This is a genomic window from uncultured Agrococcus sp. (assembly GCF_945915485.1).
In the GTDB taxonomy this organism is placed as follows: domain Bacteria; phylum Actinomycetota; class Actinomycetes; order Actinomycetales; family Microbacteriaceae; genus Agrococcus.
The window spans coordinates 1-56742 of sequence record NZ_CAMEFJ010000003.1; the positions used below are offsets into that span (position 1 = coordinate 1).

The 56742-nt window shown below is 63.2% G+C and carries 53 protein-coding genes and 2 pseudogenes (1 of these 55 only partly in view); 26 read left to right on the forward strand and 29 right to left on the reverse strand.

Annotated features, from left to right (window positions below):
• Positions 1-56: 56 nt before the first annotated feature.
• Positions 57-788, forward strand: a pseudogene (locus tag Q0O95_RS01000) (IS3 family transposase); the annotation flags it as partial.
• Here Q0O95_RS01000 and Q0O95_RS14055 read toward each other — a convergent pair.
• The 3 genes from Q0O95_RS14055 to Q0O95_RS01010 form a co-directional block, all read right to left on the reverse strand.
• The gene (locus Q0O95_RS14055) at positions 695-1273 is read right to left on the reverse strand and encodes a transposase (protein ID WP_366516420.1); all 579 of its coding nucleotides are present in this window, start codon (positions 1271-1273) and stop codon (positions 695-697) included. The pseudogene Q0O95_RS01000 and the gene Q0O95_RS14055 sit on opposite strands and share 94 nt — an antisense overlap.
• Positions 1203-1592 carry an IS5 family transposase gene (locus tag Q0O95_RS01005; protein WP_293694460.1) on the reverse strand — a complete coding sequence of 130 codons (390 nt, stop codon included), beginning with the start codon at positions 1590-1592 and terminating at the stop codon, positions 1203-1205. The genes Q0O95_RS14055 and Q0O95_RS01005 overlap by 71 nt, the downstream gene beginning before the upstream one ends.
• Positions 1593-2086: 494 nt before the next feature.
• Entirely contained in the window at positions 2087-2704 is a 618-nt protein-coding gene (locus Q0O95_RS01010) for a hypothetical protein (RefSeq protein ID WP_293694462.1), read from the reverse strand.
• A 295-nt stretch (positions 2705-2999) separates the two neighbouring features.
• Between Q0O95_RS01010 and Q0O95_RS01015 the strand changes: the two genes are divergently transcribed.
• From Q0O95_RS01015 to Q0O95_RS01050, 8 genes are all read left to right on the forward strand, one after another.
• On the forward strand, positions 3000-3677 hold the full coding sequence (locus Q0O95_RS01015; protein ID WP_293694463.1) for a hypothetical protein: 678 nt from the start codon (positions 3000-3002) through the stop codon (positions 3675-3677).
• A gap of 1139 nt (positions 3678-4816) precedes the next feature.
• The gene (locus Q0O95_RS01020; protein WP_293694465.1) at positions 4817-5908 is read left to right on the forward strand and encodes a hypothetical protein; all 1092 of its coding nucleotides are present in this window, start codon (positions 4817-4819) and stop codon (positions 5906-5908) included.
• A complete protein-coding gene (locus tag Q0O95_RS01025) occupies positions 5908-8385 on the forward strand; it encodes a glycoside hydrolase domain-containing protein (RefSeq protein ID WP_293694467.1) in 2478 nt (825 codons plus the stop codon). The genes Q0O95_RS01020 and Q0O95_RS01025 overlap by 1 nt, the downstream gene beginning before the upstream one ends.
• Complete coding sequence (locus Q0O95_RS01030) at positions 8367-8975, forward strand: hypothetical protein (RefSeq protein WP_293694469.1); 609 nt, start codon at positions 8367-8369, stop codon at positions 8973-8975. Before Q0O95_RS01025 ends, Q0O95_RS01030 begins: the two co-directional genes overlap by 19 nt.
• A 423-nt stretch (positions 8976-9398) precedes the next feature.
• Positions 9399-9716, forward strand: coding sequence for a helix-turn-helix domain-containing protein (locus Q0O95_RS01035; RefSeq protein ID WP_158035051.1), 318 nt, complete (start codon positions 9399-9401; stop codon positions 9714-9716).
• Positions 9713-10165 carry an IS3 family transposase gene (locus Q0O95_RS01040; protein WP_293694473.1) on the forward strand — a complete coding sequence of 151 codons (453 nt, stop codon included), beginning with the start codon at positions 9713-9715 and terminating at the stop codon, positions 10163-10165. Before Q0O95_RS01035 ends, Q0O95_RS01040 begins: the two co-directional genes overlap by 4 nt.
• 87 nt (positions 10166-10252) lie before the next feature.
• Positions 10253-10663 carry an integrase core domain-containing protein gene (locus tag Q0O95_RS01045; protein WP_293694475.1) on the forward strand — a complete coding sequence of 137 codons (411 nt, stop codon included), beginning with the start codon at positions 10253-10255 and terminating at the stop codon, positions 10661-10663.
• A gap of 452 nt (positions 10664-11115) precedes the next feature.
• On the forward strand, positions 11116-11712 hold the full coding sequence (locus Q0O95_RS01050; protein WP_293694477.1) for a hypothetical protein: 597 nt from the start codon (positions 11116-11118) through the stop codon (positions 11710-11712).
• 144 nt (positions 11713-11856) lie between these two features.
• Here the strand turns inward: Q0O95_RS01050 and Q0O95_RS01055 are convergent, their stop codons facing one another.
• Together Q0O95_RS01055 and Q0O95_RS01060 are read right to left on the reverse strand one after the other, a co-directional pair.
• The gene (locus Q0O95_RS01055) at positions 11857-13047 is read right to left on the reverse strand and encodes a macrolide family glycosyltransferase (protein ID WP_293694479.1); all 1191 of its coding nucleotides are present in this window, start codon (positions 13045-13047) and stop codon (positions 11857-11859) included.
• A 52-nt stretch (positions 13048-13099) separates the two neighbouring features.
• The gene (locus Q0O95_RS01060; protein ID WP_293694481.1) at positions 13100-14158 is read right to left on the reverse strand and encodes an Rv2578c family radical SAM protein; all 1059 of its coding nucleotides are present in this window, start codon (positions 14156-14158) and stop codon (positions 13100-13102) included.
• A 138-nt stretch (positions 14159-14296) separates the two neighbouring features.
• On the opposite strand from Q0O95_RS01060, the gene Q0O95_RS01065 reads away from it, so the two are divergent.
• The 3 genes from Q0O95_RS01065 (at position 14297) to Q0O95_RS01075 (ending at position 17362) form a co-directional block, all read left to right on the forward strand.
• The gene (locus tag Q0O95_RS01065; RefSeq protein WP_293694482.1) at positions 14297-14974 is read left to right on the forward strand and encodes a VTT domain-containing protein; all 678 of its coding nucleotides are present in this window, start codon (positions 14297-14299) and stop codon (positions 14972-14974) included.
• A 77-nt stretch (positions 14975-15051) separates the two neighbouring features.
• Entirely contained in the window at positions 15052-15402 is a 351-nt protein-coding gene (locus Q0O95_RS01070; protein WP_293694484.1) for a TetR/AcrR family transcriptional regulator, read from the forward strand.
• Positions 15395-17362, forward strand: a complete 1968-nt coding sequence (locus Q0O95_RS01075) for an FAD-dependent oxidoreductase (RefSeq protein ID WP_293694486.1) — start codon at positions 15395-15397, stop codon at positions 17360-17362. The genes Q0O95_RS01070 and Q0O95_RS01075 overlap by 8 nt, the downstream gene beginning before the upstream one ends.
• 102 nt (positions 17363-17464) lie before the next feature.
• Here Q0O95_RS01075 and Q0O95_RS01080 read toward each other — a convergent pair whose 3' ends face one another.
• The gene (locus tag Q0O95_RS01080; protein ID WP_293694488.1) at positions 17465-18628 is read right to left on the reverse strand and encodes a heparan-alpha-glucosaminide N-acetyltransferase domain-containing protein; all 1164 of its coding nucleotides are present in this window, start codon (positions 18626-18628) and stop codon (positions 17465-17467) included.
• A gap of 32 nt (positions 18629-18660) precedes the next feature.
• Positions 18661-20610, reverse strand: coding sequence for a sensor histidine kinase (locus Q0O95_RS01085; protein ID WP_293694490.1), 1950 nt, complete (start codon positions 20608-20610; stop codon positions 18661-18663).
• A 202-nt stretch (positions 20611-20812) separates the two neighbouring features.
• Here Q0O95_RS01085 and Q0O95_RS01090 point away from each other — a divergent pair, with 202 nt between their 5' ends.
• Together Q0O95_RS01090 and Q0O95_RS01095 are read left to right on the forward strand one after the other, a co-directional pair.
• Positions 20813-21496 (forward strand): response regulator transcription factor, encoded by a 684-nt coding sequence (locus tag Q0O95_RS01090; RefSeq protein WP_293694492.1) that lies wholly within the window; start codon positions 20813-20815, stop codon positions 21494-21496.
• A 175-nt stretch (positions 21497-21671) separates the two neighbouring features.
• The gene (locus Q0O95_RS01095) at positions 21672-23009 is read left to right on the forward strand and encodes an acyltransferase (protein WP_293694494.1); all 1338 of its coding nucleotides are present in this window, start codon (positions 21672-21674) and stop codon (positions 23007-23009) included.
• Here the strand turns inward: Q0O95_RS01095 and Q0O95_RS01100 are convergent.
• The 3 genes from Q0O95_RS01100 to Q0O95_RS01110 all read right to left on the reverse strand — a co-directional run bounded on the left by Q0O95_RS01100 (position 23006) and on the right by Q0O95_RS01110 (position 26168).
• The gene (locus Q0O95_RS01100) at positions 23006-24238 is read right to left on the reverse strand and encodes a multidrug effflux MFS transporter (RefSeq protein ID WP_293694496.1); all 1233 of its coding nucleotides are present in this window, start codon (positions 24236-24238) and stop codon (positions 23006-23008) included. The genes Q0O95_RS01095 and Q0O95_RS01100 overlap by 4 nt on opposite strands.
• Complete coding sequence (locus Q0O95_RS01105; protein ID WP_293694629.1) at positions 24231-25457, reverse strand: amidohydrolase; 1227 nt, start codon at positions 25455-25457, stop codon at positions 24231-24233. Before Q0O95_RS01105 ends, Q0O95_RS01100 begins: the two co-directional genes overlap by 8 nt.
• A 261-nt stretch (positions 25458-25718) precedes the next feature.
• The gene (locus Q0O95_RS01110) at positions 25719-26168 is read right to left on the reverse strand and encodes an SRPBCC domain-containing protein (protein ID WP_293694498.1); all 450 of its coding nucleotides are present in this window, start codon (positions 26166-26168) and stop codon (positions 25719-25721) included.
• Between the two features lie 140 nt (positions 26169-26308).
• Here Q0O95_RS01110 and Q0O95_RS01115 point away from each other — a divergent pair, with 140 nt between their 5' ends.
• Both Q0O95_RS01115 and Q0O95_RS01120 read left to right on the forward strand, forming a co-directional pair.
• Complete coding sequence (locus Q0O95_RS01115) at positions 26309-27673, forward strand: MFS transporter (protein WP_293694500.1); 1365 nt, start codon at positions 26309-26311, stop codon at positions 27671-27673.
• Positions 27674-27686: 13 nt separating this feature from the next.
• A complete protein-coding gene (locus tag Q0O95_RS01120; protein ID WP_293694502.1) occupies positions 27687-28052 on the forward strand; it encodes an MGMT family protein in 366 nt (121 codons plus the stop codon).
• A gap of 108 nt (positions 28053-28160) precedes the next feature.
• On the opposite strand, the gene Q0O95_RS01125 is transcribed toward Q0O95_RS01120, so the two are convergent.
• Positions 28161-29066, reverse strand: a complete 906-nt coding sequence (locus tag Q0O95_RS01125) for an alpha/beta hydrolase (protein WP_293694504.1) — start codon at positions 29064-29066, stop codon at positions 28161-28163.
• A gap of 69 nt (positions 29067-29135) precedes the next feature.
• On the opposite strand from Q0O95_RS01125, the gene Q0O95_RS01130 reads away from it, so the two are divergent.
• Positions 29136-29789, forward strand: a complete 654-nt coding sequence (locus Q0O95_RS01130) for a TetR/AcrR family transcriptional regulator (protein WP_293694506.1) — start codon at positions 29136-29138, stop codon at positions 29787-29789.
• A gap of 108 nt (positions 29790-29897) precedes the next feature.
• On the opposite strand, the gene Q0O95_RS01135 is transcribed toward Q0O95_RS01130, so the two are convergent.
• From Q0O95_RS01135 to Q0O95_RS01150, 4 genes are all read right to left on the reverse strand, one after another.
• A complete protein-coding gene (locus tag Q0O95_RS01135) occupies positions 29898-30992 on the reverse strand; it encodes a sugar-binding protein (protein WP_293694508.1) in 1095 nt (364 codons plus the stop codon).
• Between the two features lie 33 nt (positions 30993-31025).
• Complete coding sequence (mmsB, locus tag Q0O95_RS01140) at positions 31026-32336, reverse strand: multiple monosaccharide ABC transporter permease (protein ID WP_293694510.1); 1311 nt, start codon at positions 32334-32336, stop codon at positions 31026-31028.
• Positions 32333-33850, reverse strand: a complete 1518-nt coding sequence (gene mmsA / locus Q0O95_RS01145; protein ID WP_293694631.1) for a multiple monosaccharide ABC transporter ATP-binding protein — start codon at positions 33848-33850, stop codon at positions 32333-32335. Before mmsA ends, mmsB begins: the two co-directional genes overlap by 4 nt.
• A 62-nt stretch (positions 33851-33912) precedes the next feature.
• Complete coding sequence (locus Q0O95_RS01150; RefSeq protein WP_293694511.1) at positions 33913-35100, reverse strand: ROK family transcriptional regulator; 1188 nt, start codon at positions 35098-35100, stop codon at positions 33913-33915.
• A 127-nt stretch (positions 35101-35227) separates the two neighbouring features.
• Here Q0O95_RS01150 and Q0O95_RS01155 point away from each other — a divergent pair, with 127 nt between their 5' ends.
• Positions 35228-36193 carry an ROK family protein gene (locus Q0O95_RS01155; protein WP_293694513.1) on the forward strand — a complete coding sequence of 322 codons (966 nt, stop codon included), beginning with the start codon at positions 35228-35230 and terminating at the stop codon, positions 36191-36193.
• Here the strand turns inward: Q0O95_RS01155 and Q0O95_RS01160 are convergent.
• From Q0O95_RS01160 to Q0O95_RS01175, 4 genes are all read right to left on the reverse strand, one after another.
• Positions 36147-36839: an NAD(P)-binding domain-containing protein gene (locus Q0O95_RS01160; RefSeq protein WP_293694515.1), complete on the reverse strand. Its 693-nt coding sequence runs from the start codon at positions 36837-36839 to the stop codon at positions 36147-36149. The genes Q0O95_RS01155 and Q0O95_RS01160 overlap by 47 nt on opposite strands.
• Before the next feature lie 125 nt (positions 36840-36964).
• Positions 36965-37810: an alpha/beta hydrolase gene (locus tag Q0O95_RS01165; RefSeq protein ID WP_293694517.1), complete on the reverse strand. Its 846-nt coding sequence runs from the start codon at positions 37808-37810 to the stop codon at positions 36965-36967.
• Positions 37811-38253: 443 nt separating this feature from the next.
• Positions 38254-40101 (reverse strand): ABC transporter ATP-binding protein, encoded by a 1848-nt coding sequence (locus Q0O95_RS01170; RefSeq protein ID WP_293694633.1) that lies wholly within the window; start codon positions 40099-40101, stop codon positions 38254-38256.
• Between the two features lie 166 nt (positions 40102-40267).
• Positions 40268-41398 (reverse strand): citrate/2-methylcitrate synthase, encoded by a 1131-nt coding sequence (locus tag Q0O95_RS01175; protein WP_293694519.1) that lies wholly within the window; start codon positions 41396-41398, stop codon positions 40268-40270.
• 52 nt (positions 41399-41450) lie between these two features.
• On the opposite strand from Q0O95_RS01175, the gene Q0O95_RS01180 reads away from it, so the two are divergent.
• The gene (locus Q0O95_RS01180; RefSeq protein ID WP_293694521.1) at positions 41451-42668 is read left to right on the forward strand and encodes a citrate/2-methylcitrate synthase; all 1218 of its coding nucleotides are present in this window, start codon (positions 41451-41453) and stop codon (positions 42666-42668) included.
• A 7-nt stretch (positions 42669-42675) separates the two neighbouring features.
• Here the strand turns inward: Q0O95_RS01180 and Q0O95_RS01185 are convergent, their stop codons facing one another.
• The gene (locus Q0O95_RS01185; RefSeq protein WP_293694523.1) at positions 42676-43368 is read right to left on the reverse strand and encodes an MBL fold metallo-hydrolase; all 693 of its coding nucleotides are present in this window, start codon (positions 43366-43368) and stop codon (positions 42676-42678) included.
• 59 nt (positions 43369-43427) lie between these two features.
• Here Q0O95_RS01185 and Q0O95_RS01190 point away from each other — a divergent pair, with 59 nt between their 5' ends.
• A complete protein-coding gene (locus Q0O95_RS01190; RefSeq protein ID WP_293694525.1) occupies positions 43428-43859 on the forward strand; it encodes a hypothetical protein in 432 nt (143 codons plus the stop codon).
• Between the two features lie 217 nt (positions 43860-44076).
• Here Q0O95_RS01190 and Q0O95_RS01195 read toward each other — a convergent pair whose 3' ends face one another.
• The 3 genes and pseudogenes from Q0O95_RS01195 to Q0O95_RS01205 form a co-directional block, all read right to left on the reverse strand.
• Positions 44077-44661 (reverse strand): GNAT family protein, encoded by a 585-nt coding sequence (locus tag Q0O95_RS01195; protein ID WP_293694527.1) that lies wholly within the window; start codon positions 44659-44661, stop codon positions 44077-44079.
• A gap of 48 nt (positions 44662-44709) precedes the next feature.
• Positions 44710-45144: pseudogene (locus tag Q0O95_RS01200) on the reverse strand (DUF664 domain-containing protein).
• Between the two features lie 50 nt (positions 45145-45194).
• On the reverse strand, positions 45195-45401 hold the full coding sequence (locus Q0O95_RS01205; protein WP_293694529.1) for a hypothetical protein: 207 nt from the start codon (positions 45399-45401) through the stop codon (positions 45195-45197).
• Between the two features lie 150 nt (positions 45402-45551).
• On the opposite strand from Q0O95_RS01205, the gene Q0O95_RS01210 reads away from it, so the two are divergent.
• The gene (locus Q0O95_RS01210; protein ID WP_293694531.1) at positions 45552-45986 is read left to right on the forward strand and encodes a hypothetical protein; all 435 of its coding nucleotides are present in this window, start codon (positions 45552-45554) and stop codon (positions 45984-45986) included.
• Between the two features lie 137 nt (positions 45987-46123).
• Positions 46124-47287 carry a hypothetical protein gene (locus Q0O95_RS01215; protein WP_293694533.1) on the forward strand — a complete coding sequence of 388 codons (1164 nt, stop codon included), beginning with the start codon at positions 46124-46126 and terminating at the stop codon, positions 47285-47287.
• A gap of 370 nt (positions 47288-47657) precedes the next feature.
• Here Q0O95_RS01215 and rplL read toward each other — a convergent pair whose 3' ends face one another.
• The 4 genes from rplL to Q0O95_RS01235 form a co-directional block, all read right to left on the reverse strand.
• Positions 47658-48050, reverse strand: coding sequence for a 50S ribosomal protein L7/L12 (gene rplL / locus Q0O95_RS01220; protein WP_293694535.1), 393 nt, complete (start codon positions 48048-48050; stop codon positions 47658-47660).
• Positions 48051-48087: 37 nt separating this feature from the next.
• Positions 48088-48606 (reverse strand): 50S ribosomal protein L10, encoded by a 519-nt coding sequence (gene rplJ / locus Q0O95_RS01225; protein ID WP_293694537.1) that lies wholly within the window; start codon positions 48604-48606, stop codon positions 48088-48090.
• Between the two features lie 397 nt (positions 48607-49003).
• Positions 49004-50482 (reverse strand): HAMP domain-containing sensor histidine kinase, encoded by a 1479-nt coding sequence (locus tag Q0O95_RS01230; RefSeq protein ID WP_293694539.1) that lies wholly within the window; start codon positions 50480-50482, stop codon positions 49004-49006.
• Entirely contained in the window at positions 50479-51222 is a 744-nt protein-coding gene (locus Q0O95_RS01235; protein WP_293694541.1) for a response regulator transcription factor, read from the reverse strand. Before Q0O95_RS01235 ends, Q0O95_RS01230 begins: the two co-directional genes overlap by 4 nt.
• A gap of 192 nt (positions 51223-51414) precedes the next feature.
• On the opposite strand from Q0O95_RS01235, the gene Q0O95_RS01240 reads away from it, so the two are divergent.
• Together Q0O95_RS01240 and Q0O95_RS01245 are read left to right on the forward strand one after the other, a co-directional pair.
• The gene (locus tag Q0O95_RS01240) at positions 51415-52020 is read left to right on the forward strand and encodes a YqaJ viral recombinase family protein (protein ID WP_293694543.1); all 606 of its coding nucleotides are present in this window, start codon (positions 51415-51417) and stop codon (positions 52018-52020) included.
• Positions 52017-52751: an alpha/beta hydrolase gene (locus tag Q0O95_RS01245; protein WP_293694545.1), complete on the forward strand. Its 735-nt coding sequence runs from the start codon at positions 52017-52019 to the stop codon at positions 52749-52751. Before Q0O95_RS01240 ends, Q0O95_RS01245 begins: the two co-directional genes overlap by 4 nt.
• A 367-nt stretch (positions 52752-53118) precedes the next feature.
• On the opposite strand, the gene Q0O95_RS01250 is transcribed toward Q0O95_RS01245, so the two are convergent.
• A complete protein-coding gene (locus tag Q0O95_RS01250) occupies positions 53119-53781 on the reverse strand; it encodes a DUF998 domain-containing protein (RefSeq protein ID WP_293694547.1) in 663 nt (220 codons plus the stop codon).
• 129 nt (positions 53782-53910) lie between these two features.
• Here Q0O95_RS01250 and Q0O95_RS01255 point away from each other — a divergent pair, with 129 nt between their 5' ends.
• Together Q0O95_RS01255 and Q0O95_RS01260 are read left to right on the forward strand one after the other, a co-directional pair.
• Entirely contained in the window at positions 53911-54861 is a 951-nt protein-coding gene (locus Q0O95_RS01255) for an NADP-dependent oxidoreductase (protein ID WP_293694549.1), read from the forward strand.
• Positions 54862-54888: 27 nt separating this feature from the next.
• A complete protein-coding gene (locus tag Q0O95_RS01260) occupies positions 54889-56535 on the forward strand; it encodes an ABC transporter ATP-binding protein (RefSeq protein ID WP_293694551.1) in 1647 nt (548 codons plus the stop codon).
• A gap of 98 nt (positions 56536-56633) precedes the next feature.
• On the opposite strand, the gene Q0O95_RS01265 is transcribed toward Q0O95_RS01260, so the two are convergent.
• Positions 56634-56742: the 3' portion of an ABC transporter permease gene (locus Q0O95_RS01265; protein WP_293694635.1), read on the reverse strand. 809 nt of this gene lie beyond the right edge of the window; the window shows 109 of its 918 coding nt (coding positions 810-918); the start codon falls outside the window, past its right edge; the stop codon is at positions 56634-56636.

The window sequence follows — 56742 nt, forward strand, 5'->3', positions numbered from 1 at the left end:
AGGCCAGCACTCTCAACTAGCCACATTTGATGTCACCTCTTCCTGCACCAGACCCCAACGCGGCCCGTGACGTGTGGGATGAGGACCGCTGTCAGGGATACCGACTCATCACGGACGATCTACTCGACGACGGGTGGCAGCTGTCGGAACGCCGGGTCTGGCGGGTGTGCTCGCAGGAGGGCATGCTCTCGGCCGCGCATCGCCGCAAGGGCAAGCGGAAGCATCGCAGGCCGGGGCCAGCCGTCCACGACGACCGCGTGAGACGCAACTTCACTGCGTCCGCGCCGAACCGGTTGTGGCTCACCGACATCACCGAGCACCGGACCGGGGAGGGCAAGTTGTATCTGTGCGCGGTGAAAGACGTGTTCAGCAACCGGATCGTGGGCTACTCGATCAGCGACCGGATGAAGGCTCGACTGGCCGTCGATGCGCTGACGGACGCGTTCAACCGGCGCGGCGGACCCGTCGGAGTGACGGTGCATTCCGATAGGGGCAGCCAGTTTCGAAGCCGCCGATTCCGGCGGGCGCTTCGCCGCTTCGGGCTGAAAGGATCGATGGGCAGAGTCGGTGCGTGTGCGGACAACGCCGCGATGGAGAACTGGTTCAGCCTGGTGCAGAAGAACGTCCTCAACCAGCAGTCCTGGACCACACGCAAGCAGCTGCGACTCGCGATCGTGCACTGGATCGAAGCCCGCTACCATCGACGGCGACGACAACGACGACTCGGGAAGTTGACGCCCATCGAATACGAAGCAATCATGAAGACCACCGTCGAGCTGGCGGCATAAGGAAACGAGTCAACCAAACCTTCAGCATTCCCGTTGAAGCAGCGTTCGACAACGTTGCGACCCTTGTAGCGCTTCTTCTGCTGGGCACCGAAGTCGATCGGGCGGCCGGGCTGGTTCTGGCGATGGGCGATCTGATCGTTCCGCTCGGGGATGGTCGCGGCGATCCCTCGTGCTCGTAGCCATGCCCTGTTCGCTTTCGACGGGTAGCCCTTGTCTGCCAGCACCCGATCCGGCCGGGTCCGCGGGCGTCCTGACCCGCTGCGCGGCACGCAGATGTCATCGAGCGTGGCCGCCAGCATCGTGGTGTCGGCCGTGTTGCCGCCGGTGAGGACCATCCCCAACGGTCTACCGTGCCCGTCGGCGACCAGATGCACCTTGGTCGTCAGCCCGCCGCGGGAGCGGCCGATTGCGTGATCAGGCGGCTCGAACCACGGATTCTTGTGATTCGACAGAGCCCCCTGTGTCCCGGGCGAGGGTCGCACCATGCTGGTGCACGCGCGCAATCGTGGAGTCGATCGAGACGACCCAGTCGGTCTTCCCGGCCTCGTCCGCCTGCTTCTGCACCTCGGCGAGCAGCTTCTCCCATGTGCCGTCCTCGGCCCACCGGTTGAACCGCTTGTAGATCGAGTTCCACTTCCCGAACCGCTCCGGCACGTCCCGCCATGACGCCCCGGTGTGATACTTCCACGCCACCCCCTCGACAGCGAGGCGATGATCCGCCCACGGCCGCGACCTTCCCGTCGGCACCGGCATCAGCGGCTCCAGCACCGCCCACATTTCGTCAGAGATCTCGTGTCGTGTCACCCTTCAAGGCTCACCCACCGGAACCCGAAACCACTTGATCAACACGCCCTAGACTGGGACTGGACCGAGACTCAGCTGTAATTGACCGTGAAACCACATCTTGGTTGGATATCCGGCAGGGAGGTTACTGAACCGAGCGGAGATTGCATACCTGCCAGCTGCCAGCACCCCAAAAGTCTTCGTGGAACGGTCTCCCGGACCGAATGAGAGCGTCTTGGTGTGTACACCGTTGCGACGTAGGAATATCTGTAGACCCCCGCTGACATTCGCGCCATTCTGAGTTTTGCTAATCTTGGTTAGCTTGAACCTCACCTGACCGCCGTTGTGTTGGCGAGTTGTCGTGAAGTGTTCGTAAAACTGTGTAGTGCCGCCGGTGTTCGGCTTATCGTTGGTCATTTGGCCGCGGACATTGTGGTTTGCCATGTGTTCCTTCTTTCCGAGTGTACGAAAGGTCCCTCGATCGCTACGAACCCTTCTCATGTTACGGGGATGAGCTACTGAACGTCTCCCGCGTTGGTTGCGATGGCGTGGTTTTCATCGCGTTCGAGAAATGGCTCGATTTCCCACTGCAGCATCGGGGCGAAATTGCCTCCGCGTGCCGGACGGATCGCGTGGTCAATAATCGAAGCGTCGGTTCCAGGGGAATCCGGCTCCAAATGTATACTCCGAACGGGCGAGACATGCCCCGATTCGAGAGCGTCCAAGAGCTGATTGGCTGTGTCTTCATCGCCACGCTCATAGGCAGCCCAGGCTGCCGTGGCTGTAGCCCCCGACCAGAATGAGAATGCGTCAGCGGCACCGTAGCCGCCTTCGTATCGGTCGTTTTCGCCCCAGAGAATAGGATCGGCTGGAAACGCGTAACCATCAGGGAGGGGAAACGGGAAGGTTGCAGCGGCACGCCAATATTCGTCCCTGATTCCATCTTGGGTGACAGAGTCACTGCGACTGCCGAATTCAGCCACATACTCATCTTCAGACAGAGGATTCGTATGCACTACTGCGACGTCACCAATGGTTGTTGGCGCTTCGGGCTCGTGCGCCAGCGACGATGCGCAACCAGAGAGCGCAAACGTGACTGCTGCGACAACTGCGATGCCTGGATGCCTTTTCATGACTTGATCTAAGCATCAACCACCGACTACCGCCAGTACAACCAGTTTTTCTGTTGCTGCGACTGCTAAGGGATCAGATGACTCTTGAGCTGTGGCAAGTGTGCCGTTGCTGGAAGGGGCGATTGTCCTGAGTAAGAGACTCCGCGAGCTGCTATTCACCATGATTTTTCCCTTTGCAGGATCCAATCATCTTGATGACGTTCATCGCTCCTCCTGTGCGTCAAGCTCAAACTGATCCACCACTTTTCGGACGGTTCACGTATGGTGAAGAAAATAATTCAGCGAATGGAATGCCATGGAATCTCAGACTCCGCGCCCAGGCGCCTCGGAAACCGCGATCGACAGACGAACGTTTTTGCGCGCTGGCGCATTGTCAGTTCCGATGCTTGCAGTGGCCATCGCTGCACCCTCGGTGATAGCTCCGCCTCCTGCGACCGCGGCCGGTGTGAACGGGATTCGTGATCTCTCCGTCGAAGGCGATATAGACACTTTTGATGTAGGCGTGAGCAGTGATAGTAATCGATATTTCGAGCAGGGGAGAATGAGCTCGGGTCGGCTCTTCACTGTCGGCGAAGACCCCACGCCGAGCGGTTCCGTACTGAGGGTCGAATGGGATCCTCGTTGCAATGATGGTGGCGCAGAACTGTTCATCAAGGACTCTCCCGTCCAGGCTTCCGGGACAGGAACGGCAGGTAGCCACGGGGCTTATGCCACGTTCACTATCGATGAACCAGTCCCCGTTGGCATTCCACAAGGGGAGACCGGGCTTAGTTGGAGCATCAGCTTGGGTGAAGCCAATGAAAACTTCTACCCGGAAAATGAAGACCTCCACCCATACACGGTGCTTTTCACACCGCCTACCGGCTATGAGGATCCGGATATGGCGAACAATGGCTGGTCATCGCACGTCAGCTACGGCGGTACCGGAGGCGTAACGGACACCAATGCTCCCTGGCGCACCGTTGAGGTGTAGCGTTCTAGCGAATTCCCCTCTGATGTGAGCCATCTGAATCGTCGAGGCGACAACGACTACGAACCAGGGAGCAAGTGTCGCTTCGCCAAAATAACGTTGTTGCGTGTTTGGCTACCGCGTGATGAATGAGCTCGTCGAGGCGCCGGTTGACTTCCCATATAGACTGTCATGTCGGGCACCTTCATTAGTAGGATCTCCGACCGCAGCGTCGCACAACGAAGTGCGTTCTATTCCGCCTGAAACCTCCTGCCCCAGGGCTGCATCCGCGGTCTGTGTGGATCAGGTGGACTTTGCTGGAGAGTGAAGAGGCGGATGAGACTGTACTCAATCACCGAATGTTGACTTCAGCGGGGGAGTTCACTGTCGGTGAGCTGGTAGAAGGTTGCAGCACCTCTGCTTGGTTCCGAGGCCGTCACCGCCACTGACTGTCCTCGCTCGGCATGGCGCGTTGAGGAGTCCGTGCAGGAAACACGGAAATCGAATGCGCACAGTGAGCAGCTGTCGGCGATTGAACGGAACCTGCAAAGCACATAATACACGCCTCGTGGCAAAATTCTCTCTTGTCAGAGCGGGGCGTTATCTATCGCGGATTGAACTCCATAGACAGGATTAAAGCTGCCGCGGTCACGAGTTTTTAGGAGGGGGCCGCAAAAGCACAGCAAGGAGCGGAACTCTTCTCCTGCTTTGTTCTTGGCACCGATTACCGACGAAAGCTAGATTCTCAAGCCCTCTCTCACTGAACCGATAACCGGTCGGAGGCTTGCTGAGCGATGGCATAGTATCGACGCTCGGAGGGTTGGTAACCCTAAAGGGATGCGGCTTTTTTGCTGCGAAGGCCTTGCAGCTGAAGGCTCTTCTAGGCCATATTTAGCAGTGTGAGCGGTATTCGGTTCTCAGGGGTTTCCACTTCGCTGAAGTAGGTAGCGACTCGGCTGTGAGTCGAGGTGTTCTAATCCAAGCTAAGCGTGTGCCCAATAATGGCGTTGGAGAGAGTCGTTCGCCTGTATGGGAGGAACAAGGATGGGATGGTTTAGAAAAACGGCAGGGAATGCAGGCTGCATCGCGTTTTCTGCTGAGTATTCTCATTCGGTGTTTTCTCGCAGATAAGTAGATATCCGTCCTGGGAGGGGCTGCGTAGCATGGGTCAGCAGAGAAGCGTGGTCACAATTGGGGCCCTTTCCCGGCGTGCGATGGTGATGGGTGGGGCGGCGGGTGTTGCGGCTTTCATTTTGGGGCAGAGTAATCCGAGCGCAAGTCATGCCAATGCGAGTGGTGCTTTTGCTAGTCGGCTTCTTACCACGGTAGCCGCGAAGCTCAGTGATGAACGAGCCACTTTGGTGTTCTACGATTCTTCACTGAATCGGCAGTTTCAGTGGAGGGTCGCACAAGCTGTCGATGTGGAGTGTGAGGGTGTTCGGCTGCTGAGCATTCGATTGTCGTTTGATTCGCGAACGATGCGGTTGCGGGATCGACTTGTGCTCATTCAGGGGAGCGTATTCCACTCTGCTGCTCCTGCCGAACAACACGAGTCGGGCCATCAGTTAGAGGCAGCTTTCGAATTTGCCTTGTCTCCTGCGTCGGCGTCAGATGTTCGTATTATTCTCCCTTTTGATATGTCGTCGCTGTTTCCCGCGGATGCGTTGGATGGGGTGTATGAGCCACGGGCGGTCATCGAGACAGAAACCGCAGACGGGCACCAGGAGCGCTGGGAAGACACTCTTGTGTCTGCTGAGGTTGTGGATGCTGCGGCGCCGTACGCGCTCACGCTCAATGCTGGCTGGGACGCCGTGAGTGCTAACGCAGACGATTCGCTGTACTACCGTGCTCCGGTGTTTTTACGTGTGGAAAACGAGGGTCCGCATGCTTCAGCGTCCGGGCATGAACTGGTTCTTCGTTCGGATGTTCGTCATTCGTCGGAGCCAATTCTTTACGAAGGCCCCGATGCCGAAGGTGCTCCGCTGGATGCTCTAACACACACCGTTCACGGTAACGAGCGATTGACGCAGATAAGTTTGTCTTCGATCGAGGCGGGTGCATCACTGGTGTTCGTTGCCGAGTGGCCGGCGCACCGGCTGTCTTCGAGCACAGAGGGAGTCATCGCCGCCTTGGCGGAAGTGACGAGTGGGGATCGTTTTCCGCTTAATCGCACGGACTCGGTGTGGATGTCGAGTTATGACACGCATACGCCTTCGCTACCTGGCGCGGATGTGGTGCAGCTGGAGGAGGTCTGATGGACGACTGGATTCTGCTGATGCAGTCGTGGCTCGATCAGGAGTATGGAGGTAGGTCGGGTTACACGCCGACCCCCGGTGATGGCCGCACTGGCTGGCGCACCATGTACTCCATGACCAGGGCACTGCAGATCGAGCTCGGGATTGGTGCTCCGTCGGATGCGTTCGGGCCGACTACGAGAAGCCAGTTCAACACGCAAATTGGCACGATCGGTAGCGCCACTGGGCAATCGCATCAGAAAGTCATTGGCATCCTGCGTATGGCGCTGTGGTGCAAAGGCTACTTCTCCGGGTACATCGAGCCGAACCATCCGCACTTCTTCCAATACACCGATGGGCTGGAGAACGCGATTCGGGAGATCCGCACGAACCTTGGCTTGCCTGCATTCGGGGGAACAACCGTCAAGATTATGGCGAGCCTGCTCACGATGGATGCCTACACCTTGCTATCCGGAGGGAGCGCCGCGGTTCGTGGCGTGCAGCAGTTCCTCAACGGCCGTTACGTAACCCGTGCAGACTTTCCGCTCATCCCGTGTGATGGCGTGTTCACGCGGCAAGTGCAGGTCGGTCTGATGTTCGCCGTGCAGTACGAGATTGGTATGGCCGATGGGGTCGCGAACGGCAATTTTGGTCCAGGAACGCAGCAAGGCCTCAGGACGCACGGAGGAGTTGGTCTCGGGAGCAGCGACGGAGCACGCCGGCTCGTCTCGATATTCCAAGCGGCACTGATCCTCAACGGGCACACATCCACCCCGCTTTCGGGCACCTTCGACTCTTCCACCCAGTCCCAGATGCAGGCATTCCAACAGTTTGTTGCCCTACCGACTTCTGCAGGAGCGAATTATGCAACGTGGGCGTCGCTGCTCGTTAGCACCGGTGACCCCGACCGACCAGTTACCGGTGCCGATACCGCAACACAGATCAACGACGCACGTGCCGTAACGCTCTACAACCACGGACATCGTGTAGTGGGACGCTACATCAACGGCACGACGAAACGACTCACGCACAATGAGCCGGCCATCCTGCAAAACCGCAGCCTGCGATGGTTCCCGATCTACCAGGAATGGAACAACAGCGCATCATGGTTCTCCCCGGCTCTTGGTAGGTGGCAGGGGATACGCATCGCGGCGCGTGCTCGGGCGCTTGGTGTGCCAGGGAACACCATTGTTTTTCTTGCAGTCGATTACGATCCGATCGATGATGAGATATCCGCACTCATAATTCCGCACTTCCATGCGGCGAAAGCAGCGATTCAGGCTTCAAGTACGCACAATGTGCGCTTAGGAGTGTATGGCACTCGAAACGTGTGTGCTCGACTAGCCGCCGCTGGAATTACTGACGGATCCTTCGTTGCAGATATGTCGACAGGGTGGAGCGGAAATCTCGGGTTTAGGCTTCCACAGGATTGGATGTACGACCAGATCAAAACCACCACCATCGGCAGCGGCGCTGGCCTGATCGAAATCGATCGTGTGGCGGTCTCACAAAGTGCAACATCGCTCAACAACAGCGAGCTGATACGAACACCTCGAAAGTACAACGGAAGTAGCGTCGCTGGCTACGACGAAGAAATCTGGTGGAAATTCGCCGAACTCGGCTATTTGGCAGAGCGAACCGCTACTTCCGTACCCATGGCTGCTGATTTCGTGCTGTATGAAATTCATCGAAAGCTATATGGTCTTGGGCACGGCAATGGTCTGCAAGATAATGCATGGGAGTTTTTCTTCGCTCCACCACCCTTCCAGTTCCATCCCGATGCTCGACTCGAACAGTTCCAGTCGGACGTGGAGGCCTTTTACGGAGGGGTTCCCTCCGGGGGACCATTTGGGTTCACCACGGGAACGCAGATTTATGCAGTGGGTGATTTGCCGCATTGTGCGGCGGTTGCTCGTGCTCATCTGCAACTTGGTATTCCCGGTTCCAATGTTGGCCTCGCTGATGTTGACTTTGCTAGCTGGGCTGGCGATCTGCGTACCGCGTGGGCAGATTACGAAGTGCAGCGGCTCCAAGGAGGAATCACCGATGCGTACACCTTCCTCAGGGCTGCTATTGGTGGGCGAGGATCGGCGGCTGGGCAGTTCGGTGAAGCCGATCTTCGTGCAGACGCATTGGGGTACATCATCGCCCAAGAGCTTTTCCAAGGTCCGCCCATCGCCCTCGACCGTATTATCCGAGAGATATTACTTAACACAGCGGATGATCCTGCCTGGATAATCAAGCAATTCTCTCAACGTAGGTTTGGAAACTCGAGAGCCAACCTAGAGAATGCCGGCCGCTTAGCATGTACTGGGAACATACCCGTTGTTGAGCAGGCGCTAGCAACGTTGTACGGTGGCCAGCGGCGACCGGGTCAGACTAGGTCCGCGTCGACCGATCCACCTGCGAGTGTGATTGCAACCGAAATCGACGCTGTAGGAAGAGCATTTGCCGATGCAGTGTTTGATGCACAGTCTTCGTGGTCTCAGCGTTCATGAAATCTGAGCCGGTTCTGCAGTTCGGTGATGGTCGTGAGCTGGGCCGTCTTCCGGTCGTTCTGTTGTTCGCGGTCGTTATCGTGACCGCGGTAGCAACCTTCATTCCGAGCGATGACGATTATGTCATCTGGCAGCCAGAGACAATAGGCAGCGATGCACTGTATTTCTGGTTGCCGGCGAAAGTCTTCGTGCACACGGTGGGGCTTGCACTGCTGGTTGCTCTGCATTTGAGCGTGCGTGAGACGGTGTGGCGTCAGCGCGAGGCGTGGGTCAGACTGGCGGTGGCAGCGGTGCCGTTGGCCGTGTTCGGCTTTCTCTTTCGGTATGTCGTGGTGGGCTTAGGCATTTCTCTCTACATGAATGGGTTTCGCAACGATTTCGATCGAGAATGCACCGGTGGGATCATGTGCAACCCCGGTCTTGCTTCGTTCTGGGCGACTCCTTTGATCGCGCTTGCGCTAGATGCGCTCACCACGGTGATCGTCCAGAGGTGGAAGCCTCGGTTCTGGAGTGTGTACTGGACGGTCGCGTCGATCATCTTCCAGGCGGTGGCGGCGAGTCTTCTGCTGACTCGAATGGCGAGCAGCTAGGAAGTACTTTCCCGGCATCCAACGACATTCCCGTGCAAGGAGGAAAAGTAGTTGAATCTGAAGCCTAATGGGGATGCCCGATGCTATAACAGATTAGCTTCAGCAGCTGCGGACATGTTTGGAGATCCAGCTGGGGGAGTCTTCGGATTTACCACTATCGGGGATAGTGCCATGGGTGATGTGCCTCATGGGTCTGTAGTCGCGCGTGCCTACATGTATTTCGGCGCGTTGTCGGAAGGCTCCGGATATCTTCATGTGGATTATGCTGCTTGGGCGGGAGATCTTATTACCGCTTGGGCAGATTATGAACGGCAGAGGTTAGCGGGAAATGCAAGCGATGCCTACACCTACATGTTGCGCGTCAGACTATGTGGCAGGGGTAGTTAGTTGCGGAAGCAGCGCCCCTATCGAAAGGTCTGAGTCATGAGTCGTCCCCCGACGATCCCGGCGGAGAAGAAGCTCCGCATTGTGTTGTCCGTGCTGCAGGGTGAGATCTCGATCGCCGAGGCGGCCCGTCGTGAGAAGGTGTCCGAGCAGGCGATCGGGAATTGGAAGCGCCAGTTCCTCGAGGGCGGGAAGGCCGGCATCGAGGCGGGCAAGTCCAAGCCCTCGACGCGGGAGCAGCAGCTCGAGGACGAGGTCGCCGAGCTGACCCAGGCCCTCGGTGAGGCGGCGGTCGAGATCCGTGTGTGGAAGAAGAGCGCCGAGGGCCGCCTGGGCCCTTCGAGGACCTCGAGGTGATCCGCACCGATGCGGGCATGTCGACTTCGAGGTTCTGCCAGCTGATCGACATGCCCGAGCGCACCTGGCGGCGCTGGCAGGCCAAGGCGAGGGCCGAGCGACCGGTGAAGGGCCCGTGGCCGCAGCCGGCGCGGGACGCGGCCCGGCCGCTGGTCACCGCGCATGCGTTGAAGAAGCCGGAGTGGGGTCATCGGAAGATCTGGGCGATGACCCGCCACGACGGGCATAAGGTGTCGCAGGCGACCGTGCCGCGGCTGCTGCGCGATGACGGGCTGATCCTGCCGTCGGAATATCAGCAGCAGCGCCGGGAGCTGGCGAAGGACCGCAAGGCCGCGTTCGCGAGGAACCCGACGGGACCGAACCGGGTGTGGCAACTGGACTTCAGCGAGTTCGAGACCACCACCGGCGGGACGTGGCGGATCGCGGGGTGCCGGGACTGGTTCTCCTAGGTCGAGCATCCGTTTCACACGTCGCCGACAGCGAATCAGCAAGACGCGATCGCAGCGATCGAACTCGCCCTGACCGACTATGAGGTCATGTTCGGGCGCCCGCTCGTCGACCAGTGCGAGGTCGACGAGGAGACGGGCGAGCTGCTGCCGGTCGTGACGATCGTCACGGACAACGGCGGCCCGTTCGGGTCGCTGAACTTCGAGCTGTTCATCATGCGTCACCCCGAGCTCCGGCACGTGCGCACCCGAGTGAAATCGCCCGGGCAGAACGGGTCACGCGAACGCGGGTTCAGGACGCTGAAGTACGAGCGGCTGTTCCTCGACGACATTCCCGACGCGCTCACGCTCGTCGAGCGGGCCGAGGACTACCGCATCGAGTACAACGAGATCCGTCCTCACGAGGCCATCGCCTGGAACCGGCCGATGGAGGTGCACCTGGGCCTCGCCGACCCGGCCATCCCCAACTTCGAAAGAGAAGAAATCCTGCCAACTACTTGACGCGGGACATACATGAGAGCTCGGATTGGAGCTAGCGGTTCGCTGGCTGAGTCATTCGGGATAGCCGATCTTCGTGCGGATTGCCTTGGCTACGTCTTAGCCAGGCGCGTTCGCAATCATGGAGGGCGTCCCTTTCACTATCTCGTAGGGGAACTGCTAAAGAACATCAATGACGACCCGGGGTGGCTGGCGAAAGAATTTTTAAACACGCGGTTTGGGAGTCGCCAGAACGCAGTCGCTGCGGCGGAAGCAGCGCTGCAAAACAATCCTTTCAACGATACGGTCCTCCAGAATCTTTATTCAGGTTTTCGTAGACCAGGACATACTTACGATGACGGCAGGCCAAATCCTTCACAGTCGGTGCGAGGTACTGAATTGAATGCTTGCGCGAGAGCTTTTACCGATGTACTTGTAGACGCGCAAAGCAGCTGGACTCTAAGGTCTTAGTCAGCGTGAGTGAGACGAAGGCGAGAAGCGGCTCACGTTTGTTTGGGCTTCTGCTCGGAGTGCTGTTGACCATAGTGCTCTCCTGGATAGCGACGTTCTATTTCAACCCACGTGGCACGTACACGCTGTGGTCGGACAATTGGCCCCTAGGTCGTGCAACATTCAATGGCTTGTATTGGCGAATGGGCTTGCAGGTCGCGATTATTCTCGTCCTATCGGTGGTGCTCCATCAGAGTCTTCGAAGTCGAAGAACCGTGAGAAGGATAGTGTTGGCAGTCAACCTCATTCTCGCGGGTCTCATCGCTTCCTTGAGTTCGTTCTACTGGTGGTTCTTCACCGGTCTTGCTATCGAGGTCCGAGAACAAGGGTTCAAAGGCGATGGAGGTGTCGATCCGCCCTGCGACGCTGGCATTTTTTGCAATCCGCTGACCGGTCTGTTCTGGGCGCTGCCGGCAATCGCTTTGTTTCTGGATGCTGTGACCACGGGGATCTTATGGTGGCGCCGTAAGCAGCACTGGAGTATCTACTGGAGCATCGCATCCCTCATCATCATGATTCTGGTAACGATCGTGTTACTGCAGCGTTCGTCCGCGTCGTTCTAAGCCGGCGTAGCGGATCGATACTCACGCGAGGTGCGGAACGCCCTTGGGCTGAGGCTGCTTTCGTGTAATTGAACGAGTCGAGTCATTGGCGATAGCGGTTGGTCAGCGGCTGGCCTCTCGGTCAGCCTGGACGCCCGCCCTTCGCTACACGGCCGCCTCGATCACGTCTGCCGCTGCTGGCGCACCGCCGGACTGCTGGATTTCGGCTTGCATCCACTCGCTGCGTGCTGCGAACTTCGCTCGGTGCCCGACGGAGTCGACAATATGCCAGAAAGCATCGGCATCGAGATTGCCGGGGTCGAGCGCCAACCCGAGATCCAGTTCCTCAATTCTGTCGGCGTTCGCCCGCTGCTCGGCCATCTGCGGCACCGCGACCATCGGAACACCCGCGTTGAGCGCCTCGACCGTGCCGCCCATCCCGGCGTGGGTTACGAAGACCGACGCGTGCTCGAGAACGGCAAGCTGGGGCACGAAGGGCATGATCTCCACGTTCGACGGCACCGGTTCGAGCACAGCGGGGTCAACGCGGTCGCCGATCGACATCACGACATGCCAGTCGCGCCCGGCGGTCGAACTCGTCACCATGCGGAAGAAGTCGGGGCGGTCGTGGTAAGCGGTTCCGAGGGACACGAGCAGAATCGGTCGGCCCGCTGCTTCTGCGGGCGGCTTCCAACTTCCCTGGTGTGCTCGATCGGTCAGCACGGGGCCGACGAAGCTGAAACCCTCGCCGAACGTTCGACCGGAGGGCTGGAAGGCTCGGGGAACCGTCACGACCCGATCGGCCGCCGATGCTCCCTGCATGAACCCGGCAACACCCGAAACGCCCCGAGATCGCAGGAACCGTCTGAGTCGCCACAGGAACCTGAGAAACACCGGGTCGATCGGATTCACCTTGATGTATTTCTGCATGTTCCAGTGCCGGTTGCTCACGAAGTTCGGCCAGGTCTCGACCGTCGGCACCTCCCAGTCGTGCCCCAGCCCCCTCCCCCACCACGCGACCGGACCGTCGTGGACGATGACATCGGGACGCTGAAGCCGTCCGTCTGCTCGCAGGGCGTCGAGCTGTTCGGTCATGTGCTTCGTCTCTACGAGCGCCAGCTCAGAAGCCTTGGCGAAGGCCTGCCCGTGGAACTGCGGTCCGGCTTCTTCTCCCATTTCCGACCATTTCGACCGCAGAGGCACGTACTTCGCCCCAGTTCCGGAGATAGCCGATTCGAACGGCTCGGGTGCCGCGTACACGACGTCGTGTCCTCGCTCGACAAGCTCGTTCGCGATGCCGAGCGTTGGATTGATGTGACCGTGGCCGAGAGGGCCGGTGAACAGGATGCGGGCCATTGAGCGATCCTAACCTGCGCAGCTAGGCGGCTCCTCCGCGCTCCACGAACATTCAGAACAGTGTCGGCTGCGGAGTCAGGTCGAAGGATGCCGGCAGGACTTCCGCTCGTGCCACAGCGAGGCGACGGTGCTCGGGTTGATCCGCATCCTCTCGGGATGAAAGCCCGTGGCGTCGCAGCATCGGCTGCACGCGACGCGCGAGTTCACGACGGTACCCGCTGGGTGCGTACGAAGAGCGCCCGTAGAAGCGACGGTACCCGTCGGCCAGGCTCGGGTGCTCTCGATCGATCCACTCCAGGAACCACTCCCTCGCGCCCGGCCTCAGATGCAGTGCACCGTACACGACGCGCTTGGCACCGGCGTCGGCGATGGCGCCAAGAGCAGCATCGAGTTGCTCGTTGGTGTCGGTCAGCCACGGCATGATCGGCATGAGGAATACCGAAACCCTGAAGCCCGCATCCGCGGCCGCGCGCACAGTAGCCAAGCGGGCAGCGGTGGTCGGCGTTCCCGGTTCGACGGCATGCTGCAGATCATCGTCGAACACCGCAATCGACATGGAGAGGTCGACGGGAACCGCTGCGCTCGCCTCCTGCAGCAGCGGCAGGTCGCGTCGTAGCAATGTGCCCTTCGTCAGGATCGACATCGGTGTTCCGCTTTCAGCAAGAGCAGCGATGATGTCGGGCATGAGCCGGTAGCGCCCCTCGGCCCGCTGATACGGGTCGGTGTTGGTGCCCAACGCGACGAGCTCGCGCGACCACGTCGGTTTCGCCAATTCCGCGCGCAGCACCTCCGCGATGTTCACTTTCACGACGACCTGCTGGTCGAAGTCGTCGCCGGCATCGAAATCCAGGTAGCGATGCGTGTTTCTCGCATAGCAGCAGACGCACGCGTGGGAGCAGCCTCGGTAGGGATTGATGCTCCAGTCGAACGGCATCGAACTCGCGGCCGGAACGCGATTGAGCGCCGACTTCGCAGCGACTTCATGGAAGGTCACGCCCTGGAATTCGGGGGTCTGCACCGATCTCACGAGCCCAGCTACGCCGAAGAGTGCGCTGTCTCGACGGCCGGCCCGACTCGGCTCGCTATCGATCGTTTGTTCTATCCAGCGCACCCCATAAGTCGAACACGTTTACTAGTCACTGTCAAGCAGTGGATACCTGCTCGCGGCTCCGGCTCACCCTTTGGTATTGGGCACGGATCATCCTCCAGCGTGATGTGCGATGCTCGAAGGCCGCATACGATCACCAGAATGGAAGCCTGGACCGACTTTATCCCGATGCTCACGAGCTCTCCCTGGCTGCTCGCCGTCATCATCGCCGTGTGCATCATCGATGGCTTCTTCCCGCCCGTGCCGAGCGAATCGACGGTCGTCGCCGCGCTCGCCGCCGTCATCGCAACGGGCGGTACACCGTTCTGGATCGCTGCAATTGTGGTCGTGGCCGCCGTCGGTGCAATTGTCGGTGATTCCATCGCCTACGCGCTCGGACGGCGCGTGGGCGTCGACCGATTCGCTTGGATGCGCGGGCCAAAAGTGCGCCGAACGATCGAGTGGATCACGGGTCGCATGCACTCCACACCCGCCGTGCTCCTACTCGTCGGTCGTTACATCCCCGTGGGGCGCGTAGCCGTGAATTCGGTCGCAGGTGTGGCCGGCGTTCGCTACAGGAAATTCTTACTGCTTTCGATCATGGCCGGCTCGTTCTGGGCGATCATGTGTCTGGTGATCGCGTCGGCATCCGCCGCCTGGCTTGCCGACCCCTTCTGGTCGGCCGTCTTCGCCGTCGTGTTCATGATGGCACTGGGGATCTTGATCGATTTCATCGCCCGGCGCCGGATGCGCCACGCCCCCGCGAGCGAACAGGCGCAGCCACCCACGCCCTCGGTCGCACCTGCCCCGAACTGCTTGAAAACTGGCGAGATGCGCTGAACTGCCCGATTGTTCGGAGTTCTCGAACGGTACGCGCGATCCAGCGCACCACCGCAAGCCGTCCATAGAATGGCTGCATGGCTTCACCCGGGCGGCCGCCGCTGCATCCTTCTGCCCTGGAACCCGTCCTGGTGGCCATTATGGAGTTTGTTGTCGAGAAGGGATCTCGCGGAACCTCATACTGCGGTATCGCGACCGAAGCCTCGGGTTCCGTCGGTAAACTCCAACATCCTTTCGGATCGCCCGAAGCTGTGATCCGCAAAGTATTCGAACACCAACTGCCGTACATCACGGATCGCATCCTCCAGCTTCTCGATCACCCCGGCCCCCTCACGACGCGCCTGCGAGCCGCAGTCGACGAAGTGAACCCGAGTGAGTCCGTACGCCAGCACTGCAATGTGATCGCAAAGGAGCCCAACCGTGTCTGACGATCGACTTCCCAACGTATTCAGCCCTCTGAGTATTGGCCCGATGACGGTGCAGAATCGCATCTTCTCGTCGGCGCACCAGACGACCCTGACTCGCGACCACCTGCCGACCCCGGAGTTCTTGGCGTATCACCGTGAACGGGCGCGAGGCGGAACCGGGGCGATCGTCATGGAAGCGACCGCAGTGCATCCCTCCGGCCTGTTGACCCCGAAGACGATCGCGGGATATCTGCCGGCGGCCGTCGACGCCATGGCGGAGGTCGCCGACGCCGTGCACGAGAACGGCACGGGTCTCCTGACTCAGCTCTTCCACGGTGGCCGCGAACAGATCGCCAGCGCTCCCCGACGCCCTGCCGTTGGCCCGAGCGCTGTCCCCACGACGCGCTTTCACGTTGAACCGCGATCCCTGGAACTGACGGAGATCATCGAGATTATCGACGGCTACGCAATCGCCGCAGCACACATGCAGCAAGCCGGCCTGGATGGCATCGAGATATCGTCGTCGCACGCCTATCTGCCCTCACAGTTCTTTTCGCGAAGGAGCAACGTGCGGACCGACAGATTCGGCCCTGAGCATCCGCTGCAGTTCCTCACGGAAGTCGTCGATGCAGTGCGAAGCCGGGTCGGCACCACGCTCGCGATCGGTGTCCGACTCGCACTCGACGAAATGTCCGAATCCGGGCTCGACGAAACAGCCTGCGCCGAGGTGGCAGCGCAGGTCTCCGAGCGCTTGCCCGTCGACTTCATCTCGTTCACGATGGGCGACTCTGCGACGTTCTCGGGAGGAGCCTTCATCGCTCCCCGACCGCGCAGCATGCCCGAGAGCATCCTCGCCCGCCTTCCGGAACGCGCGACTGGCGGCGGCCCCGTAATCATGGCAACGACGCGTGTTGTCGATATTGAAGACGCAGAGCAGGCGATCGCACGCGGCCTGACCGATATGGTCGGGATGACTCGCGCGCAGATCGCCGACCCTCACCTCGTCCGTAAGGCCAGAGAAGGGGAGCCGATCATCCCGTGCACCGGCTGCAATATCGGCTGCATAGGGCACTATCACGCAGGGCTTCCGATCGCGTGCACGATGAATCAGGCAACGGGACGCGAAACGGAACTGCCGCAACCAGTGGTGCGCAGGGAGGCGGATGCCGCATCCGCGAGTCAGAAGCGCGTAGCAATCTTGGGCGGCGGTGTTGCGGGCATGGCTGCGGCAGTTGAGCTGGCGAGCGCGAATGCCGCGGTAACCGTCTTCGAACGTGACGCCGACATCGGCGGTCAGCTGAGAATCGCAGGCAGCGCCCCCGACCACGAATACACATGGTCCGCATGGCGAGACTGGCAGGAAACGCTCATACGCAATCTCGCCATCGACGTACGCCTCGGGTCACCGGCCACGGATGAGGAGCTCACGGGCTTCGACGATGTTATCGATGCCCGCGGGGCGGAGCCGTTCCTGGAGGGGAAGTTCCTGCGCCGTCTCAATGCGAACGTGGTTGACGCCTGGTCATTTCTGCAAGAGCCGTTGCGATACCGAGGAGAGCACGTCCTGGTCAGCGACTGGGGCGGTGAACCCACCGGGCTCGATTGCGTTGAAGTGGCCCTGGAGCACTGCCGGAAGGTGCACTACGCCTACGCGGGAGCCGAGCCTGCCGTGAACATCCACCAGTATCAACGGTTCGGCTATCTGACCCGAATCGATGTCCCGGAATGCGAAGTTGTTCCGTTCGCTCAGGCGGATGTCGTGGATGACCGCGTCGTTCTCCGCGGCTCGTTCTCCGATCGGGTGCGCGCCCTGCCCGAAGGAGTAACGACCGTCGTGATCGCCCACGGGCGCACCCCGCGATACGACCCCGAGTGCGCGAAGAGAACCCGCGTCGGCGACCTTGACGGCCCCCGCGGGCTCGAGGAGGCCGCGCTGGAGGGTTACGAAGCGGCAAGGGCCATACTCGAGAACGCTGAGTGAGTCGCCGGCCAACGCCCCCGCGCCCGCCACGAACTGCTTGGAAACTGGCGAAATGCGCTGGACTGCTTGGTTATTCGAGGCTCTCGAGCGAAACCAAGCAGCTCAGCCAGCCATCCGATCGCCGACCCACTTCGCCAGCCGCTCGAGCGGCCCCCGCCCGAAGCACGCGATCCAGAGCGTGCAAGACGCGAGCAAGGCACCTGTGAGCCACCAGAACACGGCGTTGTCCTCCACGTACCCACCGGGGCCACCGAGAACGAAGATCGCAACGATCTGCGCCGAATACGCGGTCAACGGCATGGCTCCAACAGCGGTAACCGGCAACAGCGGCCAGCGTAACCATCGACCCGTCAAGAGCAGCAGCGCGACGAGAACCATCGCGAACCCTCCTGAGCCCACGAGTTCTGCTGTCCCGCCGCTGTGCGGGTTCGACGAGAGCAGCGCATCCAGTACTCGCTCCTGCACACCGGAGGCAACGATCGCCTCCGTGTAGTGCTCCCACGTGTTGTCCGTGAGGTCGGGGTATTGCGGCGTGCTCTGTTCCCAAGGCGGTGTCGCCTCGCGTGCGTCGTACGCCGCGCCTGCTCCGTATCCGACGGCCGCGAGGACGAGCCCAACGCCCAGCACGGTCGCCGCGGTTATCGAACGCTTGAGATCCGATCTGCCGATTGCAAGGCCCGCGAGCATGAGAGACACCCAGACGGGCAACGAGTACGAGCCCTGGAGCACCAGCGCGAGACCGGAGGCATACGGTTCGAGTGTCAAGACCTGCACGAGTGCCAGTAGTGTCGGGCCGAGGAGCGCGAGCCCGACGGACCAGAAAACAAGCGTGCGACGTCTTGCGCGCACGAATGGCAGCGCGACGACATAGAGGATGCCGTACAGCGTCAGGATGATGAGCACGCTCGTCCCGAGTTGCTCAAGCAATAACCCGATGATGAAGATCGTGATGCCACGTCCCAGCAATCGCAAGCGCACGGCAGGCATCTGCTCTTCCGTCGGCCGTTGCGTGCGACCGGTCATGAGCGCGATCGAAACCCCTGCGAGGAGAGCGAACAGGATGGCGGACCGCCCGTTCACGATGTCCGGCCACGTGGCCGCGTCACCCCAGTCGAAGTCGAGTGCGGGTTCGGCTACGTGCGCGGCGACCATCCCGATGACCGCGAGCCCTCTCGCGATGTCGAAGCCCACAAGGCGAGGAGGCGCACCCGCTGCGAGCAGGCGTTGCCACGGCGTTCGCTGCTGCGGGGATGCGTCGTGGGCCACATCGCAAATATAGGGCCCGCGAACGTGAACGCCTACCCGAGCGGCAAGCGTGCCGTCAGTTGGTACCCGCCGTCTGGGGACTTGCCGGCCGTTACCGTGCCGCCCAGCGCCTCCACCCTGCTGCGGATTCCAGCGAGCCCGAGACCCGAACCGCGCGAGTCCTGGCCCGCGAGAGCATCCGCCGGAGCCCCGTTCGCAACCTCGACGCCTAGCTCGTCGTCATCCAGTTGCAAGCGCACTTCGACGTCCGCGCCGGGTGAGTGACGCAGGGCATTGCTGAGGGCTTCCTGCACGATTCGATATGCCGTCAGCCCGGTAGCGGAAGGAACCTGTTCGGCGACCCGCCCGACAGACTCGGCATCCGCTTCCTCGCCCGCCAAGCGGAACTCGATCGTGGCACCCGAGCGTCGCGTTGCGGCGATGAGCGTGACGATCTGCGCAAGGTCCGGTTGAGGCGCGAGCGGCGCGTCCTCCCCCGTTCGCAGCAGCGCGAGCAGCCCTCGCATCTCGGTCAACGCGCGGCGGGATGAATCCGCGATCGAATCGAATTCGTCGGTGACGCGTTCGTCGAGACCTTCGAGCCGGTACTTCGCCGTCGTCGCCTGCACGCCGATGACCGACATCGAGTGGGCGACGACATCGTGCAGCTCCTGCGCGATGCGGTTGCGCTCTTCGAGCTCTTGCCGTTTGGCGAGCTGCTCGGAGCTCGCTTGCCGTTCGGAGGCGAGCTGGCCGCGGCTCACGGCCAGCTGCTTGGCGATGATCCCGAGAACACCGACGCCGAGCCCGATTGCCGCAGCGACGATCATGTTGGACATCGCGCCCGGCCAAGTTCCGGCACCGTGCAGGCCGGTGAGCAACGCGAGGAAGGCGACGGATGCGGCCAGCACGCCGACGCCCCATGCCGCGAGCGCCCACGGCCATCGGTGCCGCAACGTGATGATGAGCAGCATGCCGAAGTGAATGATCATCGTCATGACCGGCCAGGGCCACGGAAACCCGAGTGTCCCCGCGGTCAGCAGCGCAGTTCCGGTCACCGCTGCTGCACCGGTGATCGTTGCCGCCAATGGCCAGCGAACCGCGAGCAGCACGGCGACCGCCTGGATGCCGCTCGCGGCAAGCCCGAGTGCGGAATGAATACCGTAACCGGCGCTCAGGACCGGCCAGCCGATTGCGAGGGAGCCGATCGCGATAACACCCGCTCCGATCCAGGCCCACCCTTCCGGCGACATGGACGAGGAGCGCTCCGCTGTGCGTTCGGAGGAGCGAACAGACGATGCGCTCGCTCCGGTCTCGGCTGTCGGCCTGATCGAGACGGGGGGCCCGTCCACCCCCAGCAGTGCGGCACGGGTCACGACCGCGTCGAGCGCCGCGAGCCCGCGCATGACGAAGGGCAGCGTGACGAGCGCGATGAGGCCGATGACAAGGTTGACCACGACTGCGACCAGGTGGCTGTCCGCGACGGCTTCGTCGAGAGCACCGTTGAAGACACCGTTCAGGACGAGTACGATCCCCTCGTCGTCACCGGGAACGAAGTGACCCCAGAGTCCGTACGAAAGACCACCGAGCACGAGCGCGCTCCAAGCGACCGCGAGCACGAAGTTGATGACGCGAAGCGGGAAGGCGATAAGCGTCTCGAACAGCAGGTCCAGCCACCGACGCGGATCCGCCATCGTTTTGATGATGCCGATGAGCCCCGGCTGCCTCGGCCGATACTGCACCGGCTCGAAGCGCGCGCCCCAGGCTCGCAATCTGGCTCTGGAAAGATCGGCGAACGCACCGGCGATCATGAGCGTGAACGGCAGGATGACCGCACCGACCCAGATCGGGAGCGTTCCTGCACCGACCGTGAACAGCGGTACAAGCACAATGAACGCTCCGAGCGACAGGAAGAAACCGGGCAGCACGTACGCATAGTCGCGGCCGAGGCGGGAGAGCATCCCGCCTCCCTGTCGCTTTCTCTGTCGATCGCTTGCAGCCATCATTCCGATTGTCTCCTAATGTGCGGTGCTTGCCGCGGATCGCCCGCGGCCCGCCTAGCATTTGCCCATTCGTGCAACCATGACACTGCCGTGCTGTGTCTCCATATGCGTCCCTCACAGGGCTGAACCGCGTCTCACCCGGCGGAGGGATATTGCGGCTTGACGCCGAGGCGCGGTTCACCGCTGTGCTACGTTCAGCACCATGCCTGAGCCTGCATCCGGGAGCACTGTACGCGTCATGATCGTCGACGATCAGGCGATGGTGCGTCAAGGATTCGCCGCGCTGCTGGATTCCCAGACCGATCTGTCAGTCGTCGCGACCGCCTCCGACGGAGACGAAGTCGTCGAGCTCGTCCGTCGCACGAGCCCCGACGTTATCTTGATGGACATCCGGATGCCGACGGTGAACGGGCTCGACGCGACTCGCGCGGTGCTCGCGATGCCGGGGATGCAGCATCCCCGCATCATCATCCTCACGACGTTCGACGCCGACGAGTACGTGTTTTCAGCTCTGCGCGCGGGCGCCAGCGGCTTCGTACTCAAGGATGCGAGCGCCGACGATCTCGTGAGCGCCGTCCGCGTTGTTGCGGGAGGGGATGCCCTGCTCGCGCCGTCCGTGACGAGCAGGCTGATCGCCGATTACGCCCAGCGACCCGAGCCTCGTCACGACACCGCTCGCATCGCTGCCCTGACGGAACGCGAAATCGGCGTCATGCGGGAAATCGCGACCGGCAAATCGAACGCCGAAATCGCCGGCGAACTGTTCGTATCGGAACAGACCGTCAAGACCCACGTCTCACGCATTCTGAACAAACTATCGCTGCGCGACCGCACACAGATCGTCGTCACGGCCTACGAATCCGGTCTCGTCTCGGCAAACCGCTAGCGCTCGCGTAGAACCCGACGGAACTGGCGACCTTCCCGCACCTCGGGTGCGGGGGACGCGCGCGGGCCGAAGCCACGAATCACTCTTTGGTAGGGGGTGATTCACCTCCTCAGCATGATGTGCAACACCACTGCTCCCCCGTAGCTTCGCAGCATCACGAACGCAAGGAGCAGCAATGGCACTGGACATCGCGCCGATCCCCGGCCGACGACACTCCGGTTTGACGGGGCGCACGCACGGGTCGGCCGCGACCGTCGGCACGGGCAGCTCGGTGGCCACCAAGCGCGACGGAGCCATCGATGCCGTCCGTACCGTGTGCCTGCTGGGCGTCGTTGTTCTGCACGCGCTCATGGTGGGGGCGTCTCCCGCGGCGGACGGAACGCTGGCGACCTCCGTCGCGATGCACGGCAATGCGTGGTTCGCGCCCATGACCTGGGTCCTGCAGGTCATGCCGATGTTCTTCATCGCCGGCGGATTCGCCTCCCTCGCCCAGTGGCGCAGGGTACGCGACCGGGGTGGTCACTGGAGCCAGTACGCGGCATCCCGCATAGGACGCCTGCTCATCCCGGCGGCGATCATGATCTTCGCGGTCGGCATGGTGATCGCGATTGCGGTGGCTTCTGGGCTCAGCCCCGATCTCGCGGCCGAAGCCGGCTACCGCATTGGCCAGCCGCTCTGGTTCCTGGCGGTCTACCTCGGTGTCAGCGGGCTCGTCCCGGCGATGGCGCACCTGCACGAAACAGCCCCGGTGCTGACGCTGGCTTCGCTGGCGGCCGGCATCGTCGCCGTCGACATCACCCGCATCGTCAGCGGCATCGAGGGCATCGGCTTCCTGAACCTCGCGTTCGCCTGGCTGTTCGCGCAACAACTCGGGTTCGCCCTCCAGGATGGCTGGGCCTCGGCGTGGTCACGCCGCTCGCTGCTCGCGGGGCTGGGTGGCGCCGTCGGAGGCATCGCCTTGCTTGTCTCGCTCGGCCCGTGGTCGGCCGACTTGATCACGAACCTCAACCCGCCGACCATCGTGCTGACGCTGCTCGCGGTCGCGCACTGGTTCCTCCTCCGACTCATCAAGCCGGCGCTCGATCGACGTCTGGCCGGCCCACGAGCGACACGGCTCCTGTCAGCGGCGAATCCGCTCGCCATGACGGTGTATCTCTGGCACATGCCGATCGTCATGGTGCTGGTAGGCGGCATGTGGGCGGCGGGGCTGCCGCTTCCGGAGCCGCACTCGGGCGCATGGTGGGCCACGAGACTCCCCTGGCTCCTGACGGTCATCGTGCTCGTCGTCGCGGCGGCTCCTGCTCTTTCGCGCATCGAACGCATCCGCCTTCCCGCGGCCGGCCGGCTGCCGGCGTGGCGAGCCGCTGCCATGGTGGCGCTCTCGGTCACAGCGGTCGCCGTTGTGCTACTCGCTGGTCTCGGCGATCTTGCCGCCGTGCTCATCGGAACGGGATGCGCAGCCCTGGCCATCGCCTGCTCGCTGCGCACGCCCGGCGCTTACCCGGACGCTTAGGAACGGATATTGATGGGGCCCGTGCCCGGCTCCTCGTCCGGCAGCGGACCGATACTCCTGGGGCGCACAATGGTCCAGAGCACGACGATCGCGAGCGCGGCGCAGATGGCGATCGCACCCGACATCGGAATCGCGCTCGTGACGGCGAACAACCCGATGATGGGTCCGATCGCCGCAGCACCGAGCATCCCGGTAGCGCCGATCAAACTCGCCGCCGTGCCGGCATCTCTTCCGTGCCTGCCCAGCCCGAGCGCCTGGATCGCCGGCGTCGTGAGCCCCAGGCCGAACTCGTAGACGAACAGCAGCACGATCAGCACGGCAACGTGCGGATGCGCCAACGAGACAGCGAACATCGCCACACCGACCACGAGCATGTACGCGGTCGAGACGATGAGCGTGGTCTGCGGGCCGAACTTCGTCGAGATCTTCGGGGAAACCTGCGACCCGGCCACGACACCGATCGCGCACACCGCGAACACGGCACCGAACTGCAGCTCCGAGAAGCCGTACACACCCTGCAGCACGAGGGATGCACTGGCAAGGTAGGCGAAGAGACCTCCCCAGTTCGCGAGCGCCAACAGCAGCACGCCGACGTAGACGCGGTCGCTGAGCACCCGTCGGTAGCGCCGGAGGAAGGGCTCAGCGGTTCCGAGCCCCTGACCGCGAGGACGCGTCTCGCGCAGTACGACCAGCTGCAGAACGATCATGAGTGCGCCGTAGGCGGCGAGCACGACGAACATCCCGCGCCATTCGATGACCGTCAGCAGCGCCGACCCGACGATCGGAGCCACGACGGGAGCAGCGCCCATGACGAGCATGAGACGACTCAACGCCACGATCAATTGGTTGCCGGAGAAGAGGTCTCGGATCATCGCCATCGCCACGACGGCACCGCCCGCAGCCCCGAGGCCCTGGAACACGCGCAGCAGCGACAGCACTTCGATGTTCGGAGCCAGCGAGACACCGATCGACGCAGCGACGTGCAGCAGGTTCGCGCCGAGCAGCGGCCACCGCCTGCCGACGCGGTCGCTGAGCGGCCCGACGAACAGCTGCCCCATAGCGAAGCCCAGGGTTGTGGCGGCAAGCGTCAACTGCACCTGCCCGTCGGGGACGCCGAAATCCTCCCGCAGTTGCGGAAAGGCGGGCAGGTACATATCGATCGTGAACGGACCGAGCCCCGTGAGCAGACCGAGCGCCACGATGATGGCGACTCGTCTGCCCTTACTCAACGTCTTGCTTTACAACTGTCTCGAGTGCACGGGAAGCGACGATTTCCTGACGCGTCTCCTGGTCGAGCTCGAAGACCTGTCGACCATCGATCCAGACCGAGGTCGGTCGAGCCATCGCGTCCGCCCAGTCACCGCTCCAGAGCACCAGGTCAGCACGCTTGCCGACCTCGATGGAGCCGACCTCGGCATCCACGCCCAGCGCCTTCGCCGGGTTGAGCGTTATCGCCCGCAGCGCAGTCTCGCGATCGAGTCCCTCGCGCATGGCAAGGCTCGCCTGGTGCACGTGGAAGGAGATCGGAATCACGGGATGATCCGTAATAAGGGAGATCTCCACGCCCGCTGCCGCCAGCTTCGCGGGGTTGCCGATCGAGCGACCGCGAACCTCCATCTTCGACTTCGACGTGAACAGCGGGCCGATCAGCACCGGGATGCCCTTCTCGGCGAGCAGGTCGGCGACGATGTGCGCCTCGGTGCCGTGGTCGATGACGAGGTCGTAGCCGAACTCGTCTGCCAGCCGGACGGCCGTGACGATGTCGTCGGCGCGGTGGCAGTGCTGTCGCCACGGAATCTCGCGTCGCAGCACTTTCGCCAGTGCCTCGTTCGTGAGGTCCCGTTCGAACGGCTTGCCGTCGGCCTCCGCCTGCTCCTGCTTCGCCATGTAGTTCTGGGCCGCGACGAACGCTTCACGGATGACCTTCGCGGTCCCGAGCCGGGTCGAAGGCGTCTGCTTCTTCTCGCCGTAGACGCGCTTGGGGTTCTCCCCCAGTGCCGATTTCAGGCCGGCCGGCTCGCGCAGCACCATGCGGTCGACGATGCGGCCGAAGGTGCGGAGCGTCGTCGCGAGTCCGCCGATCGGGTTGCCGGAACCGGGGTTGACGTTCACAGTTGTGACCCCGCCCGCCAGCGCGGCATCCCACCCTTCCTCGAGCGGGTCGATCGCATCGATCGTGCGCACGGCGGCCTGGTTGACGCCGGTCATCTCGTTCGTGTCGGACGCGCCCATGCCGTCGCCTTCCGGGTGCACGCCGAGGTGCACGTGGGCGTCGACGAGACCGGGCGTCAGGTGTGCGCCCGCCGCATCGATCGTCGTCGCGTGTTCGGGAACGGACACGTCGGGCCCGACCGCTGCGATGCGGCCGTCTTCGATCAGGACGGTTCCGGTAAACGGTGCACCGGCGACGGGTGAAACCAGCGCGTTCAGAATTGCGGTTGTCAAAATGCCTCCTCGCTCACCACCGAACGCGAACGCGCACGGCGGACAACTCTCCCAGGCTACGCCTATCGGCTGACAGCGTTGTACGCGGTGCCCTCGGCAGTCGTCGATCGGCTTCGCGCCCGTGCGGCTCCGATGGCTCTGATGGCGCACCACCACGCGCCCGCTGCATAATTCGGGAAAGACGCACCCGCCGTGCGCTCAACAGCGAGATCCGAATAGCGGCGGACAGCACCTGAGCGGTCGGGTTCTGGGATGCGGCGTGGGTTAGTCGGCGAGGTCGTCGAAACGCTCCTCGAGGCGCGTCAGCACATCCTCCCAGCCCTGCGTGATCGGCTCGACGTCATCGAACGGGATGCCCTCGTGCGAAACCGTGACGATCGTGCCGTCATCGCCGTCTGCGAAGTCCACGGAGACCTCGCTCTCGACGTCCTGGCCGGACCAGTGCCAGCTGAACTCGAGTCGCCGCTCCGGCCGAACGTCTTCGTACACGCCTGCGACGCCGAACCCGCCCGAGACGGTGTGGATGCGGTAAACGCCGCCGGGCTGTGCATCGACTTCGTACCGCGCGTCGTCGAACCCGGGCCACCACCAGGTCTCCAGGAGCGAAACGTCGACCCAGTGCCGCCACACGTCGGCCCGAGCTCCCGCGATGAAAGCGCGGACCTCCACGCCCTCTTCTTCTATGAAGTCTGCTTCAGCGTTGTCGTCGCTCATGTGTCAATGGTGACACAACTCCGCCGGACGATTACAGTGATTAGCTAGAGGGCTCGCGGGGCGAACCGTGGTGAACGGCAGACGCTACCCGCACATCGGCCTTCATCCACCTTTTGCGATTCGGAAGCACAACCACGTCAATGGCAACACCACCGTCACAGCGCCGTGCCACTCGAAACGAGCGGCTCGACAGACTCCCGTTCACGCGCAAGCACGGCAAGATGCTGTTCGGAAGTGGCATCGGCTGGGCGCTCGACGCCATGGATGTCGGCCTGATCTCGTTCATCATGGCCGCGCTCGCTGTGCGATGGAACCTCACGGACACCGAGCTGGGGCTCATCGGGTCGATCGGATTCCTGGGCATGGCCATCGGCGCAACCCTCGGCGGATTGATCGCCGATCGCATCGGCCGTCGACAGGTGTTCGCGATCACCCTGCTGGTCTACGGTCTCGCAACCGGCGCATCCGCCCTGGCCACCGGCATCGTGATGCTGCTCATACTGCGCTTCATCATCGGGCTCGGCCTGGGCGCCGAACTCCCCGTTGCGTCGACGCTGGTTTCCGAATTCGCGCCGAAGCGCATTCGCGGCCGCGTCGTCGTGTGGCTCGAGGCGTTCTGGGCAGTCGGTTGGATCGCCGCCGCCTGCATCGGCACCTTCGTCGTGCCCGTCTCGGACGACGGCTGGCGTTGGGCCTTCGCGATCGGCATGATTCCCGCCTTCTACGCCGTCATCGTGCGATGGGGGCTGCCGGAATCGGTGCGGTTCTTGGAGACCAAGGGGAAGTCGAGCGAAGCCGAGCGCATCGTGCGCGAGTTCGAGAACTCGGCGGGCGTCGCGCATCCCACGCCGGGGCCGGAGACGCAGGCGATCGCGATCATCCAGGCGCAGGAGGAGGCCGAGGCTTCGTCCGAACGGCCCTGGATCTGGAGCCGAGGGCTCCGAAAGCGCACCGCTGGTCTCTGGACGATCTGGTTCTGCATCAATCTGTCGTACTACGGCGCCTTCATCTGGATTCCGTCGCTGCTGGTCGCGCAGGGCTTCGACCTCGTGCGATCCTTCACGTTCACGCTCATCATCACGCTCGCGCAGCTTCCGGGCTACGCCGTCGCCGCCTGGCTGATCGAAGTCTGGGGGCGCCGCGCGACGCTCGCGACATTCATGCTCGGCTCTGCAGTGTCTGCGGCGCTGTTCGGCTTCGCCTCGACCGAGGTGACGATCATCCTGTTCGGCTGTCTGCTGTCCTTCTTCAACCTCGGTGCCTGGGGTGCGCTCTACGCGATCGGGCCGGAACTCTACCCTACGAACATCCGCGGGCAGGGCACGGGAGCGGCGGCCGGGTTCGGTCGCATCGCATCCATCATCGCCCCCTTCGTCGTGCCTCTCGTCATCGGAACGGGAGGCGCCGTCACCGTCTTCGCGATCTTTGCGGCCGCCTTCGCGGTAGGTGCCGCGGCCGTCGCGCTACTGCCTGAGCTCAAGGGCATGGCGCTGCGCGACAGCTGACGGGAGCAAGTAATTGTCGAGGGCGCAGCAGGATCGTGAGCTGCTCGTCGAGCACGTGCTGCGCTGTGTTGAGCAGGTGCCTGCCGGTCGCGTCGTCGCCTACGGCGTCATCGGTCGCGTCGTCGGCCTCGGGCCGAGGCAGGTCGGGCAGTTGATGAGTCGCTGGGCGCGCGATGTGCCGTGGTGGCGGGTGACGAATGCTGCCGGCGAGTTGCCGCCGCCGCTGCTGGAACGCGCGCAGCAGCACTGGCGCGAGGAGGGCGTCCTGCTTCGCCCGGACGGTCGTGGATGCCGCTACCGCGTGTACGGCGTCGACGAGGATGCGCTGGCCGCGGACTACGCAGCCGCGGTGGCCGACCTCCCGCCGCTGGCACGCTGACCTCCCTTTCCCGAGGCAAAAAATCGGTCTATACGAGGAGCCCTGCCGCTGAGAGAGGTTGACCGTCCCCTAATAGACTGACTTTTTGACCCCTGCACCTGAGCGTGGTCAATCCTCCGCGAGCGGAACGAGAGTCGGATCGGCGGCTTGGACCTCGGTACGCTCGCTGTCCGAGACGGCCGCCAGAACGGCGTCGAGGGTTGCGTCTGCGCTCAGTGTGCGGCTGTGGCCGAAGCCTTCTGTTTCCATCAGTTTCGGAGCGCCTCCGTGCATCGCGACGAGTCGCCGCACTTCATCGATCTCGGCCCAGCGGTCTTTCCGATCGTGGATGAAGCTGAGCCGAAGATCGTTCGGAAGGCCCGCAGCGGTGAAGTCGAAACGGTTGTAGACATCGGGTGCGCTGTTGCGCAACCGGCGCCCGTACCGGGCCTCGAGCACGCCTCGAGCGCTCTCGCTCAGCCCGGCGATCCTGGCGAACTTCTCGCTCAGGTACCTGAATCGAGTTATTGCGGATACTGCGACGAGCCGCCTGGTCGCAGCGTGTTCGCTGGTGACGGCGAGGGCCGCCAGTGAGCCGACCGAGTGGCTCACGATCGCATGGAACGGTTCGGGCTCAAGGTCGGCGAGTTCGGCGACAGCCGCGTAGTAGTCGCCGATGTTCGTTCGTCGTCCAGGCGATTCCCCGCATCCAGGGGCATCGAAGGCGACGACTCTGTAGCCCTCGTACGTCAGCTCTCGCACGAGCGCCGCGAATTGCGAGGCGCGTCCGCGCCAGCCGTGCACGAGGAGCACCGTTTTCGGGCCACTACCCCACTGATACGTGACAACTCTGCGGCGGCCGACGTCGATGACCGAACGACTCGCCTGCTCGTGCGTTGCGCGTTCTTCTTCACGGACGGGTCGGCGCGCACCCACGCGGATGAAGGTCGGATAGGTCATCGTCGCCGCAAGTCGCGGCGAGATTCGATCGAGGGCACGCACCAGGCGCCGTGCGGGGATACGGGTAGCAGACATGGATACTCCAAACAATACGTACGATCGTTCACTTATATATGCGAACGATCGTACTGCTATTCTGCGAATATGCCAACTGCAATCGACGGGCGCCGAGCCCGCGGAGATCGATCACGGCATGCCGTGCTCTCCGTGGCGACACAGCTCGCGAGCACGGAAGGACTGACGGGCGTGTCCATCGCGCGTCTCGCACAAGAGACCTCCTCGAGTAAGAGCGGCGTGGCCACCCTGTTCGGGTCGAAGGAGAATCTGCAGCTCGCGATCGTCGAAGAGGCCAAACGCATCTTCATCGACGTCGTCGTCGAACCGGCACGCATCGAGCCCGCCGGCCCCGACCGGCTGTACGCGCTCGTTCGGGCCTGGGTCGACTACTCATCGGGGCGCACGTTCGAGGGCGGATGCTTCTTCCTCGCCGCGTCGACGGAGTTCGCAGCGCGCCCCGGAGCCGTGCGCGATGCGATAACGGCAGCGATGGATCTCTGGCGCTCCTACCTGCAGCACCAGACGGAGCGAGCGATCGCCGACGGGGCACTGCCGCAGCTGGACGACGCCGGGCAGCTCGTTTTCGAGCTCGAAGCGCTGCTCGCACACGCCAACGCCGAGTCGACCCTGCACGACAGCGACACCCCCTACCGGCGCGCGGAGCGTGCAATCGCCGAGCGCCTCCGCGCACTCGGCGCAGACGCGCGCGCGGCGGATCGCGTTCGCGCATCCTTCGCCTGAGTCCCGTTGCAGCGATTCAGGCACTGCCGACTCCACATCGGCCAGAGACTTCGGCGATGCAGAAGGGGCGACCGGAATGCTCCAGCCACCCCTTGCGCGCTTGATCGATTAGTCCTCGGTCAGCGGTGCGAGGTTCGGGTCGTCAGCGTAGACCTCGGCCGCGTTCTCCTGTGTCACGATGATGGGGTCGAGGAGGATCGACGGGATATCCGTCGCGCCGTTGTCGAGCGCTTCGGTGTCGCCCGGCTCATCGCCGGCCTGCAACGTGGAGATCAGATCGATGGTGTCAGCAACCAGGATGCGGGTGTCCTTGCTGATGGTCGAATACTGGTCACCGGCCATGATCGATCGAACGGACTCGACCTCTGAGTCCTGACCGGTCACGACAGGAGTCTCGAGACCTGCGTCGCTCGCGGACGCCAGGATCGCGCGGGCCAGAGTGTCATTCGGCGAAAGTACGCCGTGCACCTCAGTGCCGCCGGAGTAGTTGCCCTGAATCAGGTTGTCCATGCGCTCCTGTGCATTTTCAGCCGACCAGTCCTGCGTTGCTGTGGCCGCGATCTCGGTTTGCCCGGATACGACGTTCAGCGTGCCGTCGTCAATCTTCGGCTGCAACACGCTCATAGCCCCGTCGAAGAACACGGGGGCGTTCGAGTCATCAGGCGAACCGGAGAACAGCTCGATGTTCCAGGTGTCCTCGTCACCGAAGCGCTCTTCGAGACCCTCGAGCAGCGCCGTGCCCTGCAGCACGCCGACCTCGAAGTTATCGAAGGCGATGTAGTAATCGATGTTCTCGGAGTTCTCGATCAGCCGGTCGTACGAGACCACCGTGATGCCGGCATCCTTCGCAGCCTGCAGCTGCGTCGAAAGCTGAGCCGTGTCAGCGGCACCGATGACGATGAGCTCCGCACCGTTCTGGATCATCGCCTCGATCTGCTGCTGCTGATCCTGAACAGGGTTGTTCGACCCGGCGTACTGCACGTCAGGCTCGAACCCGGCCTCCTCGAGGCCGTCCACGAACAGGTCACCCGCGAGCACCCAGTTCTCGCTCGTGCGGTCGGGTAGCGCGACGCCGATGCGAGCATCTTCCGAAATGCCTTCACCTTCGTCGGTACCGCCGCCGTCGCGGCCGGTTCCGCAGCCCGCGAGCACGAGGCCCGCGACGGCCGAGATGGCGATCGCCCCTAGTAGTTTCTTCTTCATGGGAGTTTTCCTTCTCTTCCTTGATCGATTCGATTAGTTCTGGTCGGTGTTCTGGCTAGGCGAGAGCTCGGAGACTTCGCGGACGGCTCGTTTCGAACTCAGGCGCGCCATCATCGCGCCGATGAACGAGAACCTGCCCTGCTGCTTGTTCAGTACGTCGATACCGACTGCGACGAGCAGCACGAGCCCCTTGATGATCTGCATGCGGTCGGTCGTGACACCGACCAGCTGAAGCCCGTTGTTCAGCAGCGCCATCACGAGACCGCCGATCACGGCCCCGAACACGGTGCCGATACCGCCGGCGACCGCGGCACCGCCGATGAAGACACCCGCGATCGCATCGAGCTCCCACATCGTGCCGTCGCCGGGTCCAGCTGCTCCCGCACGAGCCGCCCACAGCATCCCCGCGATGCCGGCCAGCGTCGACATGTTCATCATGACGAAGAAGTCGGTGCGGCGGGAGTTCACGCCCGAGAGCTCGGCCGCGCGGCGGTTGCCGCCGACCGCGTAGATGTGGCGACCGAACTGCGTTCGGCTCGTGATGAAGGTGTAGAGCGCGATGAGCACGACGAGGATGATGCCCGAGAACGGGAAGCTCGTGCCCGGCCGGCCGCTCGCGAAGAGCAGCGTCGCCCAGATGATCGCTGCCGAGACCAGCCCCGTGCGAGTCAGCGTCACCCACAGCGGCTCGAGTGCCGCGTGCATCTTCTTGCGCTTCGCACGCGAGCGGAACTGGAAGAAGAAGAGCGCCAGCACGGCGAGCAGACCGAGCAGCAGGGTCAAGTTGTTGTACGGGGTGGCCGGGCCGACCTCCGGCATGAAGCCGTAGAGCGCGTAGCGGAACTCCTCCGGCACCGCGATCGTCTGCGCCTGACCGACGAACTGCTGCGCTCCACGCCAGATCATCATGCCCGCAAGGGTGACGATGAACGCGGGGATGCCGATGACGGCGACCCAGAACCCCTGGAATGCGCCGATTGCCGCGCCGAGCCCGATGCCGAGCAGGATGCCGGCCCACCATGGCAGCCCCCAGTCGCGCATCGCCGTCGCCACCATGATGCCGACGAATGCGGCAACGGAGCCGACCGAGAGATCGATGTGCCCGGTGATGATCACCATGACCATGCCGACCGAGAGCAACAGGATGAACGAGTACGCCTGCACGAGGTTGATGACGTTGCCGGGGTGCAGCGTCGTGCCCTCGGTCCAGATCTGGAAGACCACGATGATGACGATCAGTGCACCGAGGATGCCCAGTTGCTTCAACGAACCGCGGCGGCCGAAGATCAGCCAGATGTCTCTCGGGTTGAACCCGCGGCGTTCGGTTGTCGTGTCGGCGCTCATGCCGCGTTCCCCTTCTGCATTGGCGCCATGTGGCGCATAAGCGTTTCCTGATCGACGTTCGCCGCCTGCAATTCGGCGGTGATCTCGCCTTCGAAGATCGTGTAGATGCGGTCGGCCATGCCGATCAGTTCGGGCAGTTCCGACGAGATCAGCAGGATGCCCTTGCCCTCGTCGGCGAGCCTCCTGATGATCTGGTAGATTTCACCCTTCGCGCCGACATCGATGCCGCGCGTCGGCTCGTCGAGGATCAACAGGTCGGGCTGCGTGAACATCCACTTCGAGAGCACGACCTTCTGCTGATTGCCGCCGGAGAGCGTGTCGACGCCCGTTTCGACGTCTGGCGTCTTGATGCGCAGTTCCTGCCGATACTCCTCGGCGTACCTGGTCTCCTGCAATTCGTCGACGACACCGCTCTTCGAGATCCTCCCGAGCTTCGCGGCGACGATGGATCGCTTGATCGTGTCGAGCAGATTCAGCCCGAGCGACTTCCGGTCTTCGCTCACGTACGCTATCCCTGCGCGGATCGCATCCTTGACGGTGCGGATCCTGGCGGGCTTGCCGTGCATGAGCGCCTCTCCCGAGAGCTTGACACCGTACGACTGCCCGAACAGGCTCATGGCGAGCTCCGTTCGTCCCGCACCCATGAGCCCCGCGAAACCGACGACCTCACCGGCTCGCACCGTGAAGCTCGAATTCTTCGCGACGAGCCGTGTCGCGTCCAGGGGATGCTGCACCGACCAGTCGCGCACCTCGAAGAGCACGTCGCCGACGCGGGATGATCGCTCCGGGAATCGCCGCCCTAGCGTTCGCCCGACCATGCCCTTGATGATGCGGTCCTCATCGACCGTGCCGTCGACGCGCAGCGTCTCGATACTCTTGCCGTCGCGGATGATCGTGATGTGGTCTGCGATCTGCTCGATCTCCGCAAGCTTGTGGGAGATGATGATCGAGGTCACGCCCTCCTGCTTGAGGTCGGAGATGAGGCGCAGGAGCTGCTGCGAGTCGCGTTCGTTCAGCGCGGCGGTCGGCTCGTCGAGGATGAGCAGCTGCACGTCTTTTTCCAGCGCCTTCGCGATCTCGACCAACTGCTGCTTGCCGACGCCGAGGTACTTTACCGGCGTCTCCGGGTCTTCCCGAAGATCGACTCGCTCGAGCAGTTCTACTGTGCGATGGCGAGCCTCATCCCAGTCGATCACGCCCATCGTGTTGATCTCGTGGCCGAGGAAGATGTTCTCGGTAATCGACAGCTCCGGCACGAGCGCGAGTTCCTGGTGAATGATCACGATGCCGGCCTGCTCGCTCGCGGCGATGTTGCTGAACCTCTGTACCTCATCGCGATACAGGATCTCGCCTTCGTAGGTGCCGGCCGGGTACACACCGGACAGCACTTTCATCAGCGTCGACTTCCCGGCGCCGTTCTCACCGCAGATCGCGTGAATCTCACCGGTACGAACGGCGAGATCGACGGAGTCGAGCGCCTTCACTCCCGGGAACCGCTTCGTGATGCCCTGCATTTCGAGTAGATAACTCGATTTTTCGGCCACAGCCACCTCCTTGTGCGCCAATGGGTAAGAACCTACGACGCAGAACTCTTGTTGTCAACACCTGAACGCAAACTGCGGTCCACGGAGTCAACCAGATACGCGAGCGCATCGCCGTGTTCGAACGCGATCGTCGCGGCACCGCGGGCGCTCGCCGCCTCCCCGAGCGGCGAAAGCTCGACTCTGGTCGCCTCCGCGACCGGCGAGATCGCGAACCGCGCGAACCCGTCCCGCACGGCATCCAACAGCACGTCTCCCGTCTCGCTCAGCGGCCCTCCCAGCACGACGAGCCCCGTGCCGAGCATGTTCGCGGCCATCGCGATCGACTGCCCGAGTGCGAGCCCCGCATCCTGAATGACCCTGACCGTCGCCCTGTGCCGACTCGACGCGAGTTCGCTCAGCTCGTCGCGGGTCACATCGCGACCGAGCGCATCGCTCAGGTGCTGCAAGACTACGGGCATCGACGCGACCGTCTCGAGGCACCCGCGATTGCCGCAACGGCAGTGGTTTCCGCTGGGGTCCACGGTCGAGTGGCCGATCTCACCGGCGATCCCGAACGCACCCGTGTAATTGGAGCCGCGCAGGAAGACACCGGCTCCGATGCCCGTGCCGATCTTGACGTACAGGAAATCCTCGTCGTTGGCGGCCTCGCCCCAGGCCCGTTCGGCGAACGCGCCGGCATCGGCGTCGTTCCAGATCTCGGCTTCGAGACCGAGCACTCGAGAGACATCATCGGCGGAACGTCCAACCCACTCCGGCAGGATCGTGCCGTCCACGACACGCCCCGTGTTCCTGTCGATGGGGCCCGGCACCGAGACGATGACCGCCACGATGTCGTCGTCGGTTCTGTCGATCGCCGCGAGGCTCTTCGTGAGCAGGTCGCGCACCTGCTGCAGCGACTCCTCGGCGGGCGTGCCGTGATCGATGCGTTTGCGCTCCTCCACGAGCAGCTCACGACCCGGCTTCGCGATCACGAGGCCGATGTGGCTGCGCCCGAGGTCGATGCCGACGGCAACACGTTTCGTGGAGACCTGCGGCGTCACCAGCGTCGCTTTCCTGCCGGAGGAAATCGTGTCGCTCGTGGTGACAAGACCGCGATCCAGCAGGGAACGGACGATCGAGGAAACGCTCCCGTTCGAAAGCATCGTACGGCGCGCGAGCTCCGACTGCGTGGACGGGCCGTGCGTGAGCAGATCGTGCAGAACGACCCGTTCGTTGCTCACACGAAGTGCGGCAGTTGATCCCGGTCTACGATGGCGTCCTTGCATACGGCTATAGTTGTGCGAAACGGTTTTGTTGTCAACACCTGAACTCAACATGCCGCTCCACGCTTCGAAGAGGAACCACCGGATGACAGCCAGCACACCACGACAGGCACAGCAGGAATCGACCGCTGCTCCCGTTCTGGCCGTCGATGTCGGTGGGACGAAGATCGAAGCCGCACTCGTTGATCCCGCGGGCACCGTCATAGCGGGCACGCGCATCCGGGTTCCGACCGGCGCCGAATCCGCTTCGTCGGCATCCGCGTTCAGCGATGCCCTGCACGCTGCGGTGAGCACAGCAGCCGATCATCCGCTCGCCGCCGGGGTCGCTCGGGCCGGCATCGGAGCAGCAGGGCCGGTGGATCTTCGCGAGGGGACGATCAGCCCGATCAACCTGCCTGCCGTGCACGACTTCGACATCGTCGGTGCGGTCAAGTCGGTCACCGGCATCGAGGATGTGCGGTTGCGGCTCGACGGCACCTGCATAGCGCTCGGTGAGCTCTGGCGGGGAGCCGCCGAGGGCGCCCGCAACGCGATCGCCTTCGTCGTCTCGACCGGCATCGGCGGCGGCGTCATCGCCGATGGTCGCGTCGTCACCGGCGAAAGCGGCAACGCCGGTCACCTCGGTCAAGTCGTCATCGACAGCCCGGTCGATGGCGACGTATTCGGCGCAACGGTCGAGGGGCAGGCTTCGGGCAAGTACGCGGTTGCTTGGGCAAGGCAGCAGGGCTGGCGGGGTGAAACGGGAGAGAATCTCGGCGCTGATGCTGCGGCCGGCAGCGAGGTCGCTCGGGCCGCGATCGAACGGTCGGTGCAGGCACTGGGCAAGGGCCTGGCGAGCGCCGCGAATCTGCTGAACACGGAAATCGCGGTCATGGGCGGCGGGTTTTCGCACGTCACGGCCGATTACGCGGAGCGTGTGCAGGCGGCTGCGCGACTGCACAGCGTCAATGCCTACGCGCGGGAGCTTCGCGTTGTGCGCGCCCAGCTCGGCCGCGACGCTCCGCTCATCGGTGCAGCAGCTCTGGTTCTTCGGCCGGATCTCTTGGCGTAACCTCGTCATCTTCGATGAGCGCCCGCAGTTGCTCGAGAGGCAGGTTCGCACCGAAAGCGGCTTGGTCCGGCTGCAGCTTCACGCCCGCGCTCAGCCGACCGATCGGCAATGGATCGAACCCGAGATCGTCGACCACTTCCGCCGCTTCGCGCACGGCTTCGGGGCTGTCGCCCGCGAGCGCGATCGCCTTGCGCAACTCGTGACCGGCGGGCCGCGCTTCGACCTCGAGATCGTGATAGCCCATGTGATTGAGCGCCTTGACGACGCGGGCGCCCGGAAGGCTGTCGCGCACGGTTTCACTCGTTGTCGTTCGCGGATCGGTGAGGTCGTCTCGAACGCCGTCCGTTTCGAACCAGTAGTTCATGGCATCGATGACGAGTTTGCCTTCCAAGGGGGCATCCGCGATTTCACGGTGCCGCCCGAGTGGCAGAGCGAGCACGACGATATCGGCGTACTCAACAGCATCCCGTGTCCACACCGCCTCAGCACCAGGAGCGAGCACGTCGACGATCAGGGCGATCTTCTGCGGGTCGCCTGAACCGGCGATCTGCACGCGGAACCCGGCCGCGACGGCGAGTCTCGCCAGAATCGTGCCGACTTTGCCGGCGCCGATGATCGCGATCGTCCTTTGCGCAGTGCCGCTCATGGTTTGCCTCCCGGAGTTCTTTCAACCTGGGCAACCGTGTATCCCGACACGGCATTCCCGGCTGCGGCTGTGCGGAATCGGAGCGGAAGTTCTCAACCGCAGCACGACCGTCTTCCCAGGGTGCATCACAGCCCGTGGCGAGCCAGAAATCGCTTGATCTCGCCGTTGAAGCTCTCCGGGTTCTCGAGATTCGGGTAGTGACCGGAATTCGACACCTCGGCATACTCTCCGACGGGCACCGCATCCGCGACCCGTCGCCCGAGGCTGCGATGGTCAGGTCCGTCCAAGGCGCCCGGTAGCGCGAGCACCGGTACGGTGATGTCTTGCAACCGCTCCCAAGTGTTCAACACCGGTGTCGGGCGCAGCGGCTGAATCGGAGCGCCGTCCGGACCGACTCGCACGTGCTCGGCAAGGATGTCCCTGGCCATGCGCTCCACGAGCGTCCACACCTCGGGGTCCATGTCCGAGCGCGAGCGATGCGGACCTGCGGTGAAGCGCATGAACACCGAGAGCCAATGCTCGATATCGGTCTCGCGCTCCGCATCCGCCAAATCGCGGAACGCCTGCTGCGCCCAGGAGTCGTGGAACTCGGGCTCGCTCGTACCCGTGCCACTGACGATGACGCCACTCACACGCTCCGGATACTCCAACGCGAGATCCACGGCTGTTCCGCCGCCCATCGAGATACCGACCGGGACGACGCGTTCGAGTTCCAGGGCGTCCATGAGTTCGATGACGTCGTCTACGAGCCGATAGGGCTCTTCCGCATCGGATGAGCCTCCGTGACCCCTCGCGTCGGGCGCATACACCGATCGCTCCGGAAACTCCGCGAACTGCGGCCCCCACATGCGGTAGTCCACCACCCCGCCGTGCAAGAACATCAGCGGGGTGCGTGAATCCTCACCCTCCCGTGCGGCGTAGCGAACTCGGTGGGTCGGTAACTCCAGTGTGTGGATGGCATTTGCACTCATGACAACCAAGGTGTCATGATTTGCTGATGATGACAACTTAGGTGTCATCATTGCGATGCGGCGACCACACCTGCAGCAGACGAACTCGGGCTCGGTCCCGCCGGAATCCGCCTCGCGCTCGGCTCGCTGTATCGAAGAGCGTCCGGGATCGTCACGAGCGACGAACCGACAGTGGGCATCCCGGCGCGCTCGATCAACTCCGTCGGGAAAGGGAGGCGACGGTGCCGCGTATCGCCGTTCACTGCTCGTGCAGTTCACGACAGCCTGCCGCGCGGATATCGAAAGCGTCTCGGATCGAGGGCGGCTCATGGGCCGAACGGGAGGCGCGCTCACCGCAGGCGATCTCGATGCTGCGCTGCGAGCCCTCCGCCACATGCACGAGGCACTCGGCGGGAGACCGCTGCATTCGGGACGAGTAGGCGGTTCCGTCGCGCGGTGCCGACTCAGATGCGCTCCTGCGCCGCCGCGAGCGCCGCGTAGGCTCCTCCCGCTGCGAGCAGCTCGTCGTGCGTTCCGCTCTCGACGATACTGCCGGCATCCAGCACGTGAATCCTGTCGGCCGCTCGCACGGTCGACAGCCTGTGGGCGATCGCGATCACGGTGCGCCCGTGGGATGCCGCGTCGAGCGCCTGCTGCACAACGCGTTCCGAGACGGTATCGAGCGCGCTCGTCGCTTCATCGAGCACGAGCACGGCAGGGTCTTTCAGTAGCACGCGAGCGATGGCGATGCGCTGCTTCTCGCCACCCGAGAGGCGGTATCCCCGCTCCCCCACAACCGTCTCGTACCGTTCGGGGAATCGCTCGATCGTGGCGGCGATGTTCGCGGCGCGGCAGGCCGCCTCGAGCTCGGCATCCGTTGCGTCCGGCTTCGCGTAGCGCAGATTCTCGGCGATGCTGGCGTGGAATAGGTAGGCCTCTTGACTCACGATGCCGATACCGTCCGTGAGCTCCTGCGGGTCGATCGCACGCACGTCGACCCCTGCGAACTTCACGGCACCTTCCGTCGCATCGTACAGGCGCGGCACGAGGTAACCGATAGTCGTCTTCCCGGCTCCAGAGGCACCGACGAACGCAACGAATTCACCGCGCGAGACCCGAAAGGAGACGCCTCGCAGCGTGGAAGGCTCCCCTGGTGTCGCATCCGGGTAGCGAAAAGCGACGCGATCGAACTCGATCTCGCCGAGCCGGCGCTGGTCGATGCCGACAGGATGCTCTGGCGGCTGAATCGCGGGTCGCAGGTCGAGATACTCGAAGATGCGCGCGAATAACGCTGCCGACGTCTGCAGGTCGAGGGCGATACGCAGCAGCCCCATCATGGGCATGAGCATCCGCGCTTGCACGGCCGTGAACGCGACGAGCGTACCGGCAGTCACGAGCACGTTCCCCTGGGTTATCACGAGCCCCGCGAGCAGATAGATGATGCCGGGCAGCAACGAGATCGTGACGTTGACGATGCCGAAGAAGATCTGCCCCGTCATCGCCAGCCGTACCTGCAGCCCGATCTGCCGTTGGTTCTCGTCCGCGTATCGGCGAGACTCGTCGTTCTGCCGCCCGAACGCCTTTGCGAGCAGGATGCCGGAGACGCTCAGCGACTCCTGCGTAATGGCCGTCATATCGCTCAACGACTCCTGCGTGCGCGTTGCGATGCGGGCGCGTACCTGGCCCACGCGGCGCTGGGCGATGACCAGAACGGGCAGGAGCACGACCGCCACGAGCGTCAGTTGCCACGACAGGATCAGCATCGTGACGAGGCTCGCGATCACGGTGACGACGTTGCCGACGACGCTCGAGACGGTGCTCTGCAGTACCCCTGCTACACCTCCCACATCGTTCTGCAAGCGTGACTGGATGACTCCCGTCTTGGTTCGTGTGAAGAACGCGAGCTCCATGCGCTGCAGATGATCGAAGAGCTTCGTGCGCAGCGAACCCATGACCGAATTGCCGACGCGAGCCGTCAGCCACGATTGCAGGATGCCGATTGCGGACGCGACGACGATCAGCGAACCCATCAGCACCAGCAGCCACAGCAGGTGCTGCATGCGCACGGTGCCGTCGGGAGGGAAGAGCGCTTCGTCGAAGATGCGCTGAATCAGCAGCGGCGGAAACACCTGGATCGCCGCGACGGCGAGCACGAGCGTGATGATGACGCTGACCGTGAACCGATACGGCCTGAACAGCGCCGCGATGCGCCGCAGCAGATTCGGCACCTTGGGAGCCGCTGCATTGGCTGCGCGCAGCACCGACTCATCGCGTGCGCCGACTCGGCCCCGCGGCCCGCCGCCCATCCCCATGCTCATATGACGACAACACTAGTCTGCACAGCTCGCACGAGTTCACCGCCGAAGCGAGTCAAGTTCTCGGTCGCTGGGCGGCGACACGCCGTGAGAGCGCTCTCTCATCGCCAGGCGACCGAGAAGTTGACGGCCACGTGGCTTACGTTGCGTAGCGAGACGGATCTCACCCGACGGCGACGCCTACTGGCCGCTTGCCCAGGAACTTCGCGGATGGGCGGAAGATCTTCGAGTCGCGCGCTTGCTCGAGCGCGTGAGCAGTCCATCCGATCACGCGGGCCGCGGCGAAAGTCGGTGTGAACATCTCCCGCGGTATCCCGCAGTGCTCCATGACGATCGCCGCATAGAATTCGACATTGGCGCGAAGCGATCGATTCGGCTTGTGCTCTGCGAGCAGACGGTCAGCGGTCTCCTCGAAGCACATCGCCTCGGCGACCCTCGGCCCTCCGAAGCTTTCCGCGACTTGCTTCAGAAGAGCCGACCTCGGGTCGGTCGTGCGATACACGGGATGCCCGAAGCCCATCAGTCGCCGGCCGGCCCTCAACTCGCTTAGGATCCAGGCCTCGACGTCGCTGCCGGCCGCATCTAGACTGTCGAGTGCGCGCGCGGGAGCACCACCGTGCAATGGCCCGGACAGTGCTCCGAGCGCTCCCGTCAGGCAGCTCGCCACGTCCGCACCCGTCGAGGCGATGACGCGGCAGGTGAAGGTGGAAGCATTGAACCCGTGGTCCATCGCGGCCACGAGATAGGTTGTGAGCGCGCGTTCGTCTTCAGCCGTCGGAACACTCCCGGTCACCTGACGGAGGTAGTTCGCGACAACCCCTCGCTCGTCCAGCTGCTGTAGCGGAGCGAGTCCCTTGGCTCCGCGATACGCAGCGGCCAAAATGATCGGTGCCGCCGCCGCGAGCTCGATCGACTCCGCCACCCGGGCATCCTCGTCGAGATCGAATACAGGGCGCATGCCCCGAGCGGACCCCAGCAGTGGAAGAGCGGATTGCAGGGCTTTCAGCGGTTCCGCCTCGGAGATTCGCACTCGCGCGACAGTTGCAGCGAGTTCCGGAGTCGACTGCGCCTGGCGGACCCGTGCCTGGAACTGCTCGAGCTCCTCCCCGGACGGCAAGTGGCCGAAGACCAGTAAGTGCCATACCGCTTCGAAGCTGGCGCCGCGGGCGAGTTCGATCGCGGAGTGATCGCGATATTGATAGAAGCCTTCGTCTCCGTTCACATCGCTGATCGCCGTCTCTGTGACTGCCACGTTGCTGAGACCGCGGGGGACCTCGATCAATTCATTCGTCATGCACACAGTGTGCAAACATGATTACCGAACTGTCAATCTTGATTGGATCAATATGGGTGATGCGCTGCCGCGGCTCACGGTCGCGCAGACTGCCGCGAGGCTTGGCGTGAAAATCGAAACCGTGTATGCGTACGTCTCGCGGGGGATGTTGGCTCGCGAGAGAAGCGCCGCCGGATCGACGTTCGACCCGCTCGAGGTTGAGGCATTCGCCCGATCTCGCCGCCCCTCGCCATCCGTCCAACACGGTCGTGCTGCAACGGATGGGCGTCCGCTGATGGTCCTCGAAACCGACATTGCGAACATCGAGGACGACGAACTCTTCTACCGAGGGACACCCCTCACCGAACTTGTGGCAACGCCGTTCGAAGACGTCGCCACCTGGCTCTGGCGCGGAGAACTCGGGGTCGACCCCGTCTTTCCCCGCGTCCCCGATGGGATGCCAACGGCGATGGATGTCATCTCTCTGCTACCTCCGCAGGCGAATTCCATCGACAGGTTGCGGACGACCGTGAACGTCCTTGGCGCCGCGGATCCTATGCGTCACGATCCCTCGGTCGAACAGTTGCGACGCGTAGGTGCGGGGCTCCTGACGGGATTCTCTCGAGCGCTCGGAGACATCGAGGTCTCGCCCGATGCATCGATCGCGGCGGGCCTCTGGAGCTCGCTCGGTGGCGTCGCCGAATCGGATCTCGCAGGGGTTCGGGCAGTCAACGCCGCGCTCGTCGTGACCGCTGACCACGACCTGGCGGTCTCGACATTCGCTGCGAGAATCGCCGCTTCCGCACGGGCCGATGGGTACTCTGCAGTATCCGCAGCGCTCGGGGCGTTCGATTCGCCCCTGCACGGGACAGCGAGCCTGCGAGCAGTCCGCATGATCTCCGACGTCGTTTCCGGCACAGCACCCGAGGTGGCCGTCTCCGGCGCCGTTCGGGAAGGCGGCCGCGGCGTGCCCGGCTTCGGGCAGCCGCTCTACGTGAAAGCTGACCCACGCGCGGAAATTCTGCTACCGCTGGTCGAGCCGCTTGCGGATGCCCGACCCGTGCTCGATGCCGTCCGTTCAATCTCGGAGGTCGTCGGGCGACGCGCCCGCCTGTTTCCGAATATCGATCTCGCACTTGCGGCGCTCGTCAGAGCCGCAAGGATGACCGACGACGCCGGCAGTGCCATCTTCGCGATCGGCCGTACGGCAGGCTGGATCGCTCACATCCTGGCCGAATACGGTGAACGGCCGCTGCGTTTGCGGCCGCGAGGGAGGTTCTCCGGCGCGTGAACGGTGATCACTCGGTTGGCGTCGCCCCTGCTGCGACGAACAACTCCCGGTGATGCGCCAGTCGTGACCTATCGGTGGGCGCACCGTGCCCGGGCAGCAGGATGCGCTCGCCGCGCTCCTCAATAGCGTCCAGCGCCTGCAGCCAGCCGTCGAGATCCGAGGCGTCATCCCACTGCGGATCGGCCCCCACCTCGACGAGATCGCCCGCGATCGTCGCGCTCCCCTCGACGTGCACGACGAGATCACCGAGCGTGTGCGCTGTGGGTTGCGGTTCGAGTGTCACCCGCTGCGTTCCGACGAACATCGTGTAGCTGTCTGCGACGGGCACCGACGGCACCACGACGGCCACCGTCTCGAGCTCTTCGTCCGCTTCACCTTCGGCGCCCTGAGCGAGCCCAGCCGCACGGTGCTCAGTGGGGTGAGCCATGATGTGCTCAACGGCTTGCGTGTGGGCGTAGGACGGCACGCCTTCGAACGATGCCAGAGCGAGGAAGTGGTCCCAGTGCGGATGTGTCACGACCGTCCCGACGACACGGTCACCACGAGCTTCAATCGCTTCTCGAAACAGCTTTGCTCGGGACGGACGGGTGCCCGGGTCGACGACGAGCGCCTCGCCGTTCGAGGCGATGACGTAGGCGTTCATCGATGCTTCCGGCATGACCCAGCGATCGATTTCGTCTGCGACGCGTTCGAGTTGCATTGCTCAAGGGTAGCGGAGTGTGTGATGCCATCCCCAGGTCGAGCACATACCGTGACCGTATGGGGAGGAAAGGCGCCGTAGCGGGGGCTGCAGTGTTCGCAGCACTCGCCGTTCTCGCCGGGCAGGGATGCGCATCCGGGCACGCATGCCCCGCAGTCGCGTGGGCGGACACGCTCACGGTCGAAGCCGACGGCGACACCGATCGTGTCGATCTCCTCGAGCTTTGCTTCGCCGGTCACTGCATGTTCGATGAGGATCTGCCTTCGGATTCGCCGCTCTCGCATCTGCCGTACGAACGAGTCGACGAGAACACCTGGCAGTTCGACTTCTTCGCCGACCCTCCCGACGAGATCGAAGTGCGCGTCTTGGATGCGGATGACCACCTGCTCGCCGAGTCGAACCAGCCGCTCGAGTGGGTCGTCTCCAATTACCCTCACGGAGAGGAGTGCGGTGGTCCGGGTACTGCCGAGGTGAGGATAGCGGTCGAATGAACGCCGCTTTCAAGATTTCGGAGCAGGGTGCTCAGCGTGCGAAGGGAAAGAGCCAGGGCAAGTTCGCGTTCACAGCGTGCCTTCGACTCGACGGAACGAACTTCGTGGAAAGCACCCCGGATTACTCCCCGCTGCGAAGAAGCGTGGGGTTGCCCGATATCGCGGTGAGATTGCAGCTCGAGGAGGTGGAAGGCGGTAACTATTGCCCTGAGGGACCTTAGCCGCGCTGTGCGAAGAACTCCTGCGCGAGCATCCCCATGAGAACCTGATCGTGAAACCGTCCGTCGTGGAAGGTCGCAGCACGACGTACCCCTTCTCGGACGAATCCGCACCGTTCGTATGAACGAATCGCGCGATCGTTGAACGCCCACACCTGGAGTTCGATCTTGTTGAGGCCCAGTTCGAGGAAGCCGTAGTCGATCATGAGGTTCGTCGCCTCGGGCCCGTACCCCTGCCCTACGTGATCGGGTCCGATGATGATCGCGAAGGTGCCGATCCGTTCGCGCGGTGTTATGCCCCATAGCGTTATGTGGCCGACGAGTTCATCACCGGCCATGATCGCGAAGCCTGCGGAACCGGGTCCGTCGTTCTTACTCCAGCCTCGGAACTGTTCGACGGTCTGCGGCACCGGCTGCGGGCGGACGACATCCTGCTGCAACGTAGCCCATTCGGGAGACTGCCACCATTCGGCGAGCTGTTGCAGGTGAGATTCCTCTGCCTGCACGAAGCGGATGCGGTCGCTGCGAAGAAGTGCGGCCCCGTATGCGAGGGCGTCCTGGCTGCTTGCAAAATCGATGTTCATGTCGATCACGCTATCGAGAGTTGCTCGTGTGGGCATCGGCCGTTGGGACTACTGCGGCGGGTGCATTCGCCGACGCAGCAGCTGTTCTCGGAGGATGTCTGCATGCCCGCAGTGCTGTGCATACTCGCGAAACACGTGCAGCAGAACCCACCGCAGCGGCAAGGGTCCGCGACGGTTGCCCGCTAGACCATGTTAGAGTTCGAAACCGCTCAGCCGCTCGTCGGATGCGCGACGTCGCAATTCGAACTCCGCTGGAATCGATGCGATCGTGTCATTGGTCGCGAGCTTGAAGGACGCCCCTGGCGTCTCTGGTATCCCGGAGACAGAACGAGGAAGGCCGTCGAACGCCTCCTCGAACCACACTCGCTCGACGAACGCAGCGTGCTTGACGAGCCCGAGCAGTGTCGTCTTCGAAGGAAACTCGCTTCGTCCTCGCTCATGCCATCGAGAGACGCGACGAGCATCCGCCGGCGCTGATCGCAATTACGTCTGCACATCGGCGCTGTAGTGCTCGCGCGAGTCGGGGGCACCGATCATGACGTTCTATTGCTGGCGTTCTGCTCCTCGCGCAAGATGCGCAGTGCTTTCGGACCGAACCCGTGCAGTGCGAGCAGCTCCTCATCGCTCATCTGGGAAACCCGCTTCATCGTCGTGACGTTGATCTCACGAAGAGCGGACGCAGCGGGGCGACCGATCTTCGGTAGGTCACCGATCTGCTCGGGCAGGTTGCGCGTGCTCACGCATTCAGCCTACGCGTCGAACACGCTGCCGGTCCGGAACACGACTCCGCCGTCTCAAGGCGAGGATGCGCCCACACACACACGGTGCCGTTCAGTCTCTGTGCCGTTCACGGGCAGAACGTGCTCAGCATCCGGCCGTAGTGTCGCAGCATGACCACACGAACGAGACCCCTCACGGCAGTCGTCGCAGTGGCAGCGACACTCGCGCTCGCCGGATGCGTGCCGGGACAGTTGACAGAACCGGACTGCCCCCTGGTCGACTACGATGTCGTCATCAGCGTAACGATCGAGTCGGAGCTGGAGATCGACGACGTCGGCATCTGCGACGATGACGAGTGCACGACCGACGACGACATCGCTGAGGGTTCAGATGTCGACAGCGTCTACCCCGCGCACAGCGAAGGAACCACATGGAACTTCTCTATTATTCGCTGGATGCCCGAATCCGCCCGGTTCGTCGCGCTCGTCGACGGCGAGGAACTCGACCTCGGTTGGCATGATCTCGAGATAACGCACACCCCGATCGTCGAGGGCGAGGATTGCGGCAGCATCCCCTCGTATGAGCCGCTGACCATTCGAGCGTGACGCTCGGTTGGATCTGAGCAAACGGTGTCCTGTAGCTGACGCTGCAGAGACGCTCAAGAGGCAAATCGCCGAGCCCGGTTCACAACGCAAATCGGGTACGCAGGAACTGTGTCGTTGGCTCGCTGTACGCTATGGCCATGCGCGATGCCTACATCTCTATCGCACAAGGGTTACGTGCCTTTTTCCGTATCCTGCCAAGGGGCTTCACCATAACCGCTGCCGTCCTGACAATCGTCAGTGTCGCGTGCTTCGGTTTGAGCCGACGCGCCGAAGCGACCAACGACGAGAGCCCTTTCTACGTAGCCCCGCTCACCCAACTGGGAGGGCTGGCTTTGCTTGTCGCAGCATGCTTTTGGCTCGCGGTGGCAGTGCAAATACAAACTCGAACTCGTAGTTGGCAGTCGGATAGACCCTGGATAGATGTTCTGGCTTGGATGCTGCCTCTGCTAGCGGGCGGCGCCAGCTTTTTCTTGCTTCACACGCTTATAGGGCTGGCTCCTGAGTGGGATAACAACCGTCGAGCAGAAACCTGGGCCCTCTTTTTCAGCTTGCTTGCACTATGCGTCTTCTGCGTTGGTTTCGGAGTCATGACGATTCGTGGCTGGTTCATTCATCTCGGTCGAGTCAGAAGGAGGAGAGGCTGGCTGCCACAACGGGAGCGGCTCGCCCTTGACGAACAAAATCGTTGGGAGCGTGCGTGGAGGTCATCGCAAGAGGCTGCGACTTCGCTGCTTTCACGGCGCGTTCCGCAGACGTTGAGCCTGAATGACATCATGCTGCGACCGGAAGAACTCGCTTTTCTGCGTGCGCCGCTGAACTACGCGCGGCACTACGCCACTGATGTGAGTTACGTGCACACCTCCGGCTTCTACTTCGGCTCACCCTTGTTCGTAGCAGCCGGCCTGATCGGCCAGTCCGTGGCGAACTCGCATGCGAAAGCTCAGGCAGCCCGCGAATCGCAGTTGCAGTGGCGGGAATGGCAAGTCGCCTCTGTAGTACTCACAAACGAACGACTCCTCATCAGAGTAAACAGTCAATGGCTCACATTCGATCATGCGGCCGTCATCTCGTTTCACCCGGAGCCTTCGCGTTGGTACATCGTGATCGAGTACGAAGGAACTTCACCGCTGATGCTCTCCGGGATCGGCGTACCCCATCTGTCTGTCGTGATGGCTTCGATCCTGCGCGGACCCGACTATCTGCAATCGAATCCAGCATTCGAGCCATTGCTCACCGAGCGTCCTTCCAAAACTGGCCGAACCGTGGAAGATCCGAGTCGGATCGAACCGCGTCAAACTTGAGTGAGCGCCCGCGCCAATAGGCGGCGTTGACTGCGGCGATCTGCAGGGACAACGAGCCGGCCAGGTGGCCCGGCCACTGGCGTTCGTGCCGCTCGGCGTCGGGTTGGCGACCCGGCCACGAGAAGCGGCGCTATCTACGATTCGTCACGAGAAGCGGCGCTATTTGCCGTTTTCCGAGGCACACGCCGTCTTTCGCGTACACACATCCACCTCCACCGCAGAAAAGGACCTCTGGGCTCCAAGAGACGGGCAGCGCGCAGCTGACACGAGCAACCTCATCCACACGTTCTGGCCGATAGGCCGAAATGATCGGCACATGCAGAAGGGGAGCCGCACGAAGCGACTCCCCTTCTGCAGTAAGTAAGAAGACCTACTTGACGGTGACCTCAGCGCCGGCCTCTTCAAGAGCGGCCTTTGCCTTCTCAGCGTCTTCCTTGCTCACGCCCTCGAGAACAGCCTTGGGGGCTGCGTCAACGAGTGCCTTAGCGTCACCGAGGCCGAGCGACGAGTCAACGCCACGGACAGCCTTGATGACCTGGATCTTTGCAGAACCAGCCGACTCGAGAACGACGTCGAACTCCGTCTGCTCTTCCTCAGCGGGTGCGTCGCCACCTGCAGCGGGTGCGCCAGCAGCTGCAACAGCAACGGGTGCGGCCGCGGTGACCTCGAACTTCTCTTCGAAGGCCTTCACGAAGTCGTTGAGCTCGATGAGGGTGAGCTCCTCGAATGCTGCGAGCAGCTCTTCAGTCGACAGCTTTGCCATCTTTATCTCCTATGTTTTCGGGATTTTCGCCGAGTGCTTACGCAGCCTCGGACTCCTGTTTTGCACGCAGCGCGTCGACAGCACGGGCTGCCTGCGCGATGGGCGCGTTGAACATGTAGGCTGCTCCGAACAGCGAGGCCTTGAAGGCGCCTGCCAGCTTTGCCAGCATGACCTCTCGGGACTCGAGCTCGGCGAGCTTGTTGACCTCTTCTGCGTCGAGCGCGTTACCGTCGAAGTAACCGCCCTTGATGACGAGATCAGAGTTCGCCTTGGCGAAGTCGCGCAGACCCTTCGCAACGGCGACGGGGTCACCGTGTACGAATGCGATTGCCGACGGACCGACGAGCGTGTCGTCGAAGGCCGAGATTCCGGCCTGGTTCGCAGCGATCTTGGTAAGCGTGTTCTTCACCACGGCGTACGTCGCGTGCTCGCTGATGGAACGGCGCAGCTCCTTGAGCTGGCCCACAGTGAGTCCGCGGTACTCGGTGAGCAGCACCGCATTCGAGTTCGCGAAGAGGTCCGCGAGCTCGGCGACTGTCTCATTCTTGTTCGCCATGGTGCTCCTTGAATTTGAGCTGGAACCCGGCGCACGAAAAAAGCTCTGGCCGCGCACGTAAGGTACACGCCAGAGCCTGGCTTGAAACTCACCTGCGCGGGCTGTCACCTTCGTGAACCTTCGTCCCTTGTGCAAGCACAGGGGTAACCAGCGGTCTTTGGTACCGGATCAGCTTACGGGATGCCCTGCTGATTCTGCAACTTCGGGTTCGGAAGAGAGGCGAGCCGCCCCGACCTCGGTCGCGCACACTGTCGGGCCACGTCTCGAAAAACTGATCGAGCGTGAAAAACGGACAGATGGGTCAGTAATTCGGTTCACCTGATCGAAACGTCAGTATTTCGTTACAAACCGGAGAAGCCGCCTGCCAGGCATCGTGACACCCAACCCGGCCATACCCTCAAGTGTCTTCTGCGAGAGGTAGACGCACAGTGAAGACCGCACCAGACGCCTCCTCCCGGTTTGCTGCGGAGATCTGACCGCCGTGCGCCTCCACGATCGCCTTCACGATCGCGAGACCCAGGCCCGATGAGCCCGCTTCCCGAGAACGCGAGGCATCGCCGCGCACGAAGCGACCGAAGAGCTTCTCGGCGAGCTCGACGCTGATGCCGGGCCCGTTGTCGGCGATCGTCACCAGCGCATCCTGACCGTCCAGACCAAGGCTCACGTCGATGCTCGTGCCCTCCGGCGTGTGCACGCGCGCGTTCGCGAGCAGGTTCGCAAGCACTTGCTGAAGCCGAAGCACGTCGCCCTGCACCACGACGGGCTCTTCCGGCAGGTCCAACCCGACGGGATACTCGCGCCCGGCGGCCTGCGCGTCTGCGACCGCCTCCACCACCAGCTTCGACAGGTCGACCTCAGCGAAGGTCACTTCGCGCCCCTCGTCGAGTCGCGCAAGCAGCAGCAAATCGTGCACGAGAGCCGACATCCTGTTCGCAGCTCCCTCTATTCGCTTCAACGACAGCCGCGCGTCATCGGACATCCCGAGTTCGTGTTTTCGCGTGATCTCGGCATAGCCCTTGACCGCTGCCAGGGGTGTGCGCAATTCGTGCGAGGCGTCGGCGACGAACTGTCGCATCCTGTTCTCGCTGGCTGCGCGGGCTCCGAGTGAAGTCTCGATGTGATTGAGCATGCGGTTGACGCTCTCGCCGACGCGACCGACCTCGGTCGCCGGGTCATCGATGCGCACACGGTTCGACATGTGCACATCGCCCGAGTCGAGCGGCAACTGCGATACGCGTTCGGTCGTGAGGACGACGTTCGTCAGCGGCCGCATGGCTCGCCTGATCGTGACATCGGCGAGTGCAACCAGCAGCGTCGCCGCCGCGATTGCGCTCGTGGCGATGACCATCGTCATGGCCAGCATGGTTTGGTTCATGTCGGCCATGGGCAGTGCCACGAACAGCCGAATATTCTGGCTGTTCCCGACCGGGAGTTCAATGGCTCGGTAGTCGCCTCGAACATCGAGCGATGCCGTGTAGGGTTCCTCCTCGATGCCCGGGGAGCTGCCGACGAGGCGTGCCGTCTGGGGCGGCGTGAGGCTTTCGGTCCGGCCTCCGCCCGTGATGTAAAAGCTCTGCTGGGTAATGCCCTCTATCTGGAGCACGCCGACCGTGCCGATTGGACTGCGCGGATCAAGCTGCTGAGCACGATGGTCGCGGAACGATTGCTCGGCTTCGGTCTGCATGCGCATCCCGTATTCGCGAACTTGGTCGTCGAGCCGATCCAGCAGGACGGAACGCATGACAAGCATGCTCGTCACCGTGACAGCAACTGTCAAGAGCATGAACAGGGCGATGGTGACGACCAGCAGTCGCTTCCGCAGAGACCAGCTGCTGAAGCGCGACCGTCGGGCGACTCCGACGCCTGCCCGTGTCACGACGCGGGGCGGATCTGGTACCCGACACCGCGGACGGTGTGGATCATGGGTTCGCCGAGCGTATCGATCTTCTTGCGCAGGTACGAGATATAGAGCTCGACTACGGATGCGCGCCCGCCGAAGTCGTACGACCAGACGCGGTCGAGAATCTGCGCCTTGGAGAGCACACGTCGGGGGTTGCGCATGAGGTAGCGCAGCAGTTCGAATTCGGTCGCTGTCAGTTCGACGGCTGTTCCGTCGCGCTGCACTTCATAACTGTCCTCGTCGAGCATGAGGTCGCCGACCCACAGAACACTCGATTCCTCCGCAATCGATGCACTGCGTCGGATGAGACCCCGCAGCCTTGCGACGACCTCTTCGATGCCGAAGGGCTTCGTCACGTAGTCGTCGCCGCCCGCTGTCAGACCGGTGACTCGGTCTTCCAGCGAGTCCTTCGCGGTCAGGAACAGCACCGGCATGTCGAAGCCCGCGCCGCGCATCCGCTGCAGCACCTGGAGCCCGTCGAAGTCGGGCAGCATGATGTCGAGGACGACAGCGTCCGGCCGGAATTCACGGACCGCTTGGAGTGCCTGCTGGCCGTTCGCAGCCGTGCGTACCTCCCATCCCTCGTACTTCAGGCCCATGGAGACCAGGTCGGCGAGCGACTGCTCGTCATCGACCACGACAACCCGGATCGGCGACCCGTCGGGGCGCGTCAATCGCGGCTGGGCGCGGAGGTGCTCTTGCGCTGATTCCGTCATACTTCTCCATTATCGTGCGTTCTCTATGCGAGTGCTATGTAGCGAGCCTGGTTTTCTATGTGATCTCTGTGTCCGGCACCTTCGTGAAATTCCGATGCCCGAGTACTCGAAACGGGGATAAGCGACGGAGCGGTCGCGATAGCCAGAGCGTCGCTCACCCTCGAGACTGTGGTTGGTGCCAAGATAGTTCGCATGCAGGATTCGCAGCTCGACCTCTTCGCACCGGCGGAACCGCTGCACCTGCAGCGAATCCTGGCCCGCTCATCAGATCGTGTCTCGTGGCTGCGCCACAGGGCCATGGGAGTCACCGCGACGGATGCCGCCCGCCTGAGTTCACCGAAGGCACTCCAGTCGGTCGCTTGGGAGAAGCGCACGGGCGGCAACGGATTCTCCGGCAACCGCTACACCGATCACGGCAAGGAGCGCGAGCCGCACATTGCCAAGTGGGTTGCTGAGCGATTCCCGCTCGAATCTAGCGATGCACTGTTCCACTCGACGCGCGAACGTCGGCACCTCGCGACTCCCGACGGCCTCAGCGTGGATGGTCTCACGCTCTGCGAGATCAAGACCACCTCGAAGCCGCTCCGCAAGCCGCCGGCGAACTATCTGCGTCAGATCTGGTGGCAGCAGTATGTACTGGGGGCGGAGCGCACGCTGTTCGTGTGGGAGCAGCACCGCGACTTCGCGCCGCTCGGTGAACCGCAATACCTCTGGATCGATCGCAACGACAGCGAAATCGAAGTCCTGGTGCAGCGCGCCAACCTGTTGCTGCAGGCGATGGGGACGAGCGCACCGTGACCGCCCTGGTGCTCCACGATCTTGGTGGTACCTCGCGACAGCTCATTCCGATGATGCCGGCCATGCCGGACGTATGGGCGCCCGACCTCCCCGCTCACGGAGTGAACCCTGTGCCGGACGACCTCGACGATCTCTCGCTCTATCGACTCGCGCGGACAGTGGCCGAAGGGATGCCCGAGCGGGCGTCCGAGAACCCGCTCACCATTATCGGCGTCGGGCTCGGTGCCGCGATCGGTCTGCGCCTCGTGCTGTCGCGGCTGCACAAGATCGACCGTTTCGTTGCGATTCGCCCGTCGTTCGGGCCCAGATCACTGCCCGAGAACCTGACCGTGTACCCCGTTATCGCCGAGTTGCTGGGGGGCCATCCGCGGGATGCCGTGCAGCGTTTCGAGACCAGCGGCGTCTTCAACGACATCCGCAGGTCCTCGCGGGCAGCCGCCAATGAAGCGCTGCAGTTGATTCAGGAACCGAATGCGGCCGAGCGCAGAGCGCGGTTCAGCGAGATCCCGATGTATGCGGCGTATCGCGAAGACGAGTTCGCCGATCTGGATGTCGCCGCCATGGTCATCGCCGACCCGACCGACCCCGTGCACCCGCTCTGGCTCGCGCAGCAGTGGCAACACCTCCTCGGGGCCGCCATGCGGGTCACGCCCGACCGCGGCCGCAATCCGCACGCCGTCGATGCCTGGATTCAGAACGAACTCGCGACCTACCTGGTCGGCGTACGCTGACCAAGGTGACGTTGATCGGTCCGGTTACTGCGAGACCCACGCGGCTCAGATCGCGCGGATAGGGGTTGAGCTTGAAGCGGAGATCTGCGCGCCCAGACGGATTTTATCGGTTGAGACGGCGTCTAGACCCGTAATAACCGTCTGGAGCCGATGATTCGCTGAGAGTGTCGAAACCGGTTGAAGCACGCGGCTCTTCCCAACCACTGTGCCGCTCCAAAGGTTTACCTGCTCGGAGATCCCTGCCTTGCAGGAAATCGGTCCTCGACCCTTTGACAACGGCACCTCCAAGGGTCTACCTACCCGGAGATCCCTGCCCGTCAGGAATTCGGTTCACCACCCTTCCCCGAAAGCCCTTCCAAAAGTTCACCTACTCGGAGGATCCCTGCCCGTCAGGAAATCGGTCCTCGACCGATTTCGGCACATACCGATTCGATTCGACGAGCACGAGCACCATCAGCCACAGAACACCGATACCGGCAGCGACGTGTTCGGCGATCGCCCCCAGCTCGGAGGTGCTGCCCGCAAGCGAGAGGAGTCCTCCCGTGCCCGCGATCACGCCGATCAGCACAGCTGCAACGATCGTCACGACTCTGAACCGACGTGACCCCGTGAATGCGATCTGGAGCATCGCAAGGCATCCGAGCACGAAACCGAAGATCGCGAACCAGATGTGCACGAGATCTTGAGCTGTTGCGTCCGGGTTGCCGAGCCCCGGGCAGTTCTCCGTACAGTTCACCTGGCTCGCGACAAGGAAGGCGAGCGCCGCAAGCGCGATGGTGATCCAGGCCGGCAGCGGTTTCGTTCGAACGCGACGCAACGGCCAGGCTGAAAGAAGAAACCCGAGCGCCAGCATCGTGAAGCCGGTTTTGAAATCGCTCTCGGTCAAGAGTCCCTGGGCACCGAACTCCGAAATGTAGTACCACCGGTCGTGATGGGCTCGCTGAGCGACCATGATGCCGCCACCACCGGCCAGCAACAGAACCACGGCGAGTGCGACCACTCGCTCAAGCGCCATGCGACTGATCCCCACATCTTCGAGCGTATCCCAGCCGCGGACCGTGTCGGACGTCGAACGAGCACCCGCCATTATTGCGAAACTCAGTGCAACAGTGCGTCATATCTCTCGCACGTCGATTCCCGATTCCGATAGCTTGGAGACATGCGTGCAGTAGCTCTCCAATCGCTCGGCCCAGACGCCGTTCCTTCGGTCACCGACGTCGAGGCGCCCATCGCTCTCATGAACGAAGCACTCGTCGACGTACGAGCGGCGGGAATAAACCCCATCGATTGGAAGAGCATCCGCGGCAAGGGCGTCGCGCCCGCCGTGAAGCTCTTCCCCTGGGTCCCTGGCAATGACTTCGCGGGCACCGTCGCGCAGTCGCCGTACGAGGCTCACGAGCTCCAGGCCGGTGACGCTGTCTTCGGGATCGCGAACCCCGGCCGCAGCGGCGGCTCGTTCGCAGAGCAGGCGGCGGTGTCTACGCTGCAGATCGCTCGCAAGCCCGAGTCGCTGACTTTCGAAGAGGCCGCTGCTGTTCCGTGCGCAGGGCTCACCGCATGGGATGCCGTCGTGCGGGTCGCGAAAGCGCGAACGGGGCAGCGCATCCTGGTCCATGCCGGGGCAGGAGGGGTAGGCCACTTCGCGGTCCAGTTCGCTCGCTTCTTCGGCGCGCACGTCATCGCGACGGCCTCCGAACGCAACCTGGACTTCCTGCGCGAGCTCGGAGCAGACGAGGTCATCGACTACCGGGCTCAACGCTTCGAAGAAACTACGCAGAAGGTCGACGTCGTCGTCGACCTCGTCGGCAACGTGCAAGACGACACCGGTTCGCGTTCCCTCAACGTATTGAAGAGCGACGGGCTGTACCTGAACATCCCGACGGGGTCGTGGCCGGGCTACGCAGAGGCCGCAGAGCGAGCCGGTATGCGCTACTCGCACATCAAAGTCGAACCCGATCGCGAGAATCTCGCGACGATAGGGCGGCTGCTCGACAACGGGGATGTGAGGGTGCACGTCGACGACGTGTTCGCGCTGGAAGACATCGAGTCGGCCATCGAGGCCCAATCGAGCGGGCACACGCGCGGCAAGCTCGTGCTCAAAGTGGCTTAGCGTTCGCCGACACGGCAAGATAGTCCTATGAGCGATGCGAAGAAGCCGCTGCTGGAAGTCGAGGGCCTGAAGGTCGAGTTCACAACGCAGGATGGCAACGTCACGGCCGTGCACGAGGCGAGCCTCTCGATCGGCGCGGGCGAAACCTTGGCCATCGTGGGCGAGTCCGGCTCGGGCAAGTCGACGACGGCGATGTCGGTTATCGGCCTGCTACCCGGCAACGGACGCGTCGGCGCGGGCAGCATCCGCCTCGACGGCGAAGAGCTGGTCGGTGCGAGCGAATCGAAGATGCGCTCCATCCGCGGCCGTCGTATCGGCCTCGTGCCGCAGGACCCGATGTCGAATCTGAACCCCGTCGCGAAGATCGGCACGCAGGTCGCGGAGACGCTGCTCGCCCATGGCCTCGCCACGAAGAAGAACATCGACGAGAAGGTCGTTGCGACGCTCGAAGCCGCGGGTCTCCCGAATGCCGCCGAGCGCGCAAAGCAGTACCCGCACGAGTTCTCCGGCGGGATGCGCCAGCGCGCGCTCATCGCGATCGGGCTCGCCTGCCAGCCCGAGCTGCTCATCGCGGATGAGCCGACCAGCGCACTCGACGTGACAGTACAGCGGACGATCCTTGATCAGCTCGACGAGATGACGCGCGAGATCGGCACCTCCGTCCTGTTGATCACGCACGACCTCGGGCTCGCTGCCGAGCGTGCACAGCAGGTCGTGGTCATGCACCGCGGACGAGTCGTCGAACAGGGGCCCGCGAAGCAGATTCTCGAAGACCCTCAGCACGCGTACACGCAGTCGCTCGTGAAAGCGGCCCCTTCCGTCGCTATGGCGCGGCTCGCTCCGGAAGACTTCATCGACCACGGTGACACCGCGACGGACGGCACCGTGGATACGATCGTCGAGTTCGAGAACGTCACGAAGGAATTCCAGATACGCGGTCGACGAGAACCGTTCAAGGCGGTCGACGATGTCTCGCTGAAAGTGCCGCGCGGCACGACGGTGTCCATCGTGGGCGAATCCGGCTCCGGCAAGACAACGACCGCCAGGATGCTCCTGAAGGCGTACGAGCCCACGAGCGGCACCGTGCGCTTCGAGGGCAAAGACGTCTTCGGGCTCTCACGGGCGGAGCAGCGGGAGTTCCGGCAGCGGGTGCAGCCCGTCTTCCAGGACCCGTATTCCTCGCTGAACCAGATGTTCACAATCGAGCGCATCATCCAGGAACCACTCGATTTCTACAAGAAGGGCACGAAGACCGAACGGCAGAAGCGCGTTCGCGAGCTGCTCGACCACGTTGCCCTGCCGAGCGACATGGCGCGGCGGTACCCCTCCGAGCTTTCCGGCGGCCAGCGACAGCGCGTCGCCATTGCACGGGCGCTCGCCCTCTCACCCGACTTGATCGTCTGCGACGAGCCGGTATCAGCGCTGGATGTGCTGGTGCAGGATCAGATTCTGCGCCTGCTCGGCGACCTGCAGAAGGATTTGGGGCTCAGCTACCTCTTCATCTCCCACGATCTCGCCGTCGTACGGCTCATCAGCGACTACGTCGCCGTGATGCAAGACGGGAAGCTCGTCGAGGCGGCGACGAGCGAAGAGATCTTCACCAATCCCCGCGACCCGTATACGCGCAAGCTGCTCGCTTCGATTCCCGGCAACGAGCTCAAAATCGCGAGCTAGCGCCAGCTCAGGGACGCAGCAGCATTCAAGGCGGTGTTTGAGTCGGTATTTCCGAAGAATTCCGACCCGAACCCCGCCCCGAACAGGGTGCGACCGCGTTAGCGTTTCCGGGACCTCGGGTCCATCGCCTCGCGCAGCGCCTCGCCGAACAGCGTGAAGCCGAAGGCCGTGATCATGATGCACAAGCCGGGCAGGAACGCCAGCTGC

What these genes read in the sequence shown, in the direction of transcription:
- Q0O95_RS14055 (WP_366516420.1), bottom strand. Translation starts at nt 1,273, where the DNA reads ATGGTGCGACCCTCGCCCGGGACACAGGGGGCTCTGTCGAATCACAAG.
- Q0O95_RS01010 (WP_293694462.1), bottom strand. Translation starts at nt 2,704, where the DNA reads ATGAAAAGGCATCCAGGCATCGCAGTTGTCGCAGCAGTCACGTTTGCG.
- Q0O95_RS01015 (WP_293694463.1), top strand. Translation starts at nt 3,000, where the DNA reads ATGGAATCTCAGACTCCGCGCCCAGGCGCCTCGGAAACCGCGATCGAC.
- Q0O95_RS01020 (WP_293694465.1), top strand. Translation starts at nt 4,817, where the DNA reads ATGGGTCAGCAGAGAAGCGTGGTCACAATTGGGGCCCTTTCCCGGCGT.
- Q0O95_RS01025 (WP_293694467.1), top strand. Translation starts at nt 5,908, where the DNA reads ATGGACGACTGGATTCTGCTGATGCAGTCGTGGCTCGATCAGGAGTAT.
- Q0O95_RS01035 (WP_158035051.1), top strand. Translation starts at nt 9,399, where the DNA reads ATGAGTCGTCCCCCGACGATCCCGGCGGAGAAGAAGCTCCGCATTGTG.
- Q0O95_RS01045 (WP_293694475.1), top strand. Translation starts at nt 10,253, where the DNA reads ATGTTCGGGCGCCCGCTCGTCGACCAGTGCGAGGTCGACGAGGAGACG.
- Q0O95_RS01055 (WP_293694479.1), bottom strand. Translation starts at nt 13,047, where the DNA reads ATGGCCCGCATCCTGTTCACCGGCCCTCTCGGCCACGGTCACATCAAT.
- Q0O95_RS01065 (WP_293694482.1), top strand. Translation starts at nt 14,297, where the DNA reads ATGGAAGCCTGGACCGACTTTATCCCGATGCTCACGAGCTCTCCCTGG.
- Q0O95_RS01070 (WP_293694484.1), top strand. Translation starts at nt 15,052, where the DNA reads ATGGCTTCACCCGGGCGGCCGCCGCTGCATCCTTCTGCCCTGGAACCC.
- Q0O95_RS01085 (WP_293694490.1), bottom strand. Translation starts at nt 20,610, where the DNA reads ATGGCTGCAAGCGATCGACAGAGAAAGCGACAGGGAGGCGGGATGCTC.
- Q0O95_RS01090 (WP_293694492.1), top strand. Translation starts at nt 20,813, where the DNA reads ATGCCTGAGCCTGCATCCGGGAGCACTGTACGCGTCATGATCGTCGAC.
- Q0O95_RS01095 (WP_293694494.1), top strand. Translation starts at nt 21,672, where the DNA reads ATGGCACTGGACATCGCGCCGATCCCCGGCCGACGACACTCCGGTTTG.
- Q0O95_RS01110 (WP_293694498.1), bottom strand. Translation starts at nt 26,168, where the DNA reads ATGAGCGACGACAACGCTGAAGCAGACTTCATAGAAGAAGAGGGCGTG.
- Q0O95_RS01115 (WP_293694500.1), top strand. Translation starts at nt 26,309, where the DNA reads ATGGCAACACCACCGTCACAGCGCCGTGCCACTCGAAACGAGCGGCTC.
- Q0O95_RS01125 (WP_293694504.1), bottom strand. Translation starts at nt 29,066, where the DNA reads ATGTCTGCTACCCGTATCCCCGCACGGCGCCTGGTGCGTGCCCTCGAT.
- Q0O95_RS01130 (WP_293694506.1), top strand. Translation starts at nt 29,136, where the DNA reads ATGCCAACTGCAATCGACGGGCGCCGAGCCCGCGGAGATCGATCACGG.
- Q0O95_RS01135 (WP_293694508.1), bottom strand. Translation starts at nt 30,992, where the DNA reads ATGAAGAAGAAACTACTAGGGGCGATCGCCATCTCGGCCGTCGCGGGC.
- mmsB (WP_293694510.1), bottom strand. Translation starts at nt 32,336, where the DNA reads ATGAGCGCCGACACGACAACCGAACGCCGCGGGTTCAACCCGAGAGAC.
- mmsA (WP_293694631.1), bottom strand. Translation starts at nt 33,850, where the DNA reads ATGCAGGGCATCACGAAGCGGTTCCCGGGAGTGAAGGCGCTCGACTCC.
- Q0O95_RS01155 (WP_293694513.1), top strand. Translation starts at nt 35,228, where the DNA reads ATGACAGCCAGCACACCACGACAGGCACAGCAGGAATCGACCGCTGCT.
- Q0O95_RS01160 (WP_293694515.1), bottom strand. Translation starts at nt 36,839, where the DNA reads ATGAGCGGCACTGCGCAAAGGACGATCGCGATCATCGGCGCCGGCAAA.
- Q0O95_RS01165 (WP_293694517.1), bottom strand. Translation starts at nt 37,810, where the DNA reads ATGAGTGCAAATGCCATCCACACACTGGAGTTACCGACCCACCGAGTT.
- Q0O95_RS01170 (WP_293694633.1), bottom strand. Translation starts at nt 40,101, where the DNA reads ATGGGGATGGGCGGCGGGCCGCGGGGCCGAGTCGGCGCACGCGATGAG.
- Q0O95_RS01175 (WP_293694519.1), bottom strand. Translation starts at nt 41,398, where the DNA reads ATGACGAATGAATTGATCGAGGTCCCCCGCGGTCTCAGCAACGTGGCA.
- Q0O95_RS01180 (WP_293694521.1), top strand. Translation starts at nt 41,451, where the DNA reads ATGGGTGATGCGCTGCCGCGGCTCACGGTCGCGCAGACTGCCGCGAGG.
- Q0O95_RS01185 (WP_293694523.1), bottom strand. Translation starts at nt 43,368, where the DNA reads ATGCAACTCGAACGCGTCGCAGACGAAATCGATCGCTGGGTCATGCCG.
- Q0O95_RS01190 (WP_293694525.1), top strand. Translation starts at nt 43,428, where the DNA reads ATGGGGAGGAAAGGCGCCGTAGCGGGGGCTGCAGTGTTCGCAGCACTC.
- Q0O95_RS01195 (WP_293694527.1), bottom strand. Translation starts at nt 44,661, where the DNA reads ATGAACATCGATTTTGCAAGCAGCCAGGACGCCCTCGCATACGGGGCC.
- Q0O95_RS01210 (WP_293694531.1), top strand. Translation starts at nt 45,552, where the DNA reads ATGACCACACGAACGAGACCCCTCACGGCAGTCGTCGCAGTGGCAGCG.
- Q0O95_RS01215 (WP_293694533.1), top strand. Translation starts at nt 46,124, where the DNA reads ATGCGCGATGCCTACATCTCTATCGCACAAGGGTTACGTGCCTTTTTC.
- rplL (WP_293694535.1), bottom strand. Translation starts at nt 48,050, where the DNA reads ATGGCAAAGCTGTCGACTGAAGAGCTGCTCGCAGCATTCGAGGAGCTC.
- rplJ (WP_293694537.1), bottom strand. Translation starts at nt 48,606, where the DNA reads ATGGCGAACAAGAATGAGACAGTCGCCGAGCTCGCGGACCTCTTCGCG.
- Q0O95_RS01235 (WP_293694541.1), bottom strand. Translation starts at nt 51,222, where the DNA reads ATGACGGAATCAGCGCAAGAGCACCTCCGCGCCCAGCCGCGATTGACG.
- Q0O95_RS01240 (WP_293694543.1), top strand. Translation starts at nt 51,415, where the DNA reads ATGCAGGATTCGCAGCTCGACCTCTTCGCACCGGCGGAACCGCTGCAC.
- Q0O95_RS01255 (WP_293694549.1), top strand. Translation starts at nt 53,911, where the DNA reads ATGCGTGCAGTAGCTCTCCAATCGCTCGGCCCAGACGCCGTTCCTTCG.
- Q0O95_RS01260 (WP_293694551.1), top strand. Translation starts at nt 54,889, where the DNA reads ATGAGCGATGCGAAGAAGCCGCTGCTGGAAGTCGAGGGCCTGAAGGTC.